At 71.4% G+C, this 54,567-nt stretch carries 59 protein-coding genes; 35 read left to right on the plus strand and 24 right to left on the minus strand.

Annotated elements, in window-relative coordinates; all coding sequences use genetic code 11:
• Positions 1–71 precede the first annotated feature (71 nt).
• The gene (locus tag AB0M59_RS40100) at positions 72–1,277 is read right to left on the minus strand and encodes a DUF2786 domain-containing protein (protein WP_364626220.1); all 1,206 of its coding nucleotides are present in this window, start codon (positions 1,275–1,277) and stop codon (positions 72–74) included.
• A gap of 56 nt (positions 1,278–1,333) precedes the next feature.
• On the opposite strand from AB0M59_RS40100, the gene AB0M59_RS40105 reads away from it, so the two are divergent.
• Positions 1,334–1,588 carry a DoxX family protein gene (locus AB0M59_RS40105; protein WP_364626222.1) on the plus strand — a complete coding sequence of 85 codons (255 nt, stop codon included), beginning with the start codon at positions 1,334–1,336 and terminating at the stop codon, positions 1,586–1,588.
• A 67-nt stretch (positions 1,589–1,655) separates the two neighbouring features.
• On the opposite strand, the gene AB0M59_RS40110 is transcribed toward AB0M59_RS40105, so the two are convergent.
• Both AB0M59_RS40110 and AB0M59_RS40115 read right to left on the minus strand, forming a co-directional pair.
• Positions 1,656–2,144 (minus strand): MarR family transcriptional regulator, encoded by a 489-nt coding sequence (locus AB0M59_RS40110; protein ID WP_364626224.1) that lies wholly within the window; start codon positions 2,142–2,144, stop codon positions 1,656–1,658.
• A 7-nt stretch (positions 2,145–2,151) separates the two neighbouring features.
• On the minus strand, positions 2,152–3,477 hold the full coding sequence (locus AB0M59_RS40115; protein WP_364626227.1) for a PucR family transcriptional regulator: 1,326 nt from the start codon (positions 3,475–3,477) through the stop codon (positions 2,152–2,154).
• A gap of 137 nt (positions 3,478–3,614) precedes the next feature.
• Here AB0M59_RS40115 and AB0M59_RS40120 point away from each other — a divergent pair, with 137 nt between their 5' ends.
• Genes AB0M59_RS40120 through pucD form a run of 4 tightly spaced genes read left to right on the plus strand, consistent with a single transcriptional unit; the run spans position 3,615 to position 8,528 of the window.
• Positions 3,615–4,478 carry a xanthine dehydrogenase family protein subunit M gene (locus AB0M59_RS40120; RefSeq protein WP_364626230.1) on the plus strand — a complete coding sequence of 288 codons (864 nt, stop codon included), beginning with the start codon at positions 3,615–3,617 and terminating at the stop codon, positions 4,476–4,478.
• The gene (locus AB0M59_RS40125) at positions 4,469–4,936 is read left to right on the plus strand and encodes a (2Fe-2S)-binding protein (protein ID WP_364626232.1); all 468 of its coding nucleotides are present in this window, start codon (positions 4,469–4,471) and stop codon (positions 4,934–4,936) included. The genes AB0M59_RS40120 and AB0M59_RS40125 overlap by 10 nt, the downstream gene beginning before the upstream one ends.
• Positions 4,933–6,273: an 8-oxoguanine deaminase gene (locus AB0M59_RS40130; protein WP_364626234.1), complete on the plus strand. Its 1,341-nt coding sequence runs from the start codon at positions 4,933–4,935 to the stop codon at positions 6,271–6,273. Before AB0M59_RS40125 ends, AB0M59_RS40130 begins: the two co-directional genes overlap by 4 nt.
• A complete protein-coding gene (pucD, locus tag AB0M59_RS40135; protein ID WP_364626236.1) occupies positions 6,270–8,528 on the plus strand; it encodes a xanthine dehydrogenase subunit D in 2,259 nt (752 codons plus the stop codon). The genes AB0M59_RS40130 and pucD overlap by 4 nt, the downstream gene beginning before the upstream one ends.
• Position 8,529: 1 nt before the next feature.
• On the opposite strand, the gene AB0M59_RS40140 is transcribed toward pucD, so the two are convergent.
• The 6 genes from AB0M59_RS40140 to AB0M59_RS40165 form a co-directional block, all read right to left on the minus strand.
• On the minus strand, positions 8,530–10,107 hold the full coding sequence (locus tag AB0M59_RS40140; protein WP_364626238.1) for an alpha-galactosidase: 1,578 nt from the start codon (positions 10,105–10,107) through the stop codon (positions 8,530–8,532).
• A 122-nt stretch (positions 10,108–10,229) separates the two neighbouring features.
• Positions 10,230–10,790: a TetR/AcrR family transcriptional regulator gene (locus tag AB0M59_RS40145; protein ID WP_364626462.1), complete on the minus strand. Its 561-nt coding sequence runs from the start codon at positions 10,788–10,790 to the stop codon at positions 10,230–10,232.
• A gap of 84 nt (positions 10,791–10,874) precedes the next feature.
• Positions 10,875–11,756, minus strand: a complete 882-nt coding sequence (pucL, locus tag AB0M59_RS40150; protein WP_364626240.1) for a factor-independent urate hydroxylase — start codon at positions 11,754–11,756, stop codon at positions 10,875–10,877.
• Between the two features lie 3 nt (positions 11,757–11,759).
• Entirely contained in the window at positions 11,760–12,077 is a 318-nt protein-coding gene (gene uraH / locus AB0M59_RS40155; RefSeq protein ID WP_364626243.1) for a hydroxyisourate hydrolase, read from the minus strand.
• Positions 12,074–12,553: a 2-oxo-4-hydroxy-4-carboxy-5-ureidoimidazoline decarboxylase gene (gene uraD, locus AB0M59_RS40160; RefSeq protein ID WP_364626246.1), complete on the minus strand. Its 480-nt coding sequence runs from the start codon at positions 12,551–12,553 to the stop codon at positions 12,074–12,076. The genes uraH and uraD overlap by 4 nt, the downstream gene beginning before the upstream one ends.
• Positions 12,554–12,632: 79 nt before the next feature.
• On the minus strand, positions 12,633–13,148 hold the full coding sequence (locus AB0M59_RS40165) for a helix-turn-helix domain-containing protein (protein WP_364626248.1): 516 nt from the start codon (positions 13,146–13,148) through the stop codon (positions 12,633–12,635).
• A 131-nt stretch (positions 13,149–13,279) separates the two neighbouring features.
• Between AB0M59_RS40165 and allB the strand changes: the two genes are divergently transcribed.
• The gene (allB, locus tag AB0M59_RS40170; protein WP_364626250.1) at positions 13,280–14,608 is read left to right on the plus strand and encodes an allantoinase AllB; all 1,329 of its coding nucleotides are present in this window, start codon (positions 13,280–13,282) and stop codon (positions 14,606–14,608) included.
• Between the two features lies 1 nt (position 14,609).
• Entirely contained in the window at positions 14,610–15,623 is a 1,014-nt protein-coding gene (alc, locus tag AB0M59_RS40175) for an allantoicase (RefSeq protein WP_364626253.1), read from the plus strand.
• A gap of 43 nt (positions 15,624–15,666) precedes the next feature.
• On the opposite strand, the gene AB0M59_RS40180 is transcribed toward alc, so the two are convergent.
• From AB0M59_RS40180 to AB0M59_RS40195, 4 genes are all read right to left on the minus strand, one after another.
• On the minus strand, positions 15,667–15,840 hold the full coding sequence (locus AB0M59_RS40180) for a hypothetical protein (RefSeq protein ID WP_364626256.1): 174 nt from the start codon (positions 15,838–15,840) through the stop codon (positions 15,667–15,669).
• Between the two features lie 321 nt (positions 15,841–16,161).
• Complete coding sequence (locus tag AB0M59_RS40185) at positions 16,162–16,917, minus strand: MBL fold metallo-hydrolase (protein ID WP_364626259.1); 756 nt, start codon at positions 16,915–16,917, stop codon at positions 16,162–16,164.
• 35 nt (positions 16,918–16,952) lie between these two features.
• Positions 16,953–17,429, minus strand: coding sequence for a CoA-binding protein (locus tag AB0M59_RS40190; RefSeq protein WP_364626262.1), 477 nt, complete (start codon positions 17,427–17,429; stop codon positions 16,953–16,955).
• The gene (locus tag AB0M59_RS40195) at positions 17,426–18,712 is read right to left on the minus strand and encodes an O-acetylhomoserine aminocarboxypropyltransferase/cysteine synthase family protein (RefSeq protein WP_364626264.1); all 1,287 of its coding nucleotides are present in this window, start codon (positions 18,710–18,712) and stop codon (positions 17,426–17,428) included. Before AB0M59_RS40195 ends, AB0M59_RS40190 begins: the two co-directional genes overlap by 4 nt.
• Positions 18,713–19,006: 294 nt before the next feature.
• On the opposite strand from AB0M59_RS40195, the gene AB0M59_RS40200 reads away from it, so the two are divergent.
• The 5 genes from AB0M59_RS40200 to AB0M59_RS40220 all read left to right on the plus strand — a co-directional run bounded on the left by AB0M59_RS40200 (position 19,007) and on the right by AB0M59_RS40220 (position 22,744).
• Positions 19,007–19,519: a DUF3887 domain-containing protein gene (locus tag AB0M59_RS40200; protein ID WP_364626267.1), complete on the plus strand. Its 513-nt coding sequence runs from the start codon at positions 19,007–19,009 to the stop codon at positions 19,517–19,519.
• Positions 19,520–19,559: 40 nt separating this feature from the next.
• Positions 19,560–20,861 carry a serine hydrolase gene (locus AB0M59_RS40205; protein WP_364626270.1) on the plus strand — a complete coding sequence of 434 codons (1,302 nt, stop codon included), beginning with the start codon at positions 19,560–19,562 and terminating at the stop codon, positions 20,859–20,861.
• Positions 20,858–21,295, plus strand: a complete 438-nt coding sequence (locus AB0M59_RS40210; protein ID WP_364626273.1) for a VOC family protein — start codon at positions 20,858–20,860, stop codon at positions 21,293–21,295. Before AB0M59_RS40205 ends, AB0M59_RS40210 begins: the two co-directional genes overlap by 4 nt.
• 63 nt (positions 21,296–21,358) lie before the next feature.
• Complete coding sequence (locus tag AB0M59_RS40215) at positions 21,359–21,772, plus strand: PPOX class F420-dependent oxidoreductase (RefSeq protein WP_364626276.1); 414 nt, start codon at positions 21,359–21,361, stop codon at positions 21,770–21,772.
• A gap of 114 nt (positions 21,773–21,886) precedes the next feature.
• The gene (locus AB0M59_RS40220; protein ID WP_364626279.1) at positions 21,887–22,744 is read left to right on the plus strand and encodes a sigma-70 family RNA polymerase sigma factor; all 858 of its coding nucleotides are present in this window, start codon (positions 21,887–21,889) and stop codon (positions 22,742–22,744) included.
• Between the two features lie 6 nt (positions 22,745–22,750).
• On the opposite strand, the gene AB0M59_RS40225 is transcribed toward AB0M59_RS40220, so the two are convergent.
• Both AB0M59_RS40225 and AB0M59_RS40230 read right to left on the minus strand, forming a co-directional pair.
• Positions 22,751–23,425, minus strand: a complete 675-nt coding sequence (locus AB0M59_RS40225) for a (2Fe-2S)-binding protein (protein WP_364626282.1) — start codon at positions 23,423–23,425, stop codon at positions 22,751–22,753.
• A 92-nt stretch (positions 23,426–23,517) separates the two neighbouring features.
• A complete protein-coding gene (locus AB0M59_RS40230; RefSeq protein WP_364626284.1) occupies positions 23,518–24,369 on the minus strand; it encodes a putative RNA methyltransferase in 852 nt (283 codons plus the stop codon).
• Positions 24,370–24,543: 174 nt separating this feature from the next.
• Here AB0M59_RS40230 and AB0M59_RS40235 point away from each other — a divergent pair, with 174 nt between their 5' ends.
• Genes AB0M59_RS40235 through AB0M59_RS40245 form a run of 3 tightly spaced genes read left to right on the plus strand, consistent with a single transcriptional unit; the run spans position 24,544 to position 28,587 of the window.
• Positions 24,544–25,926 carry an ammonium transporter gene (locus AB0M59_RS40235; RefSeq protein ID WP_364626287.1) on the plus strand — a complete coding sequence of 461 codons (1,383 nt, stop codon included), beginning with the start codon at positions 24,544–24,546 and terminating at the stop codon, positions 25,924–25,926.
• On the plus strand, positions 25,923–26,261 hold the full coding sequence (locus AB0M59_RS40240; RefSeq protein ID WP_086855863.1) for a P-II family nitrogen regulator: 339 nt from the start codon (positions 25,923–25,925) through the stop codon (positions 26,259–26,261). The genes AB0M59_RS40235 and AB0M59_RS40240 overlap by 4 nt, the downstream gene beginning before the upstream one ends.
• A 10-nt stretch (positions 26,262–26,271) precedes the next feature.
• Entirely contained in the window at positions 26,272–28,587 is a 2,316-nt protein-coding gene (locus AB0M59_RS40245) for a [protein-PII] uridylyltransferase (protein ID WP_364626289.1), read from the plus strand.
• A 43-nt stretch (positions 28,588–28,630) separates the two neighbouring features.
• On the opposite strand, the gene AB0M59_RS40250 is transcribed toward AB0M59_RS40245, so the two are convergent.
• The 6 genes from AB0M59_RS40250 to AB0M59_RS40275 form a co-directional block, all read right to left on the minus strand.
• A complete protein-coding gene (locus AB0M59_RS40250) occupies positions 28,631–29,977 on the minus strand; it encodes an FAD-dependent oxidoreductase (RefSeq protein WP_364626291.1) in 1,347 nt (448 codons plus the stop codon).
• Positions 29,970–30,632: a VC0807 family protein gene (locus AB0M59_RS40255; RefSeq protein WP_364626294.1), complete on the minus strand. Its 663-nt coding sequence runs from the start codon at positions 30,630–30,632 to the stop codon at positions 29,970–29,972. Before AB0M59_RS40255 ends, AB0M59_RS40250 begins: the two co-directional genes overlap by 8 nt.
• Positions 30,629–31,231 carry a TetR/AcrR family transcriptional regulator gene (locus AB0M59_RS40260; protein ID WP_364626297.1) on the minus strand — a complete coding sequence of 201 codons (603 nt, stop codon included), beginning with the start codon at positions 31,229–31,231 and terminating at the stop codon, positions 30,629–30,631. The genes AB0M59_RS40255 and AB0M59_RS40260 overlap by 4 nt, the downstream gene beginning before the upstream one ends.
• 70 nt (positions 31,232–31,301) lie before the next feature.
• On the minus strand, positions 31,302–32,606 hold the full coding sequence (locus tag AB0M59_RS40265) for a GGDEF domain-containing protein (RefSeq protein WP_364626465.1): 1,305 nt from the start codon (positions 32,604–32,606) through the stop codon (positions 31,302–31,304).
• A 633-nt stretch (positions 32,607–33,239) separates the two neighbouring features.
• Positions 33,240–33,992 carry a glucose 1-dehydrogenase gene (locus AB0M59_RS40270; RefSeq protein WP_364626299.1) on the minus strand — a complete coding sequence of 251 codons (753 nt, stop codon included), beginning with the start codon at positions 33,990–33,992 and terminating at the stop codon, positions 33,240–33,242.
• A 22-nt stretch (positions 33,993–34,014) separates the two neighbouring features.
• Positions 34,015–34,602 carry a TetR/AcrR family transcriptional regulator gene (locus AB0M59_RS40275; protein ID WP_364626301.1) on the minus strand — a complete coding sequence of 196 codons (588 nt, stop codon included), beginning with the start codon at positions 34,600–34,602 and terminating at the stop codon, positions 34,015–34,017.
• Between the two features lie 121 nt (positions 34,603–34,723).
• On the opposite strand from AB0M59_RS40275, the gene AB0M59_RS40280 reads away from it, so the two are divergent.
• Together AB0M59_RS40280 and AB0M59_RS40285 are read left to right on the plus strand one after the other, a co-directional pair.
• Positions 34,724–35,083, plus strand: coding sequence for a hypothetical protein (locus AB0M59_RS40280; protein WP_364626304.1), 360 nt, complete (start codon positions 34,724–34,726; stop codon positions 35,081–35,083).
• 52 nt (positions 35,084–35,135) lie between these two features.
• Positions 35,136–36,002, plus strand: coding sequence for a Ku protein (locus AB0M59_RS40285; RefSeq protein ID WP_364626306.1), 867 nt, complete (start codon positions 35,136–35,138; stop codon positions 36,000–36,002).
• Positions 36,003–36,282: 280 nt separating this feature from the next.
• Here the strand turns inward: AB0M59_RS40285 and AB0M59_RS40290 are convergent, their stop codons facing one another.
• Both AB0M59_RS40290 and AB0M59_RS40295 read right to left on the minus strand, forming a co-directional pair.
• Positions 36,283–36,747, minus strand: a complete 465-nt coding sequence (locus AB0M59_RS40290; protein WP_364626309.1) for a MarR family transcriptional regulator — start codon at positions 36,745–36,747, stop codon at positions 36,283–36,285.
• A 9-nt stretch (positions 36,748–36,756) separates the two neighbouring features.
• On the minus strand, positions 36,757–38,547 hold the full coding sequence (locus AB0M59_RS40295) for an ABC transporter ATP-binding protein (RefSeq protein WP_364626312.1): 1,791 nt from the start codon (positions 38,545–38,547) through the stop codon (positions 36,757–36,759).
• Between the two features lie 218 nt (positions 38,548–38,765).
• Here AB0M59_RS40295 and ffh point away from each other — a divergent pair, with 218 nt between their 5' ends.
• The 18 genes from ffh to AB0M59_RS40385 all read left to right on the plus strand — a co-directional run bounded on the left by ffh (position 38,766) and on the right by AB0M59_RS40385 (position 53,638).
• A complete protein-coding gene (ffh, locus tag AB0M59_RS40300; RefSeq protein ID WP_364626314.1) occupies positions 38,766–40,301 on the plus strand; it encodes a signal recognition particle protein in 1,536 nt (511 codons plus the stop codon).
• On the plus strand, positions 40,298–41,374 hold the full coding sequence (locus AB0M59_RS40305) for an amidohydrolase family protein (RefSeq protein ID WP_364626317.1): 1,077 nt from the start codon (positions 40,298–40,300) through the stop codon (positions 41,372–41,374). Before ffh ends, AB0M59_RS40305 begins: the two co-directional genes overlap by 4 nt.
• A 46-nt stretch (positions 41,375–41,420) precedes the next feature.
• Positions 41,421–42,146, plus strand: a complete 726-nt coding sequence (locus tag AB0M59_RS40310) for a type II CAAX endopeptidase family protein (protein ID WP_364626320.1) — start codon at positions 41,421–41,423, stop codon at positions 42,144–42,146.
• Positions 42,147–42,248: 102 nt separating this feature from the next.
• The gene (locus AB0M59_RS40315; RefSeq protein WP_364626323.1) at positions 42,249–43,052 is read left to right on the plus strand and encodes a type II CAAX endopeptidase family protein; all 804 of its coding nucleotides are present in this window, start codon (positions 42,249–42,251) and stop codon (positions 43,050–43,052) included.
• Between the two features lie 171 nt (positions 43,053–43,223).
• On the plus strand, positions 43,224–43,667 hold the full coding sequence (gene rpsP / locus AB0M59_RS40320) for a 30S ribosomal protein S16 (protein ID WP_364626326.1): 444 nt from the start codon (positions 43,224–43,226) through the stop codon (positions 43,665–43,667).
• The gene (locus tag AB0M59_RS40325; protein ID WP_003103110.1) at positions 43,664–43,903 is read left to right on the plus strand and encodes an RNA-binding protein; all 240 of its coding nucleotides are present in this window, start codon (positions 43,664–43,666) and stop codon (positions 43,901–43,903) included. Before rpsP ends, AB0M59_RS40325 begins: the two co-directional genes overlap by 4 nt.
• 20 nt (positions 43,904–43,923) lie before the next feature.
• Positions 43,924–44,436, plus strand: coding sequence for a ribosome maturation factor RimM (gene rimM, locus AB0M59_RS40330; protein WP_364626329.1), 513 nt, complete (start codon positions 43,924–43,926; stop codon positions 44,434–44,436).
• The gene (locus AB0M59_RS40335; protein WP_364626332.1) at positions 44,433–44,666 is read left to right on the plus strand and encodes a hypothetical protein; all 234 of its coding nucleotides are present in this window, start codon (positions 44,433–44,435) and stop codon (positions 44,664–44,666) included. The genes rimM and AB0M59_RS40335 overlap by 4 nt, the downstream gene beginning before the upstream one ends.
• Before the next feature lie 4 nt (positions 44,667–44,670).
• Positions 44,671–45,417: a tRNA (guanosine(37)-N1)-methyltransferase TrmD gene (trmD, locus tag AB0M59_RS40340; RefSeq protein ID WP_364626335.1), complete on the plus strand. Its 747-nt coding sequence runs from the start codon at positions 44,671–44,673 to the stop codon at positions 45,415–45,417.
• 178 nt (positions 45,418–45,595) lie between these two features.
• Positions 45,596–45,964, plus strand: coding sequence for a 50S ribosomal protein L19 (gene rplS / locus AB0M59_RS40345; RefSeq protein WP_155545319.1), 369 nt, complete (start codon positions 45,596–45,598; stop codon positions 45,962–45,964).
• Positions 45,965–45,995: 31 nt separating this feature from the next.
• Positions 45,996–46,934: a signal peptidase I gene (lepB, locus tag AB0M59_RS40350; RefSeq protein ID WP_364626337.1), complete on the plus strand. Its 939-nt coding sequence runs from the start codon at positions 45,996–45,998 to the stop codon at positions 46,932–46,934.
• Positions 46,935–47,025: 91 nt separating this feature from the next.
• The gene (locus AB0M59_RS40355) at positions 47,026–47,868 is read left to right on the plus strand and encodes a ribonuclease HII (protein ID WP_364626468.1); all 843 of its coding nucleotides are present in this window, start codon (positions 47,026–47,028) and stop codon (positions 47,866–47,868) included.
• A complete protein-coding gene (locus AB0M59_RS40360) occupies positions 47,865–48,188 on the plus strand; it encodes a DUF2469 domain-containing protein (protein WP_091297407.1) in 324 nt (107 codons plus the stop codon). The genes AB0M59_RS40355 and AB0M59_RS40360 overlap by 4 nt, the downstream gene beginning before the upstream one ends.
• Positions 48,189–48,454: 266 nt before the next feature.
• Positions 48,455–48,832 carry a YraN family protein gene (locus tag AB0M59_RS40365; protein WP_364626341.1) on the plus strand — a complete coding sequence of 126 codons (378 nt, stop codon included), beginning with the start codon at positions 48,455–48,457 and terminating at the stop codon, positions 48,830–48,832.
• Positions 48,832–50,343 (plus strand): YifB family Mg chelatase-like AAA ATPase, encoded by a 1,512-nt coding sequence (locus AB0M59_RS40370; protein ID WP_364626343.1) that lies wholly within the window; start codon positions 48,832–48,834, stop codon positions 50,341–50,343. Before AB0M59_RS40365 ends, AB0M59_RS40370 begins: the two co-directional genes overlap by 1 nt.
• 110 nt (positions 50,344–50,453) lie before the next feature.
• A complete protein-coding gene (dprA, locus tag AB0M59_RS40375; RefSeq protein WP_364626346.1) occupies positions 50,454–51,593 on the plus strand; it encodes a DNA-processing protein DprA in 1,140 nt (379 codons plus the stop codon).
• A 103-nt stretch (positions 51,594–51,696) separates the two neighbouring features.
• A complete protein-coding gene (locus AB0M59_RS40380) occupies positions 51,697–52,680 on the plus strand; it encodes a tyrosine recombinase XerC (protein ID WP_364626471.1) in 984 nt (327 codons plus the stop codon).
• A 109-nt stretch (positions 52,681–52,789) separates the two neighbouring features.
• A complete protein-coding gene (locus tag AB0M59_RS40385; RefSeq protein WP_364626349.1) occupies positions 52,790–53,638 on the plus strand; it encodes a FliA/WhiG family RNA polymerase sigma factor in 849 nt (282 codons plus the stop codon).
• On the opposite strand, the gene AB0M59_RS40390 is transcribed toward AB0M59_RS40385, so the two are convergent.
• Positions 53,639–54,142, minus strand: coding sequence for a M23 family metallopeptidase (locus AB0M59_RS40390; protein ID WP_364626352.1), 504 nt, complete (start codon positions 54,140–54,142; stop codon positions 53,639–53,641).
• Positions 54,143–54,567 lie beyond the last annotated feature (425 nt).

The following is a 54,567-nucleotide window of genomic DNA, read 5'->3' on the forward strand; positions in this document are numbered from 1 at the left end:
CGGCTCTCCCGCCGGGGGCGGGGGTGGGGCGCGCGGGGGGGTCGTTCCGGGGCCGGGGGTGCGGGTTGTCTTTAGACCCAAAAAACCCCCCCCCCCCCCCCCCCCCCCCCCCACGACCGGGTGTCGTGAAGGTGGGCGCGGTCGGCGGCCGACCGCCCGGCGTGCCAGCCCTCATGGCTGCGCACGGTCACCGATTTGCCCACCACCTGGGGGAAGAGCGTGGTGAAGGCCGCGTTCACCTTCAGCTCGTGCGACGCCAGCACCGGCAGCAGCCGGTCCGCGTCCGGCGACTCCGCGATGGTCGCTTCGGCGGCCTGGTCGAGGCGCTCGCCGATCCGGGTGGCGTAGGAGACGAGGAACGACTTCCGGAACGCCCGGTCCCGGCCGGCCGGGTCGGCGATCATCGCCCGCGTCGCCTGGACCAGCAGGGACGTCGTCAGCAGCACGACGGCGTCCAAGTCGTCCTCGTCGCCGACCACCGTGACGAAGTCCCAGCGCGCGTCGAAGACGGCCCGGCAGCGGTTGGCCTTCGCGACCACGTGGACCAGCAGCGACTTCGCGTCGACGTACGGGGTTTCGAGCCAGATCCGGCGAGACGCGGGCACGTCGGGCCCGGCTTCGCCGGCCTCGACCAGCACGCGGTCGAGGGCGTGCCGGGTCATCAGCTCCTGCGCCTTCGCCGAAAGGGCTTCGGCCTCCTCGGGGAACGAGCTCGACTCGGCCTTCGCCAGCAGCGCGCGGACCCGGCTCAGCTTCTTCTCGTCGACAGCGTGGTGAGCCGGCGTCGCGGCTCCCGGCGAGGTCAAGGCCGGCAAGGTCATCAGAAAGCCGAGGGCTTCGATGACGGAGGTCAGCGCCTCGGCCGGGGTCAGGATGTGCTTCGCCGCCCATTGCGTCAGGTGCGGCTCGGACTCGGTCCACCAGCGGACGGCGCCCACCTCGTCGAGCCGGTCCGGCTGCTCGACGTACGCGACCAGTGTGTCGAGTACGAAGGACTGCGCGAACTCGTCGACCCGCCGCCGGGCCGCCTGGTCGAAGTCCTCGGGCAGCCAGCCGCTCCGGCAGGCCCGGGAGATCAGCTGCCGCCCGGCCCGGCGGGCACCGTCGGCGGCCTCGGCCGGCAGCTCGAGGTCCGGTGCCAGCCGGTTCGCGTGAGTCTTGGCCGCGCCGCGAACTTCCCTCGCGGTCTCGGAGGCGGCGGCCAGCAGCGCGTCGCCGAACTCCTCGGCGGTTCTGGGCCTCGGGGATTCCCCGGCCCGTCGCTTCTGCTTGCCCACGGAGCGAGTGTGCCGCAGCCCGGTCACCTTCCCGGCGGCCGCCCCGTCGGGAAGGCATGCACACCGCCGTCATCATCACCGTGATCGTCCTGAACGCCGGAATCGGCGTCGCCGACCTGGTCAAGGCCCCGTTCGTCCTGGCCACTTCGAACGCCGTGGACGTCCCGCCGAGCTGGCTGCCCGTGCTGGGCACGCTCAAGCTCGCCGGCGCCGCGGGCCTGCTCGTCGGCCTGCTGGGATTCGAGCCCCTGGGCGTGGCCGCCGCGATCGGCCTGATTCTCTCTACGTCGGCGCGATCGTCGCGCACCTGAAAGCGCGCAAGTTCGCCACCGGCGCCGCCCCGCTGCTCTTCCTCGGGCTGGCCGCGGCGACGCTGCTCTAACGCAGCCGCGGGAGAGCGTCCCGCGCGAAGTGGCTCAACGTCCGCAGATCCTCGGCGAACCGCTCGCGGTGGTCCGGGGGCAACGGCCGGAAGAACAGCTGCTCGATGTTCTCGACGTGTAGCCGGCTCGCCCGCACCGTGGTCTCCTCGCCGAGCGGCGTCAGCCGCACGAGCTGGACGCGCCGGTCGCGCGGGGACGCCGTCCGCGTGACCAGGCCGAGCGACTCCATCCGGTCGACCAGCCGGGTCGCCCCACCCGTGGTCAGCACCTGTTCCTGCGCGATGGCGCGCATGGTCAGCCCGTCCGCACCCGTGCGGCCCACGATCAGCAGCACCTCGTACATCAGGTGCGTGATCCCGCACTCGCGCTCCAGCGCCCGCCCGAGCAGGTACTCCAGCCTGTTCGCCGCGCCCTGCAGCCGCCCGAAGGCCAGCACGCGCGGGTCGTACCCCGCCTGCCGGGCCGAAGTGATTTCGGGTTCCACGTACCCATCATCCTGCCTGGTCGCCGGCGCGCAACGCGAGGTAGACGTCGAGCTGGTCGGTGAACTCGGTCAGGTCCGCGCCGAGCAGCTCGCCCGCCCGGCCGATGCGGTAGCGCAACGTGTTGACGTGGACGTGCAGCGCCTTCGCCGCCCGCGTCGGCGAGCCCGAGCACTCCAGGAACACCCGCACCGTGTGCACCAGGTCCGTGTGCTGCTCGGCGTCGTAGGCCAACAGCGGCCCGAGCACGCGACGGCTGAGCGCCGCGCGCAGCCCGTCCGGCGCCCCGGAGACCAGCAGCTGGTGCACGTCCACCTCGCCGGCCACGACCAGCGGGACGCGCCGCCGGGCCGCGACCTCCAGCGCGTACCGTGCCGACTCCCACGCTTCGTCCCGGGGTCCGGGATCGCTGACACCGCAGTAGATCCGCTTCGCCCGAAGCAATGACTCCACAGTGGACAGTTCGGCCGGCGAGGGCCGCAGCGTGGTCGCCGCGAAGGAAGTGTCTCCAGTGGACTCGAGCAGGAGCCCGTCCGGCAGCAGCTCCCGCAGGACGTCCCGGCTCTCGTCGCTGCCTTCGGTCCGCAACGCGACGACGCGCGCTTCGCCGGGCAGCTCGGCTTCCGGCGCGGCCACCCGCGCCCGGGTGACCCCCACGAGCCCGGCGAGCTCTTCGGCCAATTCCGCCTGCGCGGTGCTCAGCGGCCCGCCGACGGCGATCAGCCACGGCACGGCGTGCCGCCCCTCGACCGGGACGACCGTCAGCGACCCGGACTCCTTCGCCGCGTACCGGCGGACGACGTCCGGCGCCGGCGTCGGCAGCGCGGACGTCCCGGCGACCACCCGGCCGAGCCCCGACAGCACCCAGCACGGCAGCCCGAGCTCCGCCGACGCGCTCTCGAGCAACGTCTCCACGGGCGCGTCCGCGGCGGCCTGCAAACGTTTGCGCGCGCTTTCGGACGCCGCCGCGAGCGCCAGCACCACCTGCTCGGTGATCACCGAGAACGACAGGTCGGTGGGTACTTCCAGCAGCGGGATCCGGTGCCGCTCGCAGGCCTCGACGACCTCGCCGGGGATGCCGCCGGAGTCGGCGCCGGACGCGGCCAGCGCCGCCGCGCCCGCCCGGGCCAGCGCGGCCACGAACGGCTCGGCGTCGCCCGGGCGCCGCCACCAGAGCAGGCCGGACAGCACCAGCTCGCCCGCCGAGAGGTACCGTCCGGGGTCGGGCAGCTCCGTGACGTAGATGCGCGTCACCGGCCGGTCGAGCAGGTCGGCGCCGGCCAGCGGGCGCAGCCGCAGCCCCGGCAGGCCCAGCAGAGTTTTCACGGTCGTCATGAGGCTTGTAGGAAAGCACAAACGCCACCGGTTTCGCTCGTGTGCGTTTCATGCGCTGTGCCGTTGCCGCCCCCGGCCCCTTCGGCGTCTACTGGTCTATCGCCCTCACGAGGGAGCCCCTCAGTAAGGAGCACGGAGTGGAGTTCCTGCGTCCCGCGACGCTCGCCGAGGCCCTGGCCCTCAAGGCCGAGCGGCCCGGCGCCGTGCCGATCGCCGGCGGCACGGACGTCATGGTCGAGCTGAACTTCGACCACCGGCGTCCCGAGGCTCTGCTGGACCTGACCACGGTCCCCGAGCTGACGGAGTGGTCCACATCGGACGGGACCGTCCGGCTCGGCGCCGGTGTCCCGTACACCCGCGTCATCGCTGAACTGGGTGAATCCGTCCCAGCGCTGGCCATGGCGTCGCGCACGGTCGGCTCGCCGCAGATCCGCAACCGCGGCACGGTCGGCGGCAACCTCGGCGCGGCGTCCCCGGCCGGCGACACCCATCCGGTGCTACTGGTGCTCGACGCCCGGATCGAAGTGGCGTCCGTCCGGGGGAGCCGGATCCTCCCCGCGGAGGAGTTCTACGTCGGCGTGAAGCGGCACGCCCTCGACCCGGACGAGCTGATCACCGCCGTCCACCTGCCCGCGCACGCCGGGCCGCAGCAGTTCGCCAAGGTCGGGACGCGCAACGCGATGGTCATCGCGGTCTGCTCGTTCGCGCTGGCCCTGCGCGAGGGCCGGGTGGGCGCCGCGATCGGGTCCGCCGCGCCGACCCCGCGCCACGCCCGCGAAGCCGAGGAGTTCCTCGCCGCGGAGCTGCCGTGGGGGTCGTCCGAGTCGCTGCCCGACTCCCTGAAGCGCCGCTTCGGTGAGCTGGTGGCCGAAGCGACGTCACCGATCGACGACGTCCGGGGCAGCGCCGCGTACCGCAAGCACGCGCTCTCGGTGCTCGCGCGGCGTACGTTGACTTGGGCTTGGGACGATCACCGGACGGGGGAGCGCGCATGCGCCTGAATGTCAGGATCAACGGCGAGCAACGGCAGGCGGACGACGTCTGGGAAGGCGAAAGCCTGCTGTACGTGCTGCGGGAGCGGCTGGGCCTGCCGGGCTCGAAGAACGCCTGCGAACAGGGCGAATGCGGATCCTGCACGGTCTACCTCGACGACGTCCCGGTGTGCGCCTGCCTGGTCGCGGCCGGGCAGGCCGAGGGCCGCGTGGTCCGCACGGTCGAAGGACTGGCCGACGGTGACACGCTCGACCCCGTCCAGCAGTCCTTTGTGGATGCCGGGGCGGTGCAGTGCGGTTTCTGCACGCCGGGCCTGGTCGTCGCGGCGCACGACCTGCTGAACCGCGTGCCCGACCCGAGTGACGAGGAGATCCGCGAAGCCCTGGCCGGCAACCTGTGCCGTTGCACCGGCTACGAAAAGATCCTCGACGCGGTGCGCGCGGTCGCGAAGGGTGGTGTCGCGTGAGGACGCTCATCGCCAACGCCGCGATCGCCACGGTCAGCGGCGAGGAGTACGCCAACGGCCACGTCGTCGTCGAGAACGACCGCATCGCCGAAGTCGGCGAAGGCATCTACACGGGCGAGTTCGACGAGCGGGTCGACGCGTCGGGTTGCCTGGTCACGCCGGGCCTGATCAACACCCACCACCACCTCTACCAGTGGGCCACCCGCGGGATGGCCGCCGACCACACGCTCTTCGAGTGGCTGGTCGCGCTCTACCCGGTCTGGGGCCGGCTCGACGCGGAGATCACGCATGCCGCGGGCACGGCCGGGATGGCCCGGCTCGCCCTGACCGGGTGCACGACCGTCGCCGACCACCACTACGTCTTCCCTCGCGACGCTGGCGACCAGGTCGCGGCGCTGGCCGCGGCCCGGCAGCGGATCGGCGTCCGGCTGCACGTCGTGCGCGGGTCGATGGACCGCGGCGAGTCCGACGGCGGGCTGCCGCCGGACAACCTCGTCGAGTCGACCGAAGAGGCGTTGATCGGCACGGAAGCGGCGATCGACCGCTTCCACGACGCTGCCCCGGAAGCGCACCTGCAGATCGCCGCGGGCCCGTGCTCGCCGTTCTCGGTCACTGAACGGCTGATGTCCGGTGCGGCCGAGCTGGCGAGGCGTAAAAGCGTCCGCCTGCACACGCACCTCGCCGAGACTCTCGACGAGGAGAAGCAGTGCCTCGCCGAGGTGGGCTGCACGCCCGCCGAGTACGCCGACAAGCTCGGCTGGCTCGCCGAGGACGTCTGGCTCGCGCACACCATCCACCTCGCGCCCGAGGCGATCCGCCGCTTCGGCGCGACCGGCACCGGCTCGGCGCATTGCCCGACGTCCAACGGCCGCATCGGCGCCGGCATCGCGCCGGTGCGCGACCTGCTCGACGCGGGAGTGGCGGTCGGCCTCGGTGCCGACGGCGCCGCGTCCAACGAGTCCGGCGGGCTCGGCGAAGAGCTGCACCAGGCATTGCTGCAGGCCCGCCAGCGCGGCGGCCCGCGGGGGCTGACCACGCGCGAAGCACTGTGGATGGGCACGATGGGCGGCGCCCGCTGCCTGGGCCGGGCGGACGACCTCGGCTCGATCGAACCCGGGAAGCTCGCCGACCTCGCCGTCTGGGATCTGACCGGCTTGAACTACGCCGGGATCACCGACCCCGTGGCGGCGCTGGTGCTGGGCACCACGCCGCCGGTGCGCCGGCTGTTCGTCGGCGGTAAGGCCGTCGTCGAGGACGGTGTCTTGCGGGAGGCGGACGAGTCCGAGATCGCGTCGGAGCTGACGGCCGCGAGCGCCAGACTGCGGGAGGACCGATGACCACGACCTCCGTTGGTGTTCAAGCGGTCAACGGCGTCGGCACGTCGCCGCGTCGCCCTGACGGCACGGTGAAGGTCCGTGGCGAGTTCGCGTACTCCTCGGACCTGTGGCACGAGGACATGGTGTGGGGCGTGACCCTGCGCAGCCCGCACCCGTACGCGCGGATCACGGCGATCGACATCACCGACGCCCTGACCGTGCCCGGCGTCTACGCGGTGCTGACCCACGAGGACGTCCCGGGCGTCAACCGGTACGGCCTGGAGCACTCCGATCAGCCGGTCCTGGCGTCCGACGTCGTGCGTTACCAGGGTGAACCGGTCGCGCTGGTCGCCGCCGACCACCCGGAGACCGCGCGCCGCGCGATGAAGCGGATCGTCGTTTCCTACGAAGAGCTTTCTCCGGTGACGGACTCCGAAGCGGCTGTCGCGGGCGATGGGCCTTCGCTGCACGACGGCGGCAACGTCGTCCGGCACGTCAAGATCCGTCACGGTGCTCAGGACGTCTCGGCCGACGTCGTCGTCTCGGGCGTCTACGAGGTCGGCATGCAGGACCAGGCGTTCCTCGGCCCGGAGTCCGGGCTCGCGGTGCCGGACACCGAAGGCGGCGTCGACCTGTACGTCGCGACGCAGTGGCTGCACGTCGACCAGCAGCAGATCGTCGCGGCGCTGGGCCTGCCGGTCGAGAAGGTGCGGCTGACCCTCGGGGGCGTCGGCGGGGCGTTCGGCGGCCGCGAGGACCTGTCGATGCAGGTGCACGCGTGCCTGCTGGCGCTGCACACCGGCAAGCCGGTGAAGATGGTCTACAACCGCGAAGAGTCCTTCTACGGCCACGTGCACCGCCACCCGGCGAAGATGTACTACGAGCACGGCGCCACTCGCGACGGGCGTCTCGTGTACGTGCGCACGCGGTTGTTCTTGGACGGCGGCGCGTACGCGTCTTCGACGGGCGCGGTCGTCGCGAACGCGGCTACTCTGGGCGTCGGACCGTACAAAGTGGACAGTGCGTCCGTCGACTGCTGGGGCACGTACACGAACAACCCGCCGTGCGGTGCGATGCGTGGCTTCGGCGCGGTGCAGGCGGCCTTCGGCTACGAATCGCAGATGGACAAGCTCGCTGCCGCCTGCGGTCTGGACCCGGTCGAGATCCGCGTCCGCAACGCGATGAGCGAAGGCGACCTGATGCCGACCGGCCAGGTCGTCGACTCGGCCGCCCCGGTCGCGGAGCTTCTCGAACTGGTGCGGGCCAAGCCGATGCCGCCGGAGCGGCCGTTCGACCTGCGGCACATGCCGGGCGGCGTCTCGAACACGACGCACGGCGAAGGCGTCGTCCGCGGCGTCGGGTATGCCATCGGGATCAAGAACGTCTGCTTCTCCGAGGGCTTCGACGACTACTCGACGGCCCGCGTGCGCCTGCAGCTGGTCGGCGGCGAGCCGGCGGCGACCGTGCACACCGCGGCCTGCGAGGTCGGCCAGGGCCTGGTGACGATCATGCAGCAGATCGTCCGGACCGAGCTGGGCGTCGACCAGGTCACGGTCCTGCCGATGGACACCTCGATCGGCAACGGCGGCTCGACGTCGGCGTCGCGCCAGACGTACGTCACCGGCGGCGCGGTCCAGGCCGCCTGCGTGGCGGTGCGGGCGCGGCTGCTTTCCCGGTTCGACCAGCGGGTGCGCGTCGTCGGCGGCAAGCTCGTCGCGGCCGACGGCCAGGTGCTCGCCGACCTGGGGGACGTCCTCGGCGACGACGTCTACGACGAAACCGTGGAATGGCGGCACCGGCCGACGTCCGCGCTGGATCCGGAGACCGGGCAGGGGAGCGCGCACGTGCAGTACGCGTTCGCCGCGCACCGGGCCGTCGTCGACGTCGACACGGAGCTGGGCCTGGTCAAGGTGGTCGCGCTGGACTGCGCCCAGGACGTCGGCAAGGCGCTGAACCCCCAAGCCGTGCTGGGCCAGATCCAGGGCGGTTCGGCGCAGGGGCTCGGGCTCGCGGTGATGGAGGAGATCCAGACTTCCGGCGGGAAGATCCGGAACCCCTCCTTCACCGACTACCTGATCCCGACGGTCCTGGACATGCCGCCGATGAGCATCGACGTCCTGGAGCGCCCGGACCCGCACGCGCCGTACGGCCTGCGCGGGGTGGGGGAGCCGCCGACGATCTCGTCGACCCCGGCGATCGTGGCGGCGATCCGGGCCGCGACCGGGCTCGCGCTCCCGCGCGTCCCGGTGCGGCCGGAGCACCTCGCGGGGACTTGAGTCATCCCTTGAGCAGCCAGTTCTGGTTGGCGTCGTCGTTGCAGCCCCAGAGCTCGAGCTGCGTGCCGTTGACGTTGCCGGCGGGCTTGTCGCCGCCGGTGACGTCGACGCACAGGCCGGTTTGGGTGCCGGTGATCGAGCCGTCGGGGTTCAGCTTGAACTTCTGGTTCGCGCCGCCGTGACAGGTCCAGGCGATGAGCTTGGTCCCGGCCGCGGTGCCGCCGTCGTTCGCGTCGAGGCAGAGGCCGCCGGCCTTCAGCTCACCGGCGCTGGTGAACGTCCAGGACTGGTTCGCGCCGCCGTCGCAGTCCCAGATGTCGACCTTGGTGCCGGGCGTGGTGACGTTGCCGTTGATGTCGATGCAGCGTGACGACGACGCGCCCTGCAGCGGCTGCGCGGCGTTGCTGCCGCTCGCGCCGGCCTTGACGCGGTAGATGACGGTGCCGTGCGAGGGCACGTTCGCGCTGATCGTGCCGGTACTCGTGGTCTGTTCCTTCGACCACAGGTTGGTCAGCCGGTAGCTCGACGCGGCGGGCAGCCCGGCCGCGGCGGCCGTCGTGGAGACGGTCTTCGTGGTGCCGTTCTCGTTGAACAGCACGACGGCGACATCTCCGTTCTGCAGCGGCTTCTTGAGCACGTCGAGGCCGCCGCTCGACGAGATGCGCGTCGCCTGCTTGCCGAGCGGGTCCTGGTCGACGGCGATGACGTCGCCGTTGAGGTACGTCGAGAAGGTGGCGACGCTGGCTGAGCGAAGGTCTGCGCCCGCGATCAGGGGCGCGGCCATCGCGGCCCAAAGGGTGAAGTGCGCGCGGTCCTCCTGGAAGTCCATGCCGTCACCGACTTCGAGCATGTCCGGGTCGTTCCAGGCGCCCGGTTTCGCGGCCGAAGCGAGGCCGACGTTCTGACGGTAGATCGAGTCGATGCTGCCCCAGTTGTTGGTGATGTCCCCGGTGGTGCGCCACAGGTTGCCGACGTCCGGCGCCCAAGTCGAGGGTGAGAAGTTGCCCCATTCGCAGATGCTGTAGGCGATCGGGCGGCCGGTGGCCTTCAGGGCGTCGCGCATCGCGGAGTAACGGCGGACGTAGTCCTGCTGGGTCTCGCCGCCGGGGCTGCCGCAGTTGTCGTACTTGAGGTAGTCGACGCCCCAGCTCGCGTAGCTGTTCGCGTCGGTCTGCTCATGGCCGAGGCTGCCGGGGTAGTGCTGGCAGGTTTCGGTGCCGGCGCTCTCGTAGATGCCGAACTTCATCCCGCGCGCGTGGATGTAGTCGCCGAGGGCCTTGAGGCCGCTGGGGAACTTCGCCGGGTCGGCGACGAGGTTGCCGGCGGCGTCGCGGTTGCGCGTCATCCAGCAGTCGTCGAGGTTGACGTAGGTGTAGCCGCGGTCGCGCATCCCGGAGCTGACCATGAGGTCGGTGGTCTGCTTGACCAGGGTCTCGTTGATGTTGCACTCGAAGGTGTTCCAGGTGTTCCACCCCATCGGGGGTGTTCTCGCGAGCCCGTTCTCCAGGGCTTGGGCGGGCGGGCTGCTCAGGGCGGCGGCCGCTAGGACGGTGGCAAGGACGGCGAAGACTCGGCGCATGGCGGCTCCAACCGGACGACGGTGTAGGCAGGAGGACTAGACCACTTGACAGCACTGGGCAGCATCCGTGTCGGATGCTGGGTGGTCAAGCGCCATTTTGAGTATTCTTGTTGGATTCCCGACTAAAGTTGCGTGTTTTCTTGAAGCAGTCGCCGCGCGACGTCGACGGTCGCAGCCCCCGCGACGGCCATGGCCTCGGTGTCCCGCAGCGAGCGGCAGAGGACGAAGGCGCCTTCGAGGTTGTTGACGGCGGTGATGGTCAGCGTCCGGGCGGCCTCGGTGCTGATGCCGAACTTCGCGAACTTCTCGGTACCGGCGTCGATCCACGCGGTGAAGACATCGGCGGTGGCTTGCCGCAGCGGCTCATTGGTGGCGGCGACCTCCAGGGCGACGGTCGCGATCGGGCAGCCTTCGACGTAGTCGGTGGCTTCGAGCGTCGCGATCCCGGCGGCGAAGAAGGCCTCGACGCCGCTGACCAGGTCGGGTGCGGGGGCGATGAAGAGGTCGAAGAGCTGGATGTAGGCGAGCCCGGAGGTGCGGATGACCTCCTGACCGAGCTGCTCCTTGCCACCGGGGAAGAAATGGTAGAGCGACCCGAAGGGAGCATTCGCCTCGGTGACGATCTGCTTCAGCCCGGTGCCGCTGTAGCCGTTGCGCCGAAACAGTTCCGCGCCGGCGGCCATGATGCGTTCCTTGGTCCCTGCCACGGTGCCACGATACGCCCGGATCGGTAGAGCGTTCTATCAATCCGGGCACCGTGGCGTCGGTCAGTGGAGGTCCCAGGCCGGGCGCGGGTCCTCGGCGTCGTCGCGCAGGATCGTGCCCTCGATCAGCCCGTACGGCCGGTCCGCCGCGTAGAACACCTCGTTGTCGTTCTTCAGCCCGAACGGGCTCAGGTCCACCAGGAAGTGGTGCTTGTTCGGCAGCGACAGCCGGACCTCCGCCACCTCCGGCCGTGTCTCCAGTACCGACTGGCCCATCGCGTACAGCGTCTGCTGCAGCGAAAGGCTGTGCTTCGTCGCGAAGGTTTCCAGCATCAGCCGCCGGATCTCGCGGTGGCTCTCGGTCCAGTCGATGTCCTCGCCCTGGTAGCGCCACTTCGCCGTGACGGCGGTCGCGAGGATCCGGTCGTCGGTCTCGGCGAGCGTCGTGTACTGGTCGCGCGGGAAGCCGTGGAACTCCGAACCCGTCGACTTGAGCAGGGTCAGGCCGTCGATGCCCGAAACGACCCACGCCCGGCCGCCCTGGATGGTGACGGCGGTGGTGCGCCGTTCGTCGCCGGAGCGGCTGAACGCGTGGTCGTGCGGCTCGCCGCCGACGGCGATCCGGTCCCAGCCGTGCTCGTCGACCTTGACCCGGGCGCCGGTGATGTTGCCCTGCGTGCCGGTGAAGTGCCGCGCCAGGCGCAGGGCGAAGTCCTCGATCTCGCCGACCGGCGCCTCCTTCGCGAAGGCGTACACGGTGTTCTTCTGCGTGTCGGTCGCGAGCACGCCCGCGTTGTCGCCGGTGAGGTGCGTTGCGGCGAGCTCGCCGCGCAGCGACGTCGACACGGTGAGGTCCTTCAGGTGGTGCACGGGGCCGTCGCGGCGCACCGTCACCAGGCGGACCTCCGCCTTGCCGTACTGGTTGGGGCCCAGGGTGATGGCCACGGTTCAGCTCCCTCGGTAGGTCGAATAGGCGAACGGGCTGAGCAGGAGCGGCACGTGGTGGTGCGCGGTGCCGTCGGAGATCCGGAAGGTGAGGGCCACCTCCGGGAAGAACGCGTCCGGGCCCAGGTAGGCGCCGGTGTCGAAGACCAGGCGGTAGGCGCCGGGGGCCAGGGCGTCGGGGCCGAGGTCGCGAATGCGGCCGTCGCCGTCGGTGCGCCCGTCGGCGATCGGCTTCCCCTCGGCGGTCTCGAACCGGACGGCGATTCCCTTCGCCGGACGTCCGGTCGCCGTGTCGAGGACGTGGGTGGTCACGAGGCTCACGCGGTCACCGCTTTCGCGAGTCGGAGTTCGGCGATCTTCAGCAGTTCCCGGCCGGCGACGGCCAATTCGGTCGCGGGGTCGTTGTCCAGCCGGCTTTCGAGGATTTTCAACAGTTCTTCGCCGCTGCGGCCGCTGGCGCAGACCAGGTAGACGTGCCCGAACTTGGCTTCGTACTCGGCATTCGCCGCGGCGAACGCGTCGGCGTTGTCCACACCGGATTGCTCCGATCGCGACCAGTCGCCCTCGGTGCCTTGCTGCTTCGGCTTTTCCCCGATCCTGGGGTGCGCGGCCATGGCCTGCCGGATTTCGTCGCTGCTCAACGGCAGGTCGGCGGCAGCGGTCAGCGCGTCCCGGCTTTCGTAGGGGCGGCGTTCGAGAATCGCGTCCACCCAGCGGGGGACGGCGAGACAGGCGGTCAGCGCCGGACGCACGTCATCGGCGTCGGCGGCGTTGAAGTCGGTGAGGGTGAGCGGCACGGGGAACTCCTCGTGAGTGGCGTCCCGCTGACCGTACGTCGGCGCCGGAGTTCCGTCAACATTTTGTTGAAAGCCCTGGTCAGTCGGCTTCCCGGTTGAGGTAGTTGTAGACGGTGAACCGCGTGACCCCCAGCGCGTCGGCCACCGAGGAGACGGATTTCCGCAGGCCGAAGGCCCCGCGTTCCCGCAGGAGCCGGACGGCGCGCTGCTTCCCGGGCCGGTCGAGATCGCCCAGCTTGGCGCCCATTTCGCGTTCGACATCGGCGATGAGCCGGGCGAGGGCATCGTTCAGTTCGACGACCGGAGTCGCGGCGGCTGGAGCAGCCGGCGCCTCGGGGACGACGTCGTTACCCGTGTCAGCGGCTCGGCGCACCTGCAGTGTGACCTGGGTGGCGCCACCGTCGAGCGCCGCCTGCGTGATCGCGGGCAGGGCCTCGAGAAGGCTCTTCGCGTCACCGCGGGCGAGCGTGCCGAGCGGCCCGAAGTCGGTCTCCAGCCCCGCTTCCGTGGCCGCGTCCCGCGCGGCGAGCGCGTGCTCGGGCGGCGAACCCTCGCCGTGGAACGGTTCGCTCGTGAACTCCGCTTCAAGCCGCACGAGGATGACCGTAACGCGCCGCGTCCGTCGTTGACGAGCGGCGCGCGCCGTGGTTACTGTCGTTGTGCGAAACCGTCTTTCCGTACTGTGAAATCGACGGTGGTTCAATCCTCCCGGAGAAGGGTTCTCGGATGGATCTTGTGGTGCGCGCAGCCCGGGCCGTGACGGCCGAGGGCGAGGTTCCGGCGACCGTCGGTGTCGACGGCGGTCGGATCGTCGCGGTCGAACCGGGCGGCGCTTCGCTGTCCGCGGACCGCGAGCTCGATCTCGGCGACGACGTCGTGCTGCTGCCGGGACTCGTCGACACGCACGTCCACGTCAACGATCCCGGCCGCGCCGAGTGGGAGGGCTTCGAGACGGCGACCCGCGCGGCCGCCGCGGGCGGGGTGACCACGATCGTGGACATGCCGCTCAACAGCCTGCCCCCGACGGTCGACGTCGCGGCGCTCGAGGTCAAGCGCAAGGCGGCGACCGGTCGCGTGCACGTCGACGTCGGGTTCTGGGGCGGCGCGATCCCGGGCAACGCCGGGGATCTGCGCGGCCTGCACGATTCCGGCGTGTTCGGCTTCAAGTGCTTCCTGCTGCATTCGGGCGTCGACGAGTTCCCGCCGCTCGACCCGGCAGGTCTCGACGAAGCGTTGCGGGAGCTGAGTTCCTTCGACGCGCTGATGATCGTCCACGCCGAGGACGCGCACGAGATCGAAGAAGCACCCGAGCCGCACGGCGGTCGCTATGTCGACTTTCTGCAATCCCGGCCGCGCGCGGCGGAGAACCTCGCCATTACGCACGTCATCGAGGCCGCCCGCCGCAACGACGCTCGCGCGCACATCCTGCACTTGTCCTCGGCGGAGGCCCTGCCGCTGGTCGCGGCGGCGCGCCGCGACGGCGTGGCGCTGACGGCCGAGACCTGCCCGCACTACCTCAGCTTCATCGCCGAAGAGATCCGCGACGGCGCGACGCAGTTCAAGTGCTGCCCGCCGATCCGCGAAGCGGCCAACCGCGAGCTGCTTTGGCAGGGGCTCGCCGACGGCGTGATCGATACCGTCGTCAGTGACCATTCGCCGTGCACGCCGGAGCTGAAACGCTTCGACAGCGGCGACTTCGGGCAGGCGTGGGGCGGAATTTCCAGTTTGCAGCTGGGGCTGCCGGCGATCTGGACGCAGGCGCGCCAACGCGGGTTCGCGCTCACCGACGTCGTCCGCTGGATGGCCGAGCGCCCGGCCGCGCAGGCCGGGATGCGCCGCAAGGGGCACCTCGCGGTGGGCTACGACGCCGACTTCTGCGTGTTCGCGCCGGACAAGGCGTTCGTGGTCGACGTCGCGAAACTGAAGCACCGCAACCCGGTCAGCGCGTACGACCGGCGGCCGCTCGCCGGCGTCGTGCGTTCGACCTGGTTGCGAGGCAACGAAATCACCGGCGACGAGCCCCGCGGCGCGTTGCTCACCCGGGGGGACTGCTGAAATGGAGGATGCCGTGTCCGACCGTCCTGAGTGGACAGAACTGCCCGACCTCGCGTCGCGCCGCTTCGGCGGGACGGTGATGTGGGCGACCGACGAGCTGTTCGCCGAGAAGGAGAACCTGGTCAACCCGTGGACGCCGGCGCACCGCGCCGAGACGTTCGGTCCGAAGGGCCAGGTCTACGACGGCTGGGAGACCCGCCGCCACCGCGAACCGGGCGACGACCAGGCCGTGGTGAGGCTCGGCCTGGCCGGCACGATCACCGGCGTCGTCGTCGACACGGCGTTCTTCAAGGGTAACTACCCGCCGTTCGTCTCGGTCGAGGCGGCGTCGGCGCCGGGTTACCCATCGGCGGCGGAACTGTCCGAAGCGGACTGGGACATCGTGGTCGACCGCGCCCCGGCGGCCGGCCACACCGAGAACTTCTACGCGGTCCTCGGTTCGCGCCGGTACACCCACGTGCGGCTGACCCAGCACCCGGACGGCGGGGTGGCGCGCCTGCGCGTGCACGGCACCCCGATCCCGGATCCGGAGTTGCTGGACCTGGACGCGCTCGACCTGGCGGCCCTGGAGAACGGTGCCCTGGTCACCGGCTGCAGCAACAAGTTCTATTCGTCGCCGAACAACGTGCTCTCACCCGGGCTGGCGGCGCACCAGGCCGAGGGCTGGGAGACGGCTCGCCGCCGCGACGACGGCAACGACTGGCTGACGCTGCGCCTGGCCGGCGCGGGGGTCGTCCGGTTCGCCGAGCTGGACACGAGCAACCTCAAGGGCAACGCCCCGGGCTGGGCGTCGGTCAGCGGCCGCGACACGTACGGCGAGTGGGTCACGCTGTTGCCGAAGACCCGGCTGCAGCCGGACACCCGCCACCGTTTCGCGCTGAAGGACGGCCCGGAGATCACGGAGGCCCGCCTGGACATCTACCCGGACGGCGGGCTGGCCAGGCTGCGCCTGTTCGGCCGGCTCACCGAAGCGGGCCGGACCAACGTGAAGGCGCGCTTCTCGAAGACGCGGTGAGGCTGCGCGAGCCGTCGGCCCCGTCTTGGCCGGCGGCTCGCGATCAGCCCGCGTTCGGCCGGTTGAGGTAGGCGGAGGCCAGCGACAGGACGCAAGCGCCGCCGATGATCGCGCTCACCCACCACTCCAGCCCGGCCACGACGCTCCAGACGAAGGCCGCCGCCGCCACCACGGCGACGAGGATGTTCCGGAACTGCAGCGGAGTCGGTTTGGCCATGCCGCCAGCCTCTCACGGTCGCAGGTCGAACCGCCGCGCGCCCAGGAGGAGGCGCTGGGCGCGCTGACATCGGCGTCGTGACGCGCCCGTTCGCCTTCGAGGACAAGCGGTGCGGCAAGCTGGCTGAAGGCAGCATCCAGTCGCTGCGCATCCGGACCGCCGCGCTTGAGAGGGGACGAATCCGGCCCTTCTCGCGCTCGCGGGTGGGTATCGGACCGCTGTGCGCGTGGAGCGGTGTCAGCCGTCTGCGTGTGCCGAGGCCCACGCCAGACTTCCACGCGACCGCTGAGGCGGCAGCAGTCCGAGCGCTCGAAGGCGGCGTCAGACCTCCGCGCGCTCTCCGGGCTCGAGCAGCACGAGCCGGTCGGTGAGGCCGGCCGCCTCGAACTCCTTCCGCAGCGCGTCCGGTCCTTCGCTGAAGTGCTGCCAGCCGCGGAAGTGCAGCGGCACCACCTTCGCCGCGCCGAGCACCTTCGCCGCTTCGGCGGCGTTCGCGCTGGTCAGCGTCAGGGGAGCGCCGTCGAAGAGCGCCGTCCGGGCGGCGCCCGCGAACAGCACCGCGACGTCGACGCGGAACCGCGACGCGATCTCCCGCACCAGCTCGACCGACGCGTTGTCCCCGCTGACGTACACCGTCGGCAGGCCGTCGCCGCTCAGCACGAACCCGGTGACCTCGCCGGTCGTCGGCTCGGCGCCCTCCGGCCCGTGCAGCGCCGGGACGGCGGTGACCGTCAGCCCTCCGACCTGCGTCTCCTCCCACGGCCTCAGCCCCCGCGCGCTCCCACCCAGCCGCTCGGCCCCGCTGGGCGTGACCAGGGTCAGCGGCACCGTCCCGAGGTAGGCCCGGCCCCGGTCGTCCAGGTTGTCGGGGTGCTGGTCGTGGGACAGCAGGACGGCGTCCACCACGCCGACCGCGTCTTCGGTCAGCACCGAGTCCTCGGTCTTGATCAGCACCCGGTCGCCGATCGAGTGATCGCCCGCCACATCGAAGGTCGGGTCGGTGAGGAGCCGGACGCCGCCCAGCTCCAGGAGCGCGGTCGGGCCGCCGGACAAGGTGATCGCCAGGTTCTCGGTCATACCCGGGCCAACAGCGGGAACGGGCGCTCTCTTCCCTAGGGTGCCGACTGCCTCCGGGAGCTGATCACGCCGGTGTTGAACCCGGCCAGGTGCAGCCCGCCCGCGAAGCGCGCGTGCTCGATCTTCACGCACCGGTTCATCACGACGTCCAGCCCGGCCGCCCGCGCCCGGTCGGCCACCGGCTCGTGCCACAGCCCGAGTTGCAGCCACAGCGTCCGCGCGCCGGCGTCGATCACCTCTTCGGCCACCTGGGGCAGGTCGTCGTGCTTCCGGAACACGCTGACCAGGTCCGGTTCTCCCGGTACGTCCTTGAGGGAGGCGTACACCGGTTTCCCGAACAACGTGTCCAGCCGCGGGTTCACGAAGTTCACTTCGTAGCGCGTCGAAGAGAGCAGGTACGTCGCCACGAAGTAGCTGGGCCGAGCCGGGTTGGCGGACGCGCCCACCAGCGTCACCGACTTCGTCCGGTCGAGGATCCCCCGCCGCTCGACGGCTCCCACCGCATGCGTCATCCGGCCACCGCCTTGCTCAGCGCCTGGTCGAGATCCCAGAGGATGTCGTCGACGTCTTCCAGGCCGATCGACAGCCGGATCAGGTCGGGTCCGACACCCGCGGCCGCGAGCTGCTCCTCCGACAGCTGCGCGTGCGTGGTCGACGCCGGGTGGATCACGAGCGTTCGCGCGTCCCCGACGTTCGCCAGGTGTGACAGCAGCTCCACCGATTCGACGAACTTCTCGCCCGAAGCCCGCCCGCCGTCGATGCCGAACGAGAACACCGCGCCCGGCCCGGCGGGCAGGTACTTCTTCGCCAGGTCGTGGTGCGGGTGGGAGGGCAGCCCGGCATAGGACACCCAGGCCACCCGGGGGTCCGCTTCGAGGTACTCGGCGACCGCCCGGGCGTTGGCCACGTGCGCGTCCATCCGCTGCGGGAGCGTCTCGACTCCTTGCAACAGAAGGAAAGCCGAGTGAGGTGACAGGACCGCGCCGATGTCCCGCAGCTGCTCGGCGCGCAGCCGCGTGCAGAACGCGTACTCGCCGAAGTTTTCCCAGTACCTCAGGCCTCCGTAGCTCTCCACGGGTTCGGTCATCCGCGGGAACTTTCCGTTGCCCCAGTCGAACTTCCCGGACTCGACGACGATCCCGCCGAGCGTCGTCCCGTGACCGCCGAGGAACTTCGTCGCCGAATGCAGCACGATGTCGGCGCCGTGCTCGATCGGGCGGCACAGGTACGGCGTCGCCAGCGTCGCGTCCACCACCAGGGGAATGTCATGGGAGTGCGCGAGATCCGCCAGTGCCGCGAGGTCGGCGATGCCGCCGCCGGGATTGCCGATCACCTCGGTGTAGAGCAGCCGGGTCCGGTCGGTGATCGCGGCCGCGTAGTCGTCGATGCCGCCGCTGACGAACGTCGTCTCCACGCCGAACCGCCTGAGCGTACCGGTGAGCTGGGTGACCGTGCCGCCGTAGAGGCCGCTCGCCGACACGATGTGGTCGCCCGCCTCGGTGAGCGCGCTGAAGGTGAGGAACTCCGCGGCCTGCCCGCTCGCGGTGGCGACACCGCCGATGGCGCCTTCGAGGCTGGCGATCCGCTCCTCGAACGCGGCCACGGTCGGGTTCCCGATGCGGCTGTAGATGTTGCCGTACTTCTGCAGCGCGAAGAGGTTCGCCGCGTCGGCGGCGTCCTCGAAGACGAAGCTCGTGGTCTGGTAGATCGGCACGGCCCGCGCGCCGGTCGCCGGATCGGGGGTCCCGCCCGCGTGCAGTGCACGGGTGCGGAAACCCCAGGTGCGTTCACTCATCGGTTCTCACCGTAACCGTCCTCCCCTTCGGATGGCCACGCCTCTCAGGAGATGGGCGTGGACCATTTCGTGCCGCCGAGCGTAGCACGGAATAGAATTCCGTGCGCTACACTCGAAAGCATGAAATGTGCTGCCTGTGGCAAGTCGCTGCCACCTCGGCGTGGAGCTGGCCGAAATCGCCAGTACTGCGACGCCACTTGTCGGAGCGCCGCCCGCCGGCAGCGAGCGCACGTAAAGAATGACTTGACAATCCAGCCGCGTCAATACAGTCTTGACGTCGTGCCGGGAGGGCCCTTGGTCGCGGTCGGAGAGGCGCTGCGGAAAGTCCGTGACGCCGAAGCGACACTGCGGGACGCCGTGGACGCGGCCAGGGCGGCCGGGCACACGTGGCAGGAGATCGGCGACCTGCTGGGCACCAGTCGGCAGGCCGCGTTCCAGCGGTTCGGCCGGCCGGTCGACCCGGCGACGGGAGTGTCCATGACGGAGCTGAAGCCGCCGGACGCGATCCATCGCGCCGAGGGGCTCGTGGCGGAGCTCGTCGGCTGCCAGTGGCACGAGGTACGGCGCGACTTCGACGATCGCATGCAGGCCGCGGTCGGCGAAGACGAGCTGCGGCTCGCCTGGGCTCAGGTGGCCGGATCGGTCGGACGGTACGAGGGGATGGGGCAGCCGTATGCGCGGTCCACAGGCGACTACACGATCGTCCACATGCCGCTGGCCTTCGAGGCCGGCGAGCGGACCGTGCAGGTGACCTACCGGGACGACGGCCAGGTGGCCGGGCTGTGGATCCGGCCGCCCGAAGAGTAGCCGTGACATCAGGGGGAACGATGGAAGCACAGGGGGAGAGATGAAGACAGCGATAGTGGCGGGCGTGCTCGCGGTCCTGGCGCCGCTGGTGGCTCCGGCGGCCCAAGCCGCCGAGGTGCCCACGGCGACGCACCAGCTCGAGTGGGTGGTCGACGCGACCGGGCGCGTCCCGGTTTCCGACGCCGAGGTGCGGGAGCACGTCGCCCAGGTCCTGCTGACCGCCGTGGGCGGCACGGCAGGGGTCAACGGCGCGCTCGCGCAGCTCGGGCCGATCGAGGTGAAACGGATCGTCACCGAGGCCCCGGACCACGTAAAAGCCGCGGTACACGGGACCGCCGACGACTACCTGCTCGACCTCCACGTCGACCAGGCCGGGCTGATCGACGGGCTCGGGGCGAGCCCGGACGACCCGGTACCGGCGTCCTGGCCTGAGGTCGACGCGCAGCTCGCGGCGCTCGGTGCCCGCGTGTCGTTCGGCGCGTCGGAGATCCTCCCGGGCGGGCGTTGCCGGGACGTGCACGGCGTGCGCGACGACGTGCAGCGGCCGTTGGGCTCGGCCTTCAAGCTCTACGTCCTGGGCGCGCTCGGCAAGGCGGTCGCCGAGCACAAGGCGTCCTGGAGCGAGCAACTGGCGATCCGCGACGACTGGAAGAGCCTGCCGTCCGGGGTGCTGCAGAACGAGCCGGCCGGCACGCGGCTCCCGTTGTCCGCCTACGCCGACAAGATGATCTCGATCAGCGACAACACCGCGACCGACCACCTGATCCACCGGCTCGGCCGGGACGCCGTGCAACGGCAGGTCACCGCGTTCGGCAACCAGCGGCCGTCGGCGAACATCCCGTTCCTGACCACGAAGGCGATGTTCCAGCTGAAGGCCACGCAGTACCCGGCTCGCGCGGATGCCTACCTGGCGCTGCCGCGCTGGGCGCGACCCGCGGCGGTCGCCGGGCTGGAACGCCTTCCGCTCACCGGACTCCAGGGCTGGCAGGCGCCCGAGAAGATCGACGACATCGAGTGGTTCGGTTCGCCGGACGACCTGTGCCGGGCGTTCTCCGGGCTGCAGAAGGAGAACCAGCCGGAGATCGGGCACGCGTTGTCGCTGAACGACGGCGGCCTGGGACTCGACCGGGCGAAGTTCCCGGAGGTCTGGTTCAAGGGCGGCAGCGAACCCGGCGTGCTGACCTTGAACTACCTGGCGCGCACCGCGGACGGCCGCTCGCTGGTCACCAGCGTCATGGTGTCGGACCCGGCCGCGCCGCTGAACGAAAACCACGTTGCGGCGCGAGGCATCGCCGTCGCGAAGGGCGCGGTGGCGCTTCTCGCGGCTACGCTTCGCCCGTGACGGTGCGGTGGAGCGTGACGATCGACTGCGCGGAACCCCGCGTGCTGGCGAGGTTCTGGGCGGTGGCCCTCGGCTACATCGAGCGGCCGCCGCCGGCGGGATTCGCGAGCTGGGAAGCGTGGTTCGCGCAGCAGGGCGTGCCCGAGGAGGAGTGGGACGACGGCGCGTTCCTGAGCGATCCGGAAGGCGTGCTGCCGAGCCTGAGCTTCCTCAAGGTGCCGGAAGCGAAGGTCGCGAAGAACCGCCTCCATCTGGACGTGCAGGCCGGCGGCGGGCGCGAGGTTCCGTGGGACACGCGGTGGGAGCGGGTCGTCGAAGCGGTCGCCCGCCTCACCGCGGCGGGCGCGACGGTGCTGCGCGAAGACGAGATGGACGGCCGTCCCGACCACGTCGTGATGGCGGATCCGGAGGGCAACGAGTTCTGCGTGCTCTGAGCTGTCGATCCGGGTGTAGCCAGTTCGTGTAGGTGGTGGGATCCGGGTCACGAAGGAGTGCTCATGACGTTCACCGCGAACGAGATCGACTACCTGCGTTCGCAGCCGCTCGCCCGGGTGGCGACGCTCGGTGCGGAGGAGCAGCCGGACGTCGTCCCGCTCGCGTTCGAGTTCGACGGCGAACACTTCTGGGTCGGTGGCGTCGGCGCGGCGGTGGCGGCGACCCGCAAGTTCCGGAACGTCGCCGCCGGCCGCCGGAAGGTCGCCCTGGTGGTGGACGACCTGGTATCGCTGGAGCCGTTCATCGCCCGGGCGATCCGCGTGTACGGCGTCGCGGACGAGCCCGTGGAACGGACCGGCGTGGTCGGGCCCGGGCGGTACTCGCGGATCACCCCGCGGATTTCGTGGAGCTGGAACATGGCGGGGGAGCCCGTGGACGAGACGTGGTACGAGCCGAGGAGGGCGGTTCATGGGTAGCTGATCAGACCGCCGGGATGATCGAGATCACTCACGGCGTCGCGCGTTCTCGTCACATCGGCCGCTGTCGCGGGGTCTACTGCAAAGACTGCGGCGCGGAAGGAACGGGACACGGTGGACACGCTGACCGAACGGTTCGAGCAGGAGCGGGCGCGGTTGCGGGCGGTCGCCTACCGGATGCTCGGTTCGGCGAGCGAGGCCGACGACGCGCTCCAGGAGGCCTGGCTGCGGTTCGACCGCACCGACACGGGTGAGGTCGAGAACGTCGGCGCGTGGCTGACGACCGTCGTCGCGCGGGTGTGCCTGTCCATGCTCCGGACGCGTCGCAACCACCGTGAGGAGCCTCTCGACGGCCGGCCCGAGCAGGGTGATGACCGCCGGGATCCCGAGCAGGAGGCAGAGCTGGCCGACTCGGTCGGGCTGGCGCTGCTGGTGGTGCTCGACGCGCTGGCGCCGGCCGAGCGGGTCGCGTTCGTGCTGCACGACATGTTCGCCGTGCCGTTCGACGAGATCGCGCCGATGATCGACAAGACCCCGGCCGCGGCCCGGCAGCTCGCGAGCCGGGCCCGGCGGCGGGTGAAGGGCGGCACCGCGGCGGACGCGGGCCTGCCCCGGCGGCGCAAGGTCGTCGAGGCGTTCCTGGCCGCGTCGCGCGGTGGCGACTTCGAAGCGCTGCTCGCGCTGCTCGACCCGGACGTGGTGCTGCACGCGGACCGGTTCGTCGGCCCGAGCCCGGCGCCGGTCGTACTTCGCGGCGTCGAGAACGTGCGGAAGGGCGCGGTGCTGGCCTCCGAACGGGCCCGCGCCAGCGAGCTGGCCCTCGTCGACGGCTCGCCCGGGCTGCTGTGGGTGCAGGAAGGGCGGCTGTCGGTCGTCCTGGCGTTCCAGGTGGACGGCGACCGGATCACCGGCATCGAGGTCATCGCCGACCCGGAGCGGTTGCGCGGGCTGGAGCTGGCCGTCCTCGACTGACGCGCGTCAGCCCAGGGCGGCGCGAAGCCGTGCGTCGCGCTCGGCCGGCGTCTGGCGAGGGCAGCTCACGCACTTCGGGTTGCCGACTTCATAGATCAGGCAGCACGAGGCGCGGCGCACGGCAGGCGTCCGGCCGACGCGCACGAAACGTGGCTTCGGCAGGCCCAAGTCGATCGAGGCCACGAGCGGCTCGGCCAGGGCCATCGCGCGCTCGGGGTCGGGCGTCCACAGCAGCCGGTTGCCGATCGAGTCGGTGGCGACGGCGCCGAGCGCGCGCGCTCGAGCGCCGGTGACGGCGGCGATCGTGGTGATGGCCGCCCCGAGCGCCTCGCCGAAGGCAGCGCCCAGTTCGGGCAGCCCGCCGGCGAGGGGACGGGTGGAGCGGGCGCCGAGGAACCGGCCGTCGGCGAGGAGGTCGATCTCCAGGGCATCGAGGGACGGGTCGGCCAGTGCGGGCCGCGGGGACCGGCCGGTGGGTACCGGGCTCGCGGCGCCCTCCGTCGCGGCGACCAGGCTCTCCAGCGCCGGGGCCACCAGCACCGACGAGAGCGAGTACCACCAGATCGTGCCGAGGACCTCGGGCCGGGCGCAGCCGTAGAGCTTGGCCGCGCCGCCGATGCGGGCGCGTACCCACTCCGCGTCCGCGAGCAGGGTCGCGGGCACGGTCCAGTCGGGCTTCACGTCACCCAGCCTTCCAGACCTCGGCGACCTGGGCTGAGGAGATCGACGACGGCGGCAGAGTATGTGCCGCCCGGTCCGTGAAAAGGAGCGCCTCACAGCCGCCGGTAGGTGGAGACCGTGAACGACACCGTCACCGCTTGGGCCTCGGTCAGCGCGTCCAACCGCGAACGACGGTCGCCGCGATCCAGGTGGAATGCCGTCGGGCCCATCTCCACCGCCTGCCGGATCTGTCGCGGTGTCAGCTGCGCCGTCCGGCGGACCTCCGTCCGGCCGGTGCGGGCGAAGTACTCGCCGAGCGTGCCGTCCAGGCGCTCCTCTTTGCGCTCGTCCACCGACAGCACCAGGTCGCCCAGCTCGCGGAGGTGGTCCGGGGCCGGGGACGCGACCGTCAGCAGGCCGCCGGTGCGCAGCACCCGGTGGAACTCCGGGCCGTTGCGCGGCGCGAAGACGTTCAGCACCGCCGACGCCACCTCGTCGCCCACCGGCCACGGCTCCCACAGGTTCCACACCGCCGCACCCAGGCGCTCGTGGGCGCGGGCCGCGCGTCGCAAGGCCACCGCGGAGACGTCCAAAGCGAGACCGAAAGCCGCAGGAGCCGCCTCCAAAACGTGCGCCAGGTAGTAGCCCGTTCCGGCGCCCGCGTCGATCACCAGCCCATCGGCCTCCGCGCACACGCGGGACAGCTCGTCCGCGAGTGGCCGGTAGGCCTCCGATGCCAGGAAGTCCGCGCGGGCCGCCACCATCGGTGCCGTGTCCGCCGTTCCCGCCGGGATTCGCGCGTGCAACAGGTTCACGTAACCCTGGCGGGCTAGATCGAACGAGTGGCCCTTCAGACAACGCAGTGTGCGATCCGCGGCCTCCAGCGGGGCAGAGCACACCGAACAGCGCAACGCTTCCACGACCCGGGGTGGCAGTGGGTCATTTCCGTGGTCACGCGAGGTCATGGGGATATTCGACCACGACGTAACGCAACCGGACACTCCAGGACACGTCCCGGGAAACCTGGCCGTAACAACCGGGCCCGGACAGTTCACGCGGGCGAAACCTCTCGCGCCGCCTCGTGAAACACCGCGAGCCAAAACTGCCTTCGCAGGACACCCAGGGCACGGGAGGACGATGTGCTGAACGCAGGAGACACCGCATGGGTACTGGCCAGCGCCGCGCTGGTCATGCTCATGACCCCAGGATTGGCGTTCTTCTACGGCGGCATGGTCCGCGCGAAGAGCGTCTTGAACATGCTGATGATGAACTTCATCGCGTTGGCCGTGGTGGGGGTGCTCTGGGCCCTCTACGGCTTCTCGATGTCCTTCGGCGACGACGCCTTCGGCGGCCTCGTCGGCAACTTCCACTTCGCCGGCTTGGAGAACACCTTCGGGAAGCTCGCCGGCTTCGCGGTCGCCGCCACCGACTCGTCGCCCGCTGTCGCCTGGCCCGGCACCGACGCGCTGCCGGTGCTCGCGTTCGTCATGTTCCAGCTGATGTTCGCCATCATCACGCCCGCGCTGATCTCCGGCGCCATCGCCGACCGCGCGAAGTTCTGGGGCTGGACGCTGTTCGTCGTCATCTGGGTGACGGTCGTGTACTTCCCGGTCGCGCACTGGGTGTTCTCGTTCAACGGCTTCGTCGGCGAGAACGCGGTCGGCGGCTGGATCGCCAACAACCTCAAGGCACTCGACTTCGCCGGTGGTACCGCGGTCCACATCAACGCCGGTGCCGCGGGCCTCGCGCTGGCGATCGTGCTCGGCAAGCGCAAGGGCTGGCCGAAGGACACCGGCCGCCCGCACAACGTGCCGTTCGTCCTGCTCGGCGCGAGCCTGCTGTGGTTCGGCTGGTACGGCTTCAACGCCGGTTCGGCGCTGGCCGCCAACGACCTCGCCGCCGTCGCGTTCACCAACACGACCGTCGCCACCGCCGCCGCCGTTCTCGGCTGGCTGATCGTGGAGCAGCTCAAGTTCGGCAAGCCGACCACGCTCGGTGCGGCGTCCGGCGCGGTCGCCGGTCTGGTCGCCATCACCCCGGCGTGTGGTTTCGTGAGCCCGCTCGGGGCGATCGCGATCGGCCTGATCGCCGGTGTCCTCTGCGCGCTGGCCATCTCGCTCAAGTTCAAGTTCGGCTTCGACGACTCGCTCGACGTCGTGGGCGTCCACCTGGTCGGCGGCATCGTCGGCACGCTGCTGATCGGCTTCTTCGGCACCACGAGCGTCAACGCGCTCGGTGCTGACGGTCTCTTCTACGGCGGCGGGTTCACCCAGCTGGGTCGTCAGGCGGCGGCTGCCGGTGCGGTGCTCGCGTACTCCTTCGTCCTGTCCTTCATCATCGGTTTCGCGATCAAGAAGGCGGGCGGCTTCCGCGTCAGCACCGAGGACGAGGTCACCGGTATCGACGAGGCTCAGCACGCGGAGAGCGCGTACGACTTCACCGGGTTGTCCGGCGGTGGCGCACCGTCCACCATCCCGGTCAAGACCGCCCCGGCCGCGAAACTCGAGGAGAGCAAGGCATGAAGCTCATCACGGCGATTGTGAAGCCGTTCACGCTGGACGACGTCCGCTCCGCGCTGGAGCAGCTGGGCGTGCTGGGCATGACGGTCAGCGAGGTCCAGGGCTACGGCCGGCAGAAGGGCCACACCGAGGTCTACCGCGGCGCTGAATACTCGGTGGACTTCGTGGCCAAGCTGAAGATCGAGGTCGTCACCGACGACACCAACGTGGAGAAGGTCCTCGAGGCCATCACCACGGCCGCCCACACCGGCAAGATCGGCGACGGCAAGCTGTGGGTGACCCCGGTCGAGACGGTGATCCGCGTACGGACCGGCGAGCGCGGCACGGACGCTCTCTAGGGCGTCCGGGATGGCCGACGGGGGCGAACTGGTCAAGGCCACCGAGCGTTTGCTCGAGGGCAGGCACGGGAGGCTGGGGGCGTCCGCACTGCGGGCGGCCCTGGTCGACCTCTACGAGTTCTGGCTGGGCAGGGGAGCCTCGGCGGCCGGCGTCGACACCGCGGAACCGGGTGTCGCGCTGGTCGCCGTGGGCGGGCTCGGCCGCCGGGAGCTGGTGCCGTTCTCCGATCTCGACCTGCTGCTGGTGCACAACGGCACCAGCGGCGTCGCCGAGATCGCCGACGCGCTCTGGTATCCCTTGTGGGACGCGAAAGTCGGGCTGGACCACTCGGTCCGCACGCCCGGCGAAGCGTTGAAGGTCGCTTCGGAGGACCTTCGTACGGCCATGGGCCTGCTCGACGCCCGGCACCTGTCCGGGGACGCCGAGCTGACCGGCCGGCTGGTTTCCGCGGCGCGCGACCAGTGGCGCCGCACCGCCCGCAAGCAGATCCCGGACATGACGGCGTCGGTCCGGCAGCGCTGGGCCCGCAGCGGCGAGATCGCGCAGTCCGCCGAACCCGACCTCAAGCACGGGCGGGGCGGGCTGCGGGACTTCGCCGTCCTGGAAGCTCTGGCCGCCGCTCAGCTCATTGCGCGGCCCGGCGAGGAACTCCTTGAAGCCAAGGAGCTCCTGCTCGACGTCCGCACCGAGCTGCGACGCGAAATCCGGCGCGAACGGGACGTCCTGTCCGCGCCGGAGGCCGAGCTGGTGGCCGCCGAACTCGGCTTCGGCGACCGTTTCACCTTGGCCCGCAAACTTTCCGGCGCGGGCCGCACGATCGCGTACGCGCTGGACGTCGCCCTCCGGTCCACTGTGGAGCCGCCGAAACCCCGGTTCGGACGGCGTCCGGCGCGGACCCCGCTCGCCGAAGGCGTCGTGCTGCACGGGAACGAGGTCGCGCTGGCCCGCGACGCCGTCCCGGCGAAGGACCCGGCGCTGCTGCTCCGGGTCGCCGCCGCGTCGGCGCGCACGGGCAAGCCCATCGCGCTCGGCACGCTCAAGGCACTGGCGGAATCGGCGCCCGAGCTGCGGGCGCCGTGGCCGCCCGAGGCGTTGAACGCCCTGGTCGAGTTGCTGGGCGCGGGGGAGGGGCTGGTCGACGCCGTCGAGTCGCTCGACCGGACCGGCCTGTGGGCCCGGTTGTTCCCCGAGTGGGGCGCGGTCCGCGACCTGCCGCCGCGCTCGCCGGTGCACCAGTGGACGGTCGACCGGCACCTCGTGCGCACCTGCGTCGAGGCGGCCAAGCTGACCACCACGGTCTCGCGACCGGACCTGCTGCTGATCGGCGCGCTGCTGCACGACATCGGCAAGGGCCGCGACGTCGACCATTCGGAGCTCGGTGCCAAGATCTCCGCCCAGGTCGCGACGCGGCTCGGGCTGAGCCCGGCGGACGCGGCGACGGTGTCGGCGATGGTCCGCCACCACCTCCTGCTGCCGCACACCGCGACGCGCCGCGACATCAGCGAGCCGGAGACGGTCGCGCGCGTGGTGAAGACCCTGGACAGCGACATCGTCCTGGTCGAGCTGCTGCACGCGCTCACCCAGGCCGACTCGCTGGCCACCGGCCCCGGCGTGTGGACGGACTGGAAGGCGCGGCTGCTCGCCGAGCTCCTCACGGGCTGCGAAGAAGTGTTGCACGGCAAGGGGTTCACCGCACCCGAGCCGATGGACAGCGAGCAGCGCGAGCTCGTCGCCCAGGCCGTGGCTTCGGGCACCGGCGAGATCCGGATCAGCGCGCACGGCAAGGTCGTCACGGTGCTGCTGGCCGTGCCGGCCCGCGCGGAGCTCCTGGCGCCGGCGGCGGGTGTGCTGGCGCTGAACTCCCTCGAAGTGCACTCGGCCGTCCTGCGCGGCCACGACGGCGGACGCGCCGGCGTCTTCACGGCGTCCCCGAAGTTCGGCTCCCTGCCGGACGCGACGTTGCTGCGCGAGCAGTTCGCCCGCGCGGTCGCCGGCACCCTCCCGCTCACCCAGCGCCTGGCGGCGAAGGAACGCGACTACGGCTCGCCGGACGCGGCCCCGGTCGCGCCCAAGGTCCTCTGGTTCGACGACGAGACGAGCGGCCCCGACACGGTGGTCCTCGAGCTGCGCGCCGCCGACCGGATCGGCCTGCTGTTCCGGGTCGCGGGCGCGCTGCGCCGGTGTGACGCGGAGGTCCGCTGGGCGAAGGTCTCGACCTTGGGCGGGGCGGTGGTGGACTCGTTCGCGGTGACACCCCGCGGCGGCCGCATCGAGCCGGGCTGGCGGCGAGAGGTGGAGCAGGCGATCCTGGCCGCGGCTTCGTGAGCGGGCTTGCCTGAGCCGGGCCACCGCCCGGCTCAGGCAAGCTTCATCGGCGCAGCGCGGCGGCCGCAGGCTGACCGAGCCAGCGGTGCAGTGCGTCCGCCAAGCCCGGGCCGCCGGACCACACCACGTAGCCATCGGGCCGGACGAGCCGCGGCTCGGTCCCGGATCGCGTCTCGACCCGGTCGTCCCACCCCGCCGGAAGCGCCGTGCCGACCAGCACGGCGCGGCCGTCGGGTGCGGCCGGAACTTCGGCGCGACCGGTGATCCCGGGGTAGGTCACTCCGATTCCCGAAAGCTCCGAAGCGAGGGCGCGGCGGGCCTCGGGGACGGCCAGCAACCCCGTGACGACCTCCCGCACGGCCGCCGCGTCCGGGTCGGGCACGCCGAGCACCGCCTGGGCGCGGGTGCTGACCAGCACGCGGGCGGCGATCGGGTGGCGCTCGTCGTGGTAGCTGTCGAGCAGGCCGTCCGGTGCGGTGCCGCGGACCGTCGCGGCCAGCTTCCAGCCGAGGTTCACCGCGTCCTGCAGGCCCAGGTTGAGCCCCTGGCCGCCGACCGGGAGGTGGACGTGCGCGGCGTCGCCGGCGAACAGCACCCGGCCGTGGCGGTAGTGCTCCAGCTGCCGGGACGCGTCGCCGAAGCGCGACGCCCAGAGGACCTCGCCCACCTCGATGCCCGGTCCGTGGGCGGTGGTCAGCGCGCGCTGCAGTTCGTCGGCGCCGACCGGCTCGTCGCGGCCGAGCCGTTGCTGTTCCTCGCCGAAGACGATGGTGCGGAAGCGGCCACCGGACAGCGGCAGCAGGTACCCCGACGCCGAAGACGGCAGCTGCCAGGCGTCCGCCAGGCCAGGGGGCTTGGCGGAAAGGGTGAGGTCGGCGACGACCAGTGAGATCCGCGCCGAGCTGCCCGGAAACGCGGCGCCCAGCAGCGTGCGCACCGTGCTGTGCCCGCCGTCGGCGGCGACGAGCCAGCCGGCCCGGTGGTCGCGCCCGCCCGCCGTGACGGTGACACCCTCGTCGTCCTGCACCACGGCGGTGACGGCCGCGTCACGGAGCACCGGAGTGCGCAGCCGCGCCTCGATCGCCGCCGCGACGTGGGCCTGCTCCACGCCGAGCTGGTACGGGAAGCGCGTCGGCAGGTCGGTGTAGTCGATCGGGAGGCCCGAGAAGTGGCCGCCGGGCAGCTTGGCCTGCACGTGGGGCTCGATGGCGGCGAGCAGGCCGCGGTCGGCCAGCACCTCGACCGAGCGGGGCTGCAGGCCGAGGGCCTTCGATTGCGTGGCCGGTCGGGCGTCGCGTTCCAGGACCAGCACGTCGAGCCCGGCGCGCTCCAGCTCGAACGCGGTCAGCAGGCCCGTGGGGCCGGCGCCCGCGACCAGGACGTCAGGCATCGAGGTTTTCCTTGCGGAGGTACCAGACGTGCCAGACGATCAGCGCGGCCAGCATGGCGAACCACTGCACGGTGGTGACCAGGGAGATGAGGTCGATCGGCAGGGTGTAGACGAGCACGATGTGTGCCACGGCGCTGACGACCAGCACGCCACCCCACGCGGCCGTGTTGATGCGCAGGCCGCGGCGGAAGCGGGCGTCGGTGTCCCAGCGGGACGCCCACGCGGCCGCGCCCTCGGCACCGCGCTTGACCTCGGCGATCGTGCGGCCCAGCGTCAGCTGCGCCGGGCGGCCGATGAACACCGTGATCAGCATCCACGCGCCGAACAGGCCGCCCAGCGCGGCGGTCCACCCCTCGCGGATCGCCAGCGTGCGCGGGTCGTCCGAGAGCAGGCCGAGGACGACCGACAGCACCAGGACGCTCAGCGTGACCAGGGCGACGAGGTCGATCTTGCGGTTGCGGGCGACGGTCCACAGCACGTACGGCGCGGCCACCAGGACGCCGGCCATCAGCGCCCACCACTGGCTCACGCCGGCGATGCGCAGGCCGTAGAACAGCGCCATCGGCACGATCACTTCGAACACGACGTTCAGCACGTTCGCGCGGACCACCCGGCGCAGGCCGGCGTCGGGTGCGGGTTTTTCGTCGATCATCATTCGGGTTCCCCAGTGGATTCGGGTGCGGTCGCCCGCACGTAGAGGTCGGCGAGTTCGCGGCCGATGCGCGTGAGCTCGGTGGGTTGCAGCCCGGCCGCGGCCGCCGTGGCGACGACGGCGTCGAGGCCCGAGGTGAGGGCGAGCGCCGTGATCCGGGCGTCGAGCGGGCCGAACGCGCCCGCCGCGTGCCCGGTGCGGAAGTGCTCTTCGAACAACGCGAGCCGTCCGTTGACGCCGGCGCTCTGCGAGCCGGCGTTCTTCACCAGGTCGATCAGCGCGCGGACTTCGGCCGGGTGCTCGCCGACGAGTTCGACGTTCGCTTCGACGAAGGCGCGCAGCTGCGCGACGTGCCCGACGGCGGCGTCGATGCGCGGCTGCATGAACGCCCCGGTGATCTCTTCGATCTCCGTGACGCACGCCGCGAGCAGGTCGTCCTTGCCCGCGAAGTGGTAGCTGATCATGCCGGTGCTCGACAGGCCCGCCTGCTTCGCGATCCGGCTGAACGACGCCTTCGCGAAGCCCTCCTCGGCGATCACTTCGATCGCCGCCCGCACGATCTGGGCCCGCCGGCCGGACTCGGTGAACGTTCTTGCTCGCATGAGCAAAATCTAGCTCGCTCAAGCAAAAACGACAAGTCGCCTGGTCAGAGCGGTGAAGCAGGGGAGTGGGTCAGGCGGTGGCGGTGCCGTCGACGACCCGGTTGCGGCCCGCGTCCTTGGCCCGGTACAGGGCCTTGTCCGCGGCCTGCAGCAGGCGCTCGACGGCCGTGCCGCCGTCCGGGTACGTCGCCACACCGATCGACGCGGAGAGGGCGTCGACGACGCGGATGCGACTGCCGTCCTCGTACTCGACCTTGAGGCTTTCGATCGCCGACCGGACGCGCTCGGCCACCGCGAGCACCGCCGCCGGGCCGATGTCCGGCAGCAGGACCACGAACTCTTCGCCGCCGAAGCGGCCGACCGAGTCGTAGTCGCGGACCGCGCTCTTGATCGTCGCCGCGACCGCGCGCAGCACCGTGTCACCCGCCAGGTGACCGTGCTCGTCGTTGATCAGCTTGAAGTAGTCCAGGTCGATCATCAGCACGCCGAACGTGCTTCGCGAGCTGCGCTGGGCACGGGCCAGTTCGCGGGAAGCGAGCAGGTGCCACCCGGTCGTGTTGAACAGGCCCGTCTTCTCGTCGGTCGTCGCGGCGATCTCCAGCTGCTTGATCAGCACCGCCCGGTGCAGCACCAGCAGCGGCGGCACGATCGCGACGGCGAGCGCGGGGAGCGTCGCCAGCGTCAACGCCGTGAGCAGGCCCAGGCAGAGCGTCGCGACCTCGAGGAGGTTGTCGCCGAGACCGCCGAAGAACGCCTTGATCGTGCGCTTGGTGATCGTCAGCGCCGGGACGATCGTGATCGCCGCGACCAGGAAGTACGTCACCGCGGCGAGCGCGATGGCCGTGACGCCGCGCCAGCCCGACGTCAGCGCCGCGTACATGTCACCGACGCCGAGCCGGGCGAGCACGAACTCGGCCGAGTAGCAGGTGATGACGACCAGTGTCGCGTTCAGCGTGGTCCGGAACGGCGGGACGCGCTTCATCCGCGCGAGGCTGCGCGTCGCCAGGTGCAGGTAGAGGACGGCGATCAGGGCCGTGACGAGCGCGGGCGGCAGGAGCAGCACGCCGGCGAACGTCCAGACCGATGTCAGGTTGATGTGCGGGGTGTCGGACACCAGCCGCCGGACGCGCTCGATCTGCCGGCCGAGCTCCGCCTGCAGCACGCCGAGGACGGCGAGGACACCGAAGACGACGAGATCCCACCCGTGGACGGGTACGGCGGAGGCGGTCCAGACGGTGGCCGCGAGCGCCACGGACTCGACGAGGAAACAGTAGAAGATCAGCGACCCGCGCTGCCGCCAGAGGGTCCAGTGAGCAGGGAAAAGCGCCCCACGGATCCGGCCCACGCGGGGTTCGGCCGGACGGGCGCCGTCCATACTCAAGGCGGGTGCAACTCCCCTGGGTGATCCGACGATCCGCGTCCACTTCACCACATCGGGCGACCTCGATCGACGATTGCCACACGTTCGGAGCAGCGAAGGGAGGTCGCCATGCGCAACCGCGAGTCCTGACGCCCCGGCCGATGTCGGCGCCGACGCCGGAGGGAGGCCGTCATGCGCAACCGCGAGTCCTGAGCCGCCGAAGCCCTGCTGGAGCGCCCGAGAGGAGACGTGCCGTGCGCAATCGCGAGTCCTGAACCCAGGCCTGCCTGCAACTACGTGCGAGAGGAGAGCCCCGTGCGCAACCGCGAGTCCTGAACCAGCGCCTGCCTGCCACCACGTCCGGGAGGAGAGCCCTGTGCGCAACCGCGAGTCCTGAAGCCCGCCCCCGCCCGTCACGACGTCTGGAAGGAGACGTGCCGTGCGCAACCGCGAGTCCTGAACCCACACCCACCCGTCACGACGTCCGGAAGGAGACGCGCCGTGCGCAACCGCGAGTCCTGACCTCACCGAACACCCGGTCCGTCCAGCAGGAGAGGGGAAACGTCACCATGCGCAACCGTGAGTCGTGAACTCCCGCCGGAGCACCTCCGGCCGACCCCCAGTACCCGCGGGCCCGGGTGGGGCCGCTCAGGCGGTCGCGCCGCCGTCGACCACCAGGTCGTGCCCCACGGTGAAGGCCGCTTCGTCCGAAGCCAGCCACAGCACCGCGGCGGCCACCTCGGCGGTGGCCCCCACCCGGCCCAGCGGGATCGCGTCCTTCAGCCGCGCGGCGCGGTCCGCGTCCGTCTCGCCGGGCCGCAGCGACATGTCCGTGTCGGTCGCCCCCGGGCTGACCGCGTTGATGCGGACGCCGTCGGCGATGTGGTCGCGCGCCGCCGTGCGGCTCAGCGCGCTTACGGCGGCCTTCGACGCCCCGTAGGCCGCCATGTTCGGTAGCCGCCCGTGCGCGCCGATGTTCGACGCGATGGTGACGATCGCGCCGCCGCCGTGCGCCCGCATGTGCGCGACCTCGTGCTTCAGGCACAGCCAGGTGCCGGTGAGGTTCGTGCCGATCACCGCGCCGAAGTCGTCCTCGTCGAGGTCCGCCACCGGCGCCGGCGACCCGAGGACGCCCGCATTGTTGACCGCGACGTGCAGCCCTCCGTGCCGCTCGACGACGGTGGAGACCATCCGCGCCACGTCCGCCGAGTCGGTGATGTCCACGGTCACCGCGCTCGCCGCGTCGCCGATTTCCTTCACCGCGGACGCGAGCCGCTGCTCGTCCCGGCCCGCGACGACGACCGTCGCGCCCTCGGCGGCGAACGCCTTCGCCGTCGTCAGCCCGATGCCCGAGCCACCGCCGGTCACCAGGACGATCTTGCCTTCGAACCGTGCCCCCATGTCATCCTTCTTTCTGGTCCGGTCATTCTCGAATGAGTACGCGCATCGCCTGCGAGACGGCTGCGTCGAGCCGGCTCGCGGCGTCCGTGCCCTTGCCCAGGACGCGCAGCCCTTGGAGCACGGTGAGCAGGAATCGCGCCAGTGTCGCCGGGTCGCTGCCCTCGGGGAGTTCGTCCTGGGTCTTGGCGCGTTCGAGCGCCATCGTCAGTGCGACTTCGAGGGTGTCCCAGCTGCGCTCCACGATCCGGGCGACCGCCGGATCGCGGGGGAGCAGCTCGATCGCCGCGTTGACGACGAAGCAGCCGATGGGCCCGTCTTCTCCCAGGATGTCCGCGACATAACCGTCGAGCAGCTGCCGTACCGCGGTCACGCCCGAGCCCGGTTTCGCCAGCTCGGACATGACCCGCGTGTCGGTCCGCTCGGCGTAGCGCTTCAACGCCGTCACGTAGAAGTCGTGCTTCGTGCCGAAGGTCGCATACAGGCTCGCCTTGGCGACGCCGAGGTGCGTGACGAGGTCGCTGACCGACGTCGCTTCGTAGCCCTGACGCCGGAAGAGCGCGAGTGCGACGTCGCAGGCTTCGTCGACGTCGAACTCCTTGACCCGGGACATGATCGAAACCCTACTCGTATCGAGAACGATCGGTCAAATAAACGGGCCGCGGTGTGTCGCCTCCGATGACGGCCTGTGCGGTGGCACGATGGCTGATCTGACCGGCCGGAGGGGGTGAGCGATGCAAGACCTGACGCTGCCGCCGACCGTCGTCGCCACCCACCTGCGCTCCTGCGCCGAAGAGCTCGCCGCGAGCCTGCGCTGCGGCGGCCCGGGCGCCACGACCACTGAGCTGACCGATGTCGTCGCGCACCTGGTCGCGGGTCAGGAAGCCATCTCCCACGCGCTGGCCGGCCTCGCCGCCCGCGTCGAAGGCGGTGCGAACGCGCTCGCCGCCGCCCCGCCGCTGGACGTCGAGGTCGTCACCGAGGTGCTCCGCGAGGCGGCCATCGCCGCTCGCTGCGCCGCCGAAGCGCTCGACGAGGTCACGCCGTCGTTCGAATGTGTGAGCGAATCCGTCGCGCCTGACACCCGTTTGTAGCTGTCGGGGCGCGCGGCCGCCTGTCTAGCCTGGAGCTGCGGAGGTGGCTCGCATGCGCGCGATGTGGATGGGCACGATCGGGTTCGGCAGTTACGCCATTCCGGTGAAGGCGTACAGCGCCACCGAGGACCGCGAGATCCCGCTGCACCAGGTGCACGAGGCCGACGGTGGCCGCGTCCGGGTGAAGCGGGTGTGCGAGGTCGACGGCGCCGAGGTGCCGCCCGAGCAGATGGTCCGCGGGTACGTCGTGCCCGGCGGCGACGTCGTGCTGCTGTCGGACCACGAGCTCGCGTCCCTCCCGATGCCCGGCCGCACGATCGCCATCCGCGGCTTCGCGCCCATCGCCGACGTCGACCCGATCTGGTTCGCGAAGAGCTACTACCTCGAGCCGGAGCCGGCGGGCACGAAGCCGTACGTGCTGTTCAGCGAGGCGCTGCAGCAGTCCGGACGGACCGCTCTGGTCACGGTCGCGCTGCGCCGCCGCGAGACGCTCGGCGCGCTGCGCGTGCGCGACCAGGTGATCGTGCTGGAGACGATGCGGTGGCCGGACGAGGTGCGCACGCCCGACTTCCCGTTCCGGCACGCCGACATCGACATCCGGCCCGGCGAGCTGCGGCGCGCGGTGAACCTCGTCGAGGAGCTGACCGGCGAGTTCGACCCCGGCCGCTACCCCGACCGTTACCGCGAGGCCTTCCAGGCGTTGGTCCAGGCGAAGATCGACGGCGCCGAGGTCGTCCAGCCGACGGCCGCGGCGCAGGCGGAGGGCGTCACGCGGCTGCTGGCGGCTCTGCAGGAGACGGCGTCCGAAGCCGAGGACTCGCGCAACGCGGCCGTCGCGAAGGCGAAGGCCGCCGCGTCGAGGGCGGCGAAGGCGCGTACGACGGCGAAGCGGGCCGCGACGCGCACGAAGACGCCTTGAGTATTACTACCCACGGGTAATTGAGGGTTCTCCCACTGCTGCCCGGGTGCTCCGGCGCGGCAAACTTCGTTCTGCCGGCGGATACCGGATCGCCGGCGAGGGGGGAGGGAACCGGACGGCCCCTGGGGAGGTGAGCCGTCTGGGGACCTGGGTTCCGGGGCGGGCCGACGGAGGAGCGGTCCGTGCCCGGAACCCGTGTCGCACCGCGGGGAGGCGGCGCGAACGATGGGGGTGTCTTGAAAGCCGCCGTGGAGGGATCGAGGGGTCTCCACGGCGGCTTTCAGGCGTCCGCGACCCGGAGCATCAGCTCCGAAGCCAGTTTCAGCAGCTGTCGTTCGGTCGGCGACAACGTCGTCTCGATGGCGCCGGCCAGCCAGCGCTCCCGGCGGACGCTGTACTCGCGCAGCACCGCCAGACCCGCCGGCGTGATGCTCACCAGCGAACGGCGCCCGTCCTGCGGATCCGGCGAGCGCGTCACCAGCTCGCGCTCGGTCACCCACGCGAGGATCCGGGTCAGCGACTGCGGCTGCAGCCGCTCGGCCTCGGCCAGCTCGGTCGGCGTGTGCGTGCCCGCCCGGTAGAGGCGGCTCAGCACCGCCAGCACCGCCGGGCCCGGGCCGTTCAGGTCCCGCTCCGCGCGCATCCGCCAGTTCAGCCGCCCGACGCCTTCGCGCACCCGCCACGCCAGGTCGGCCAGCTCGGGATCCGCGCTGACGGGCGCGGCGACGTCGGGTTCGGGCTGCATGCCCCCAGGTTAGGCGGTTCCCCGGACCAGCCGGGCATAACGCCCGTCGCGCGCCAGCAGCTCCTCGTGCGTCCCGCGTTCGACGATCCGGCCCTCGTGCAGCACCACGATCTGGTCGGCGTGCTCCACAGTGGACAACCGGTGCGCGATCGTCAGCGTCGTGCGGCCCGCGGCGAGCCGGTCGAGCTCGGCCTGCACCGAGCGTTCCGTGCGGGTGTCGAGCGCGCTGGTCGCCTCGTCGAGGATGAGCACCGGCGGGTTGCGCAGCAGGATCCGCGCGATCGCCATCCGCTGCTTCTCGCCGCCGGAGAAGCGGTAGCCGCGCTGGCCGACGACGGTGTCGTACCCCTCGGGCAGCCCGGCCAGGGTGTCGTGGATGTGCGCGGCCTTCGCGGCCGCCTCGATCTCCTCGTCGGTCGCGTCCGGCTTCGCGAAGCGCAGGTTCTCCCGGACGGTGTCGTGGAAGAGGTAGGTCTCCTGCGACACCATCCCGACGCCCGCCGCGAGCGATGCCAGGGTGACGTCGCGGATGTCGGTGCCGTCGATCTCCACGGACCCGTCGCTCACCTCGTACAGCCGCGCCACCAGGTACGCGAGCGTCGTCTTGCCGGAGCCGGTCGAGCCGACCAGCGCCGTCGTGGTCCCGGCCGGGACGTCGAGGTCGATGTCGTGCAGTGTCAGCGGGCCTTCGTCGTCGTACCTGAAGGAGACCCCGCGCATCGAGACGTCGCCGCGGCGCACCTCCAGCGTGCCCGCGCCCGGCTTGTCGCTGATCTCCACCGGCAGGTCCAGTACCTCGAAGATCCGCCCGAACAGCGCCTTCGACGTCGCCACGTTCTGCCCGATCGTCTGCATCGCGCTCGCCGGCGCGACCAGCCGGTTGAGCATGCTGGTGAACGCCACGACCGTGCCGAGCGAGATCGGGGACGCCCCGCCCGCCAGCGCCAGCCCGGCGATCCAGTAGACCAGCGCCGGGATCACGGTCAGGCTCATCGCCCGCGAAGCGAGCTGCCAGCGCCCGGCCAGCGCCGCCGCGCGTTCCAGCGACGCGATCTCCCGCGACTCGGCGCCGAACCTCTCGCGCATCGCCCGTTCGTTGCCCATCGTCTTGGCGAGCAGCACGCCGGTGACCGACAGGGACTCCTCGACCATCGTCGTCAGCCGGGCCATCCGCCGGGTCCGGCCGCGCGCCAGCGTCCGCCGCTTCTTGCCCAGCCGGAGCGTGAACAGCAGGAACAGCGGGACGACGATCAGCGAGAGGGCCGCGAGCTGCCAGTCGAGCGCGAACAGCGCCACGGTGATGGCGATCGTCGTGGTCGCGTTCTGCACCATCGACCCGGCGGTCGTGGTGATGACGTTGTCGACGCCGCCGATGTCGTTGAACACCCGCGAGAGCACTTCCCCGCTCTTCGTCCGGGTGAAGAAGCCCAGGGACATCCGCTGCAGGTGGCCGTAGACGGTGACGCGCAGCTCGTTCATCACCCGCTGGCCGATGGTGTTGGACAGCCCGGTCGTGGCGACGCCGAGGGAGCCGCTGCCGACCGCGCAGGCGATCATCCCCGCGGCCAGGACGCTGATCAGGAGCGTGTCGCGGTGCGGGAGCGCGTCGTCGAGGATCTCGCGCAGCAGGAAGGGCGAGACGACGCCGAGGCCGGCCTGGAGCACGATCAGAGCGAACAGCGCGCCGAGCGGCCCGCGGTGCGGGCGGAACAGGCCGGCGATCCGCCGGAAGGGGACCGGTTCGTCGGTGTCGGCGGCCGGTTCGGCGAGCGACGGCCGGGGTCTGGTCGCGGAAGTCATACACGTATGTTTACCGAATCCGGCGGCGCTGGCTAGCGAATATCCGCACTTAAAGCCATCTTTACCTCAGTGTCGCGCGCGAAGTAATACACCTCTGTGTACTAATTGCGTGCGCGACCTGCGCGTACCCGTGAGGCGGGCGAGCCGGAGCGACTACCCTCGGGAGGGCCGGCCTCGTCCGGCGCGCCACTCTCGACCCAGCTGGAGCGTGCACACCCGTGTTCGACACCCTGTCCGATCGGCTCACCGCCGCCCTGCAGACGCTCACGCGCAAGGGCAAGCTGTCCGACGCCGACATCGACGCCACCGCGCGCGAGATCCGCATCGCGCTGCTGGAGGCCGACGTCGCCCTCGGCGTGGTCAAGACCTTCATCGCGAAGATCAAGGAGCGGGCGAAGGGCGCCGAGGTCTCCCAGGCGCTCAACCCCGCGCAGCAGGTCATCAAGATCGTCAACGAGGAGCTCGTCGGCATCCTCGGCGGCGAGACGCGCCGGCTGAACCTCGCGAAGAACCCGCCGACCGTGATCATGCTCGCCGGCCTCCAGGGCGCCGGCAAGACGACGCTCGCGGGCAAGCTCGCGCTGTGGCTGAAGAAGCAGGGCCACGCGCCGCTGCTGGTCGCCTGCGACCTCCAGCGCCCGAACGCCGTCACGCAGCTGCAGGTCGTCGGCGAGCGCGCCGGGGTCGTCACGTTCGCTCCCGAGCCGGGCAACGGCGTCGGCGACCCGGTCGACGTCGCCCGCCGGGCCATCGCCGAGGCCAAGCGCGCGCAGCACGACGTCGTCGTGGTCGACACCGCGGGCCGCCTGGGGGTCGACGAAGAGCTGATGAAGCAGGCCGCGGACATCCGCGACGCCGTCCAGCCGGACGAGACGCTGTTCGTCGTCGACGCGATGATCGGCCAGGACGCCGTGACCACCGCGGAGGCGTTCCGCGACGGCGTCGGCTTCTCCGGCGTCGTGCTCACCAAGCTCGACGGCGACGCCCGCGGTGGTGCCGCGCTGAGCGTCCGCGAGGTCACCGGCCAGCCGATCCTCTTCGCCTCCAACGGCGAGAAGCTCGAGGACTTCGACACCTTCCACCCGGACCGGATGGCGTCGCGGATCCTCGGCATGGGTGACGTGCTGACCCTGATCGAGCAGGCCGAGCAGGCCTTCGACCAGGACCAGGCCGAGAAGGCCGCGGAGAAGCTGTCGAGCGGCCAGCTCACCCTGGAGGACTTCCTCGAGCAGATGCTCGCGGTCCGCAAGATGGGCCCGATCGGCAACCTGCTCGGCATGCTCCCGGGCGCCGGCCAGATGAAGGACCAGCTCGCCCAGGTCGACGACAAGCACCTGGACAAGCTGCAGGCGATCATCCGCGGCATGACGCCCGCCGAGCGCGACAACCCGAAGATGATCAACGGATCGCGCCGGCTGCGCATCGCCAACGGCTCCGGCGTCTCCGTCCGCGAGGTCAACGACCTGGTCAACCGGTTCTTCGAGGCTCGCAAGATGATGGCCCAGATGGCCGGCCGGTTCGGCTTCGGCGGCGGGGGCGGCTCCAAGACGCGCAAGGGCAAGAAGGGCAAGAAGGGCCGCGGCCCGACGCAGCCCAAGGTCCGCGGCGGCTTCCCCGGCGGCATGCCGATGCTGCCCCCGGGCGGGCAGATGCCGGGCGGCATGCCCGACCTCTCGCAGCTGGGCGGCATGAACGACGTCCCGGGCTTCGACCCGTCGAAGTTCAAGCTGCCGAAGAACCCCAAGGACAATTGAGCACCGCGCTCCACGCCGCCGGGGTGGTCCTGCCCGGCGGCGAGTCCCGGGACCTCTGGATCACCGGCGGCCGGATCTCGTTCGAGCCGGTGCCGGACGCCGAGACGCTGGGCCGGGACGTCTTCCTCGTGCCCGGCCTGGTCGACGCGCACTGCCACCCCGGCATCGGCGTCGGCGGGCCCGTCTCGCTGGAAGAGGCTGCCGAGCAGGCCTTGGCCGACCGGGCCGCGGGCACGCTGCTGATCCGCGACTGCGGCCTGCCGATCGACGTCCGGCCGCTGCAGGAGCGGGCCGACCTGCCGACGATCATCCGCGCCGGGCGCCATCTGGCGCTGGCCAAGCGCTACGTCCCCGGCCTCGGCGTCGAGCTGGACGACCCGGCGCAGCTGCCCGAGGCGGTCGCCGAGCAGGCCGAGGACGGCGACGGCTGGGTCAAGCTGGTCGGCGACTGGATCGACCGCGGCGCGGGTGACCTCGCGCCGCTGTGGCCGGACGACGTCCTGGCCGAAGCCGTCAAGGTCGCGCACGACCACGGCGCCCGCGTCACCGCGCACGTGTTCGGCGAAGCCGCGCTGCCCGGGCTGATCGCGGCCGGCATCGACTGCCTCGAGCACGGCACCGGACTGAGCGCCGATCAGCTCGCCGAAATGGCGCGCAACGACGTCGCGCTGGTCCCGACGCTGATCAACATCGACAACTTCCCGGGTATCGCGGACAAGGCCGGCAAGTACCCGGCGTACGCGGACCACATGCGGGCCCTGCACGCCGGCGTCGGCGAGATGGTCGCCACGGCCATCGAAGCGGGCGTACGCGTCTTCGCCGGCAGCGATGCCGGTGGCATGGTCGAGCACGGCCGGCTCGTCGACGAGATCGAGGCGCTGCACCGCGCGGGCATGACCCGCGAGGCGGCGCTGGCGAGCGCGTCCTGGGCGGCGCGCGACTGGCTCGGTCACCCGGGCATCGCCGACGGCGCGCCCGCCGACCTGCTCGTCTACGCGAGCGATCCGCGCGAGGACCTGGGTGTCCTGCGGCACCCGGAGCACATCGTGCTCGGTGGCGTCGTCTTCGCGTAGACCCCCGCCGATTTCCTTGCGGGGTCGGCACTTTAGCGTTGGGGCCGTGACGGACGACGACGGCGCACGGCGCGTGCTGGGGGCGCACTGGTGCTTCGCGGCGTTCTTCGCGGGCATCGCCGGCTACTACCTGATCAACCTCGTCATCGCCGCGGCGGTCAACCGCAACGTCGGCGAGTTCGACCCCCTCGAGCTGCACGACATCGGCCCGCTGCTGCTCCTGGCGTTCGTGCCCAACCTGCTGCTCGGCCTCGGGCCGGCGGTGGGTTCGTGGCGCTGGGGCGAGGGCCTGCGGGCCGACTTCGGGCTCAAGCCGACGTGGCGCGACGTCCGGATCGGCCTCGCCTGCGGCGCGCTCGCGCTGGTCGTCGGCTACGGCCTCAACCTGGTGCTGATCGCCGTCTACGGCGCCGACGACGTCTCGGACAGCCCACTGAGCGACCTCGCCGACACCTTCGACGGCGACACCGTCTGGCTGGTGCTCGCCGCGGTGATCGTGATCGCCGGCGCGCCGATCACGGAGGAGCTGCTGGTCCGCGGCACGCTGTGGAACGCGCTGCAGTTCCATCGGGTCCCGCCGTGGGTGGTGCTCCTGCTCACCTCGCTGGTGTTCGCCCAGCTGCACGGCGAGCCGACCCGCACGATCGCCTTGTTCGGCCAGGGCATCGCGATCGGCCTGGCCCGGCACCTGTCCGGCCGGGTGAGCGCCGGGGTGATCGCGCACGCCGCCAACAACCTGCCGCCGGCGGTCCTGCTGTTCGTCGCGCACTGAACCGGCTGCGAAGATCGTGGACAGTAGTCGGACGGATACTGTGTGATCACTTTCCGGCCGCTACGCTCGACGTAGGAGCCGAGCGACCGCGGAGGGCAAGGCGTGACCACTTCCCAGCCCGGGGACCCGGCTTCCGACGCGCCGCCGTTCCCCGAGCCCGAAGAGCCCGCCGCGACGGTGTTCCTGCCGCCCGAGCGGCGGCACCGGTGGGGCTTCGGGGCGTTCCTGCTCGTCGAAGCCGTGCTGCTGTCCTCGGCCGCGTTCGTGTCGGTGCTGGTCGGCGACACCGGTCCGGGCCCGCTGCCGATCCGGGTCGTGCTGCTCGGCACCATGCTGCCGACGATGATCGCGGCCGGCGTCGCGGTGCTGATCACGTACCTGCGGGGCAACGGGCCCGTCATCGACCTGCGGCTCGAGTGGCGCTGGGCCGACGTGAAGACCGGCTTCCGGTTCGGCTGCGTCGGGCTCGTCTTCACCACCGTCGGCGCCTACCTCTGGACGCAGCTGGTCGGCAACGCCAACGCGACGTCGGCGATCAGCGCGCTGGTCGAGGACCGGAAGATGTCGATCTCGGCGGCCATCGTGATGTTCGTCTACCTGTGGCTGCTCGGGCCGATCTGCGAAGAGATCATCTACCGCGGCCTGCTCTGGGGCGCCGCCGAACAGCTGCAGTGGCGCAGCGAGCGCTGGGGCCGCGTCGCGGCGTTCCTGCTGTGCACGGCGGTGTTCGCGGCCAGCCACCTCGAGCCGCTGCGCACCACGTTGCTGCTGGTCATCGCGGTGCCGATCGGACTGGCGCGGCTCGTCACCGGGCGGCTGCCGGCGAGCATCGTCGCGCACCAGGTGAACAACTTCCTGCCGGCGCTCACCATCCTGCTCGGGGCGCTCGGAGTGGCCTCTTTCTGAGCCTCTTTCCCGGTGCGCCGGGGCCGTCTGGCAGAATGGCACATTGCCTGCTTCCGCCGGACCCTCTCACCGTGCGAAAGCTCCTGACCTTCGGGTGCCCGCGACCGTGTCCCCACTCGGCCCGCGTGCGCCCAGCCCAGCACCAGAGAGATTCGAGGAGAACCCACACCCGTGGCCGTCAAGATCAAGCTGCAGCGCCTCGGCAAGATCCGTGCGCCGTACTACCGCATCATCGTCGCCGACGCGCGCACCCGCCGGGACGGCAAGGCCATCGAGACGATCGGCAAGTACCACCCGAAGGAAGAGCCGAGCCTGATCGAGGTCGTCTCCGAGCGCGCCCAGTACTGGCTGGGTGTCGGCGCGCTGCCGACCGAGCCGGTCCAGCGCCTGCTCGAGATCACCGGTGACTGGCAGAAGTTCAAGGGCCTGCCGGGCGCCGAGGGCACCCTGAAGGTGGCCGAGCCGAAGCCGTCCAAGCAGGACCTGTTCAACGCGGCCCTGGCCGCGGCCGGCGAGGAGCCCTCCACCGAGGCCACCACGCCGAAGAAGAAGTCCGCCCCCAAGAAGGCCGAGGCCGAGAAGGCCGAAGCCACCGAGGGTGAGAAGGCCGAGTGAGCTTTCTGGCTGACTCCCTCGAGCACCTGGTGCGCGGAATCGTCGACAACCCGGACGAGGTCCGGGTCGAGCTGCTGACCACGCGCCGTGGCCGGACGCTCGAGGTGCACGTGCACCCCGACGACCTCGGCAAGGTGATCGGCCGGGGTGGTCGCACGGCGACCGCCCTGCGCACCGTCATGGGTGGCATCGGTGGCCGCGGCGTCCGCGTGGACGTCGTCGACACCGACCGCTGAGACCTGTTTCGGAACCCATCATGGACGTTGTCGTCGGTCGCATCGCCAAGGCGCACGGAATCCGCGGGGAGCTCGCGGTGGACGTGCGCACGGACTCGCCCGACCAGCGGTTCAAGATCGGCGCTGTCGTCACGACGAAGCTGCGTGACGGCAGCAAGAGGGACCTCACCATCGCAGCCGCCCGCGAACACAGCGGGCGGCTGCTGGTGCGTTTCGAGGAGGTCCTGACCCGCGACGTCGCCGAGACGCTGCGAGGTGCCCTCCTACTCGCCGACACCGACACGCTGCCGCCCACCGGCGATCCCGAGGAGTTCTACGACCACGAGCTGGCCGGCCTCCGCGCCGAACTGCTCGACGGGACGGTCGTGGGCAAGGTCGTCGAGGTCGTCCACTCGCCCGCGGGCGAGTTGCTGGAGCTCGACGTCGAGGGCCGCGAGGTGCTGGTGCCGTTCGTCCTCGCGATCGTCCCCACCGTGGACATCGCGGGCGGCCGGGTCGTGCTCGACCCGCCGGAAGGCCTGCTGGACGCATGAAGCCCGGGAAGATCGCGGCTGCCGCGGTGCTCGCCCCGCCCGCGCACGCCGCGACCCACGGCGACTTTTCGCTGATGTTCCAGCGCAGCGGCAACGGCACCTGCTACGCCGAGCGCGTGACCGGCGAATCGCTCTGCGAGGGCGGCAGTTGCACGCCGATCCCGTCGCACGGCGGGCAGCAGCACTACGTCCGGTGGCACGCCGAGGCCACCGAGTACCGGAACTGGTGACCGCTTGCGCATCGACGTCGTCACGATCTTCCCCGAGTACCTCGACCCGCTGCGCGCCGCGCTGCTGGGCCGGGCGATCGACCGCGGCCTGATCGAGGTCGGCGTGCACGACCTGCGGGACTGGACCCACGACGTCCACCGCGCGGTCGACGACGCGCCGTACGGCGGCGGGCCCGGCATGGTGATGAAACCGCAGATCTGGGGCCCGGCGCTGGACGACGTCTGCCGTCCGGAGACCCGGCTGGTCGTGCCGACCCCGGCCGGGCGGCCGTTCACCCAGGAGCTCGCGCACGCCTACGCCGAGGAGAAGCACCTGGTCTTCGCGTGCGGCCGGTACGAGGGCATCGACCAGCGCGTCGTCGACGACGCCGCCCGCCGGATGCCGGTCGACGAGGTGTCGATCGGCGACTACGTCCTGGTCGGCGGCGAGGCGGCGGTGCTCGTCATCGTCGAGGCCGTCGTCCGGCTGCTGCCCGGCGTGCTGGGCAACGCGCGGTCCGCGGCCGAGGACTCGTTCTCCGACGGCCTGCTCGAAGGGCCGAGCTACACCCGTCCGGAGGTCTGGCGGGACTTGGCGGTGCCCGAGGTCCTGCGGTCCGGCAACCACGCGCTGATCGACCGCTGGCGGCGCGACCAGGCCCTGGAACGCACCGCCCACCGCCGCCCGGATCTCCTGGCGGCACTGCCGGAAGGCAGCCTCGACAAGCACGATCGCGGGGTCCTGGAGGGCTTGGACCCCGAGCAGGCGTAGGGGGCCGGTGCTTCCGCCGGAACCCGGTCTGTAATACTTGACAGGTTGGCGTGAGTGGACCTCGTCGTCCATGAGCCCGCCATCAGCCCCCTTGGGTCGCCCGCAGCTTCACCGTTGCGCGCCGTGCGGCCATCGGGGACGTGTACGCAAGCCATACGAAGACGAGGACGGACCACCGATGAACACCCTGGACGCGCTGGACAAGCAGTCACTGCGTTCCGACATCCCGGCCTTCCGCCCGGGCGACACGCTCAAGGTGCACGTCCGCGTCATCGAGGGCAACCGCGAGCGCAACCAGGTCTTCCAGGGCGTCGTGATCCGGCGTCAGGGCGGCGGCATCCGGGAGACCTTCACCGTTCGCAAGGTCTCCTTCGGCGTCGGCGTGGAGCGCACCTTCCCGGTGCACTCGCCGAACGTGGCCGAGGTCGAGGTCCACAAGCGCGGTGACGTGCGGCGCGCGAAGCTGTACTACCTGCGCGACCTGCGCGGCAAGAAGGCCAAGATCAAGGAGCGCCGCGAGAACCGCGAGACGGCCTCGGCTAACTGAGTCACAACCCGGTTACCGGTAGCCTGACGACGTGGCCGAACCCGTGTCCCAGAACGCTCCTGAGGATGACCCCGATCGCTCCGAGGAGGACCAGCCCAGGCGGTCCCGCTCCGAGGAGCGCGGGGGATCCCGACGGCGGCGAGCCAAGCCCGCCAAGAAACGGTCGTTCTGGAAGGAACTGCCGATCCTGCTCGTGATCGCCCTGGTGCTCACGATCTTGATCCAGACGTTCCTCGCGAAGGTCTTCATGATCCCCTCGGGGTCCATGGAGGCCACCCTGCACGGTTGCCCCGGGTGCACCGGTGACCGGATCCTCGTCGACCGGGTCACCTACGACTTCACCGAGCCCTCGCCGGGTGACGTGATCGTGTTCAAGGGTCCGCCGGCGTGGGTCAACAACGAGATCGCCCCGCAGGAGTCGAGCAACATCGTCGTCCAGGGTCTGCGTGGTCTCGGCTCGCTGGTCGGGTTCGCCCCGCCGGACGAGCGCGACTTCGTCAAGCGCGTGATCGCGGTCGGCGGCCAGACCGTCCAGTGCTGCGACACGCAGGGCCGGGTCGTCGTGGACGGCAAGGGGCTCGACGAGCCGTACGTCCACTGGGAAGACCCGTCCAACCAGACGGAGCACACCTTCGAACCGGTCAAGGTCCCCGCGGGGACGGTCTGGGTCATGGGCGACAACCGCAACAACTCCGACGACTCCCGGTTCCAGGGCGGCGGCGGCGTGAACGGCGCGGTCCCGGTGGACAACATCATCGGCAAGGCGCGGATCATCGTCCTGCCGCCGGGCCGGTGGGGTGGCATCACCGACCACAACCCGCAGGAAGCGGCCCAGCCGGTGGCGCTCGGCGCGCCGGCGTGGCAGAGCGGCGTCCCGCTCGGGGCCGGCATCGCGGCGGCCTGGCCGGCGCTCTTCGTCGGGCGCAAGCTCAAGTCCGGAGTACGCCGGGCGGCCGGGCGGAAACGCTAGCCACCCCGATCCGTGCCGGCAGACGGGTGATCCAGCCTTGACTCTTCCCGTTCCCCTCACCGCGGCCGAGCCGATCCGGCCGCCGCGGGCCGTGGTGCGCGGCGACCTCTTCTGGGGTCTGCAGGGCGCCCTCGACCGCCGTGGCCTCGGCCCGGTCGCCGGTGTGGACGAAGCCGGCGCCGGGGCGTGCGCGGGGCCACTCGTGGTCGCGGCGTGCGTGCTCAAGCAGGGCGACGCGGCGAAGCTGACCGAGCTGACGGACTCCAAGCTGATGACGGCCAAGGCGCGCGACCGGGTCTACGACGTGGTCCTCGCCCGGGCCGTCGACTACTCCGTGATCGTCATCCCCACCGCGGAGGTCGACCTCTACGGCATCCGGGTGATGAACCTGGAAGGCATGCGGCGCGCCGCGACGGCGCTGCGCGTGTCCCCGGGCTACATCCTCACCGATGGCTTCCGGGTCCCGGGCCTCACGGCCCCGAACGCGGCGGTGATCAAGGGCGACCGTTCGGTGGCGTGCATCGCGGCCGCGTCGGTGCTGGCGAAGGTGACGCGCGACCGCATCATGGCGGGCCACCACGACGACCTCCCGCACTACGGTTTCGACGTGCACAAGGGTTACAGCACGTCCGACCACCTGGCGGCGCTGCGCGAGCACGGCCCCAGCGACGTCCACCGCTGGTCGTACACGAACGTCGCGACGGTGGCCATCAAGCACGGCGTGCGGCCCGCGCGGCCGGTCCTGCTGACCTACGCGGCGCTGGAAAAGGCCATGGAAGCCGGCGCCGGCGCGGGGCTCGCCGCGGTCCTCGACGAGGCACTCGAGCCACAACTCAGCCTGCCGCTGCATGCCCCGGCCGCGGGTGTGGGTCACAATGAACGCTCCGCCGGCGGAGCAGCAGCACGATCCCGAGGAGGGGCGCGGATTTCATGAGCGCAGAGGATCTCGAGAAGTACGAGACCGAGATGGAGCTCTCGCTGTACCGCGAGTACCGCGACATAGTGAGTCAGTTCTCGTACGTGGTGGAGACCGAGCGGCGGTTCTACCTGGCGAACGCGGTCGACGTCCAGGTCCGTGACGGCGGCGGCGAGGTGTACTTCGAGGTCCGCATGTCCGACGCGTGGGTCTGGGACATGTACCGCCCGGCCCGCTTCGTCAAGCACGTCCGCGTCATCACGTTCAAGGACGTCAACGTCGAGGAGCTCGACAAGCCGGACCTCCGGCTGCCCGAAGACGGCCCGTTCTCGGGCTGAGCTGGTCTTTCACCCGCGCCGGTTCGTCCTGGACGAGCCGGCGCGGTTCGTTTGCGTGATCTTTCAGCGCCCTAGCACGGCGGGCCGACAGTTCGGGCCGTTCCGCCGCGTTCCGTGGACCGGTTGTCCACATACCCCCGGTTGTCCACAGTCCGGCGATCCCGCTCTGGTTTCGCCGCCCCGCCCCCTGGCATCGTCGAACGCACACGCACCGTGATCGCCGGGACCGCCCCGGTGACCGGCGCACCGACGAGGGGGCGAACACGATGACGGGCACCGACCAGCTCGCAAGACACCGCCGCGACCTGGGCGCGTGGGGCGAAGACCTCGCCGCCCGGCACCTGCAGGACCGCGGCCTCGTCCTGCTCGGCCGCAACTGGCGCTGCCGCGAAGGCGAGATCGACCTCATCCTCACCGACCGCACCCGCGTCGTGTTCTGCGAGGTCAAGACCCGCACCGGCACCGAGTTCGGCCTGCCGTCGGAGACCGTCACGGAAGAGAAGGCCGGCCGCGTGCGCCGAGCCGCCCAGCGCTGGCTGCGCGAGTTCCGGATCGGCTGGTGCCCGGTCCGCTACGACGTCGTGACGATCCTCGCCGAGCCCGGCACGCGCCCCCGCCTCCAGCACATCGAGGCGGCGTTCTGATGCCCATCGCCAAAGCCTGGTCGGCGACGCTCCTGGGCATCGACGGCCGGATCATCGAGATCGAAGCCGACCTGGGTGGCGGGTTGAGCCGCGTCACGCTCGTCGGGCTCCCGGACGCCGGACTTCGCGAGGCGAAAGATCGTGTCCGTTCGGCGGTGCGCAACTCCGGGCAGCCTTGGCCCGACGGGAAGGTGACCCTGGGCCTCTCTCCCGCGAACTTGCCGAAGGTCGGCTCGGCCTACGACCTGGGCATCGCGGTGGCTGTCCTCGCCGCGCAAGGGGCTGTCCCGGCGACGCGGCTGCTCGGGACGGTGCTGCTGGGCGAACTCGCCTTGGACGGCCGGATCCGCGCGGTCCGGGGAGTCCTCCCCGGCTTGCTCGCCGCGCGCATGGCGGGTTACGAACGAGCCGTGGTGCCGGCGGACTCCCTCGCCGAAGGGGCGCTCGTGGACGGCATCGACGTCGTAGGCGCCCTTCACCTACGCGATCTCGTGGCCTGGCTCAGGGGCGAAGCCGACTTGGCGCGTCCGGAACCGCCGGGTCCGGCGCCGGTACCCGAGGTACCGGACCTGGCCGACGTCGTCGGCCAGCCCGAGGCTCGCTGGGCCCTGGAGGTCGCTGCCGCGGGCGGGCACCACCTGTTGCTCACCGGGCCGCCCGGAGTGGGCAAGACGATGCTGGCGAAACGGCTGCCCAGCCTGCTGCCCCGGTTGTCGCAGGAGGAGTCGCTGGAGGTCACCGCGGTCCATTCGGTCGACGGCTCGTTGTCGAAGGCCTCGCCGTTGGTCGTGGTGCCGCCGTTCGTAGCCCCGCACTATTCGATCTCCATCGCGGCACTGATCGGCGGTGGCAGCGGAATCGCGTCGCCGGGCGCGATCAGCCGGGCCCACCGGGGCGTGTTGTTTCTCGACGAAGTTTGCGAGTTCGGCGCGCAGTGTCTCGAATCGCTGCGGACCGTGCTCGAAGAGGGCGAGGTGCGCATCGCCCGGGTCAAGGGCTCGATCACCTACCCGGCGCGGTTCCAGCTCGTGCTGGCCAGCAATCCCTGTGCGTGCGCGCCACCGAAAGACGCCGACTGCGTGTGCTCGCCGACGGCCCGGCGTCGCTACCTCGGCCGGCTCTCCGGACCGCTGCTCGATCGCGTCGACCTGCGGGTGCGGTTACGGCCGCTGAGCGCGATCAGCGCGCACGACACCGGGGCGGCCGAATCGTCGGAAGCCGTCCGCGGACGAGTGCTCGAGGCTCGTAGACGTGCGGCGCGCCGATGGCGTGAGCACGGCTGGCTATCCAACTCGGAGGTGCCCGGACCGACGCTGCGGCGCCAGTTCGCCTTGGCCAACGAAGCCACAACCCTGCTCGATCGCGCCATGGAACGCGGAGCCTTGAGCGGCCGAGGAGCCGATAGGTGTTTGCGGATCGCATGGACATTGGCCGACCTGGACGGCGAGAAACGCCCTGGAACCGACCAGGTCAGCTCGGCGCTCGCCTTCCGAGAGCGGGTGGCGGCATGAGCCCGGAGGAGTCGCGCCCCGCGGCGGTCGGCAGCGTGAATCCGGACGAGTCCGGTTGTGCTCCGCGCGACGGTCTGAGTCCCGACGAACCACCCCCTTCCGCGGCCAGCATGAGCCCCGACGAGCTGCGCCGGGCCCGGGCCTATCTCCTGCGGGTGGCCGAACCCCCGGCCCCGGCACTGGTCGCCTTCGTGGCCCATCTCGGTCCGATCGACGCGGCCGCCCGGGTCCGCCGAGGCGACTGTCCGCCCGAAGTGCTCAAGGCGACCGAAGCGCGCCGCGGGTACGACCTCGTCGACCAGGACTTCGCGCGAGCCGCCGCGGCCGGTGCCCGGCTGGTCGTTCCCGAGGACGACGAATGGCCCGCCTGGCCACTGCTCGCCCTCGATCTCGCGGCCCGGCGCGGCGTGACCGAAGCCGTCGCTCCGCTGGCGCTCTGGGTCTCCGGCGACGTCGCGCTCGGCACCGCCGCCGATCGCGCCGTCGCCGTGGTCGGGGCGCGGGCGGCCACCGAGTACGGCGAGCACCACGCCGCCGAGTTGTCGTACGGGCTGGCCAGCCGGGGCGTCCCGGTGTTCTCGGGTGCGGCCTACGGCATCGACGGCGCCGCCCACCGCGGTGCGCTCGCCGCCGAAGGGGTCACCGTCGCGGTGCTCGGCTGCGCCGTCGACGCGGGTTATCCGGCGGGCCACGTCGGGCTGCTGAACCGGATCGTCCGCAACGGCGGCGCGGTCGTCAGCGAGTACCCGCCCGGCACGCCGCCGGCCCGGCACCGCTTCCTCGTCCGCAACCGGCTCATCGCCGCGCTCACCGAGGGCACCTTGGTCGTCGAGGCCGGACGCCGCAGCGGCGCCCGCAACACCGCGAGCACCGCCGGTGCCCTCGGCAAGGTGGTGATGGCGGTGCCGGGGCCCATCTCGTCCGGGATGTCCGTCGGCTGCCACGAGCTGATCCGCGACGCCCGGGCGACGCTCGTCTCGACGGTCGACGAGGTTCTCGAGGCCGTGGGCCACTTCGGCGTCGCCGAGGACCAGGCCGCGCGGCCGAAACGGCCCACCGACCGGCTGGGCCCCGAGGCGTTGCGGGCGTACGAGGCGCTCGCCGCGCGCGCAGACCGGTCAGACTCCGAAATCGCGGCCGAATCCGGGCTCCCGCTGCGGAAAGTACGGGCGTTGCTGCCCGCGCTGGAGATCGACGGATTCGCCGTCCGCGGGGAAGCGGGGTGGCGACGACGGAGGGAAAGCGCGTGAACCCCACGAATTCCGGGCGAAATCGTCGAAAGTGTTCGGCCGGTCCGGTGGGTCCGCGTGGCGATCCTTGACCGAGGGCGGTTGTTCGCGCAGCGTGACATCCATGCCGTCGCCATCACGCTCCGGCCGGGGCCGCCGCCCGGACCTGCGCGCGCTCCGGGCCGGGCTGCCCGAGCCGGTCCAGGCCGTTGTCACGGCCTACGAACGGCACCTCGGGCTGGAACGGGGCCTGTCGGCGCACACCGTCCGGGCGTACATCGGCGACGCGGTGTCGCTGCTGGGGTTCGTCGTCGACGGCGGCGGTGGGCTCGCGGAACTGGACCTTGCCCGGCTGCGGGCGTGGCTCGCCGCCCAGCAGTCCGGCGGGGCGAGCCGGACGACGCTCGCGCGGCGCGCCGCCTCGGCGCGGACGTTCACCGCCTGGGCGCACCGCACCGGCGTCCTCGCGACCGACCCGGGCGTGCGGCTCGCCGCCCCGCGGGCGCACCGCACCCTGCCGGGGGTGCTGCGTGCCGCACAGGCGGGGGAGGTCATGCGGGCGTCGGCGGCCGGCGCGGCCCAACGTGATCCTGTCGCGCTGCGTGATCGCGCGATGGTCGAGCTGCTCTATGCCACCGGCATCCGCGTGTCCGAGTTGTGCGGGTTGGACGTCGGCGAGGCCGATTTCTCCCGTCGTGTCGTGACGGTGCTCGGCAAGGGCGGCAAGGAACGCGTGGTGCCGTTCGGCGTCCCGGCGGCGGAAGCGCTGGACGACTGGATCACCGGCGGGCGGCCGAAGATCGTCGCGGAAACCGCCGGTGAAGGTGTCGAACCCGCGCTTTTCCTCGGTGTGCGGGGAAAACGTGTCGACCCGCGTGCGGTGCGGCGCGTGGTGCACGACGCCGTCACGGCGGTGCCCGGAACGGCCGACATGGGGCCCCACGGCCTGCGGCATTCGGCCGCGACGCATCTGCTGGAGGGGGGTGCCGATCTCAGGAGCGTTCAGGAACTGCTTGGTCACGCTACGCTTGCCACGACGCAGCTCTACACTCATGTGACCGTCGACCGGTTGAAAGCGATCCATGACCGAGCGCACCCCAGGGCCTGAGGCGGCCCGGGGAGTCTCGCCGGGGTCGTCACCAGCGGGCCCGGCGGCGCACGCGCATCCGCACGAGCACGGAGACGACACTGAGCCGCATGCCGAGAACGACTGTGCAATGACCGCAGGACCGCACGTGACCGACGCCACCGGAGTGACCACTCGCGGTGACGCCGCCGTGCCCGCGGAAACGCGGGCCGCCTACGACGTCGACGCCGGGATCGCGGCGCTGTGGCGGCAGTTCGCCGACAGCCCCGACCAGTCGTCGCGCGATCGGCTCGTGCTGCACTACGCCCCGCTGGTCAAGTACGTCGCGGGCCGGGTCGGTACCGGCCTGCCGACTCACGTCGACGTGGGCGACCTCGTGCAGTCCGGCATCTTCGGGCTGGTCGACGCGATCGAGAAGTTCGACCCCGAGCGCGGCCTGCGCTTCGAGACGTACGCGATGCAGCGCATTCGCGGCGCGATCCTCGACGACCTCCGTTCGCAGGACTGGGTGCCGCGCGCCGTCCGCAGCAAGGCCAAGGAGGCCGAGCGCGCGATGGAGCGCCTCGGCGCCCGCCTGAACCGCACGCCGACCGACGCGGAGCTCGCCGCCGAGCTCGGCATCGGCCTCGACGACCTGCGCGACTTCTACGGTCAGCTGCAGCTCACCAGCGTTGTCGCGCTGGAGGACCTGGTGGCCGCGGGCAAGGACAGCGGCTCGCTGGTCGACACGCTGCCCGACGACGACGCCGTCGACCCGGTCGCGGTGCTCGTCGACCAGGACAACCGCCGCCAGCTCGCGCAGGCCATCGGGCAGCTGACCGAGCGCGACAAGATCGTGGTCAGCCTCTACTACTTCGAGAGCCTGACCCTCGCCGAGATCGGCAAGGTCCTCGGCGTCACGGAGTCGCGGGTCAGCCAGCTGCACACGCGGGCGGTCATGCGGCTGCGCGCCAAGCTGGTCGAGCAGACCGGCTCCTGATCACGGACCACCTCCCCACGGCTTGAGCCGGAACTCGCCCACCTCACCGGTCAGGGCGAGGGGATCGACGTACTCGTCGCCGCGCCGCACGCCCCAGTGCAGGCAGGCGGCGATCGCGCAGCCGGGGTGCCCGGCCAGGACGGACCCGAGCACCTGCCCCCGGTAGACCTGATCCCCGACGGCCACCTTCGGCTCGACGGGCTCGTAGGTGGTGCGCAGGCCACCGTCGTGGTCGACGGAGATCACGGGCCGCCCGGCCACGAGCCCGGCGAAGACGACAACACCGGCATCGGCGGCCAGCACCTCCTGCGCGGGCACGGCGGCCAGGTCGACGCCGCGGTGCCCGGCGCCGTAGGGCGTTTCCGGGGCGTCGAAGTATTTCGTGACCCCCGGATCGGGTGACAACGGCCAGGACAGCCGCGCTTGCCGCACCGCTCGCGGATCGCCGGCCGGGAGCTGGAGTTCGGCGAACGTGCGGGAGGCCGGCCAGGCCGGGCTCGCCATGAGCGCGGTGGCCCAGGCTTCGGTCGACGGCGATCCGGCGACTTCCGGAGTGGCTGCCCGGGGCCCAGATGCCGAGCCGGCTGGTGCGGGCTCCGCGGGCTCGAGTGCGGGTGGGCGGGGACCCGCTGCGGGCGTGGCCGACCGGAGGGTCGTTGCCGATTCGCCGGGTGCAGTCAGCTTCGAGTCTGCCCGCGGCAGCGCGGGTGAGGGCTCGAGATCGCCCGCTGGGGGTGGCGGTGTCGGTGGGGGTCCGACGTTGCCCGCCCATGGCGGCGCAGGTGGTGGGTCGAGGTCGCCCGCCCGTAGCGGCGCGGATGAGGGCTCGAGATCGCTTGTCTGTGGCGGCGCGGGTGACCTGAGGTCGCCTGCTCGTGGCGGCGCGGATGAGGACTCGAGATCGCTTGTCTGTGGCGGCGCGGGTGACC

The sequence above is a fragment of the Amycolatopsis sp. NPDC051371 genome (genome assembly GCF_040682155.1).
In the GTDB taxonomy this organism is placed as follows: Bacteria; Actinomycetota; Actinomycetes; order Mycobacteriales; family Pseudonocardiaceae; genus Amycolatopsis.

What these genes read in the sequence shown, in the direction of transcription:
- AB0M59_RS40250 (WP_364626291.1), bottom strand. Translation starts at nt 29,977, where the DNA reads ATGCCTGACGTCCTGGTCGCGGGCGCCGGCCCCACGGGCCTGCTGACC.
- AB0M59_RS40280 (WP_364626304.1), top strand. Translation starts at nt 34,724, where the DNA reads ATGCAAGACCTGACGCTGCCGCCGACCGTCGTCGCCACCCACCTGCGC.
- AB0M59_RS40245 (WP_364626289.1), top strand. Translation starts at nt 26,272, where the DNA reads ATGGCCGACGGGGGCGAACTGGTCAAGGCCACCGAGCGTTTGCTCGAG.
- AB0M59_RS40360 (WP_091297407.1), top strand. Translation starts at nt 47,865, where the DNA reads ATGAGCGCAGAGGATCTCGAGAAGTACGAGACCGAGATGGAGCTCTCG.
- AB0M59_RS40215 (WP_364626276.1), top strand. Translation starts at nt 21,359, where the DNA reads ATGACGTTCACCGCGAACGAGATCGACTACCTGCGTTCGCAGCCGCTC.
- AB0M59_RS40270 (WP_364626299.1), bottom strand. Translation starts at nt 33,992, where the DNA reads ATGGGGGCACGGTTCGAAGGCAAGATCGTCCTGGTGACCGGCGGTGGC.
- AB0M59_RS40115 (WP_364626227.1), bottom strand. Translation starts at nt 3,477, where the DNA reads ATGACGACCGTGAAAACTCTGCTGGGCCTGCCGGGGCTGCGGCTGCGC.
- AB0M59_RS40240 (WP_086855863.1), top strand. Translation starts at nt 25,923, where the DNA reads ATGAAGCTCATCACGGCGATTGTGAAGCCGTTCACGCTGGACGACGTC.
- rplS (WP_155545319.1), top strand. Translation starts at nt 45,596, where the DNA reads ATGAACACCCTGGACGCGCTGGACAAGCAGTCACTGCGTTCCGACATC.
- AB0M59_RS40380 (WP_364626471.1), top strand. Translation starts at nt 51,697, where the DNA reads ATGCCGTCGCCATCACGCTCCGGCCGGGGCCGCCGCCCGGACCTGCGC.
- AB0M59_RS40230 (WP_364626284.1), bottom strand. Translation starts at nt 24,369, where the DNA reads ATGACCTCGCGTGACCACGGAAATGACCCACTGCCACCCCGGGTCGTG.
- AB0M59_RS40290 (WP_364626309.1), bottom strand. Translation starts at nt 36,747, where the DNA reads ATGCAGCCCGAACCCGACGTCGCCGCGCCCGTCAGCGCGGATCCCGAG.
- AB0M59_RS40370 (WP_364626343.1), top strand. Translation starts at nt 48,832, where the DNA reads ATGCCCATCGCCAAAGCCTGGTCGGCGACGCTCCTGGGCATCGACGGC.
- AB0M59_RS40145 (WP_364626462.1), bottom strand. Translation starts at nt 10,790, where the DNA reads ATGGCCGCCGGCGCGGAACTGTTTCGGCGCAACGGCTACAGCGGCACC.
- AB0M59_RS40205 (WP_364626270.1), top strand. Translation starts at nt 19,560, where the DNA reads ATGAAGACAGCGATAGTGGCGGGCGTGCTCGCGGTCCTGGCGCCGCTG.
- AB0M59_RS40385 (WP_364626349.1), top strand. Translation starts at nt 52,790, where the DNA reads ATGACCGCAGGACCGCACGTGACCGACGCCACCGGAGTGACCACTCGC.
- dprA (WP_364626346.1), top strand. Translation starts at nt 50,454, where the DNA reads ATGAGCCCCGACGAGCTGCGCCGGGCCCGGGCCTATCTCCTGCGGGTG.
- AB0M59_RS40295 (WP_364626312.1), bottom strand. Translation starts at nt 38,547, where the DNA reads ATGACTTCCGCGACCAGACCCCGGCCGTCGCTCGCCGAACCGGCCGCC.
- allB (WP_364626250.1), top strand. Translation starts at nt 13,280, where the DNA reads ATGGATCTTGTGGTGCGCGCAGCCCGGGCCGTGACGGCCGAGGGCGAG.
- AB0M59_RS40275 (WP_364626301.1), bottom strand. Translation starts at nt 34,602, where the DNA reads ATGTCCCGGGTCAAGGAGTTCGACGTCGACGAAGCCTGCGACGTCGCA.
- AB0M59_RS40365 (WP_364626341.1), top strand. Translation starts at nt 48,455, where the DNA reads ATGACGGGCACCGACCAGCTCGCAAGACACCGCCGCGACCTGGGCGCG.
- AB0M59_RS40265 (WP_364626465.1), bottom strand. Translation starts at nt 32,606, where the DNA reads ATGGACGGCGCCCGTCCGGCCGAACCCCGCGTGGGCCGGATCCGTGGG.
- rimM (WP_364626329.1), top strand. Translation starts at nt 43,924, where the DNA reads ATGGACGTTGTCGTCGGTCGCATCGCCAAGGCGCACGGAATCCGCGGG.
- AB0M59_RS40255 (WP_364626294.1), bottom strand. Translation starts at nt 30,632, where the DNA reads ATGATGATCGACGAAAAACCCGCACCCGACGCCGGCCTGCGCCGGGTG.
- AB0M59_RS40105 (WP_364626222.1), top strand. Translation starts at nt 1,334, where the DNA reads ATGCACACCGCCGTCATCATCACCGTGATCGTCCTGAACGCCGGAATC.
- AB0M59_RS40390 (WP_364626352.1), bottom strand. Translation starts at nt 54,142, where the DNA reads ATGGCGAGCCCGGCCTGGCCGGCCTCCCGCACGTTCGCCGAACTCCAG.
- AB0M59_RS40195 (WP_364626264.1), bottom strand. Translation starts at nt 18,712, where the DNA reads ATGAGTGAACGCACCTGGGGTTTCCGCACCCGTGCACTGCACGCGGGC.
- AB0M59_RS40260 (WP_364626297.1), bottom strand. Translation starts at nt 31,231, where the DNA reads ATGCGAGCAAGAACGTTCACCGAGTCCGGCCGGCGGGCCCAGATCGTG.
- AB0M59_RS40190 (WP_364626262.1), bottom strand. Translation starts at nt 17,429, where the DNA reads ATGACGCATGCGGTGGGAGCCGTCGAGCGGCGGGGGATCCTCGACCGG.
- pucD (WP_364626236.1), top strand. Translation starts at nt 6,270, where the DNA reads ATGACCACGACCTCCGTTGGTGTTCAAGCGGTCAACGGCGTCGGCACG.
- AB0M59_RS40125 (WP_364626232.1), top strand. Translation starts at nt 4,469, where the DNA reads ATGCGCCTGAATGTCAGGATCAACGGCGAGCAACGGCAGGCGGACGAC.
- AB0M59_RS40285 (WP_364626306.1), top strand. Translation starts at nt 35,136, where the DNA reads ATGCGCGCGATGTGGATGGGCACGATCGGGTTCGGCAGTTACGCCATT.
- AB0M59_RS40335 (WP_364626332.1), top strand. Translation starts at nt 44,433, where the DNA reads ATGAAGCCCGGGAAGATCGCGGCTGCCGCGGTGCTCGCCCCGCCCGCG.
- AB0M59_RS40140 (WP_364626238.1), bottom strand. Translation starts at nt 10,107, where the DNA reads ATGCGCCGAGTCTTCGCCGTCCTTGCCACCGTCCTAGCGGCCGCCGCC.
- AB0M59_RS40180 (WP_364626256.1), bottom strand. Translation starts at nt 15,840, where the DNA reads ATGGCCAAACCGACTCCGCTGCAGTTCCGGAACATCCTCGTCGCCGTG.
- AB0M59_RS40185 (WP_364626259.1), bottom strand. Translation starts at nt 16,917, where the DNA reads ATGACCGAGAACCTGGCGATCACCTTGTCCGGCGGCCCGACCGCGCTC.
- alc (WP_364626253.1), top strand. Translation starts at nt 14,610, where the DNA reads ATGGAGGATGCCGTGTCCGACCGTCCTGAGTGGACAGAACTGCCCGAC.